The 57671-nt window shown below is 69.8% G+C and carries 43 protein-coding genes and 2 tRNA genes (1 of these 45 running past the window's edge); 8 read left to right on the top strand and 37 right to left on the bottom strand.

Going from position 1 to position 57671, the window contains the following annotated elements; genetic code table 11:
- A protein-coding gene (locus tag FHS42_RS00220; RefSeq protein ID WP_184568428.1) for a DUF3097 domain-containing protein crosses the window boundary here: on the top strand, window positions 1-378 show its 3' portion. It extends 492 nt beyond the left edge of the window; only the last 378 of its 870 coding nucleotides appear in the window; its start codon lies off the left edge, out of view; the stop codon is at window positions 376-378.
- Here FHS42_RS00220 and FHS42_RS00215 read toward each other — a convergent pair.
- From FHS42_RS00215 to lepA, 5 genes are all read right to left on the bottom strand, one after another.
- A complete protein-coding gene (locus FHS42_RS00215; protein WP_184568427.1) occupies window positions 362-1018 on the bottom strand; it encodes a Uma2 family endonuclease in 657 nt (218 codons plus the stop codon). The genes FHS42_RS00220 and FHS42_RS00215 overlap by 17 nt on opposite strands.
- A gap of 99 nt (window positions 1019-1117) precedes the next feature.
- A complete protein-coding gene (hemW, locus tag FHS42_RS00210) occupies window positions 1118-2350 on the bottom strand; it encodes a radical SAM family heme chaperone HemW (protein WP_184568426.1) in 1233 nt (410 codons plus the stop codon).
- A gap of 176 nt (window positions 2351-2526) precedes the next feature.
- Window positions 2527-5001, bottom strand: a complete 2475-nt coding sequence (locus tag FHS42_RS36450) for a SpoIIE family protein phosphatase (protein ID WP_376772488.1) — start codon at window positions 4999-5001, stop codon at window positions 2527-2529.
- Between the two features lie 498 nt (window positions 5002-5499).
- Entirely contained in the window at window positions 5500-7386 is a 1887-nt protein-coding gene (locus tag FHS42_RS00200; protein ID WP_184568425.1) for an AMP-dependent synthetase/ligase, read from the bottom strand.
- 212 nt (window positions 7387-7598) lie between these two features.
- Entirely contained in the window at window positions 7599-9476 is a 1878-nt protein-coding gene (gene lepA, locus FHS42_RS00195) for a translation elongation factor 4 (protein WP_184568424.1), read from the bottom strand.
- A gap of 247 nt (window positions 9477-9723) precedes the next feature.
- Here lepA and rpsT point away from each other — a divergent pair, with 247 nt between their 5' ends.
- Both rpsT and FHS42_RS36445 read left to right on the top strand, forming a co-directional pair.
- Complete coding sequence (rpsT, locus tag FHS42_RS00190) at window positions 9724-9990, top strand: 30S ribosomal protein S20 (protein ID WP_184568423.1); 267 nt, start codon at window positions 9724-9726, stop codon at window positions 9988-9990.
- Between the two features lie 695 nt (window positions 9991-10685).
- Entirely contained in the window at window positions 10686-11702 is a 1017-nt protein-coding gene (locus FHS42_RS36445) for a hypothetical protein (RefSeq protein WP_246494079.1), read from the top strand.
- Between the two features lie 148 nt (window positions 11703-11850).
- Here FHS42_RS36445 and holA read toward each other — a convergent pair whose 3' ends face one another.
- Window positions 11851-12840 carry a DNA polymerase III subunit delta gene (gene holA / locus FHS42_RS00180; RefSeq protein ID WP_184568422.1) on the bottom strand — a complete coding sequence of 330 codons (990 nt, stop codon included), beginning with the start codon at window positions 12838-12840 and terminating at the stop codon, window positions 11851-11853.
- A gap of 221 nt (window positions 12841-13061) precedes the next feature.
- On the opposite strand from holA, the gene FHS42_RS00175 reads away from it, so the two are divergent.
- Window positions 13062-13343, top strand: a complete 282-nt coding sequence (locus FHS42_RS00175) for a hypothetical protein (protein ID WP_184568421.1) — start codon at window positions 13062-13064, stop codon at window positions 13341-13343.
- 121 nt (window positions 13344-13464) lie between these two features.
- Here FHS42_RS00175 and FHS42_RS00170 read toward each other — a convergent pair whose 3' ends face one another.
- Window positions 13465-15018 (bottom strand): MFS transporter, encoded by a 1554-nt coding sequence (locus tag FHS42_RS00170; RefSeq protein WP_184568420.1) that lies wholly within the window; start codon window positions 15016-15018, stop codon window positions 13465-13467.
- Window positions 15015-15794: a helix-turn-helix domain-containing protein gene (locus tag FHS42_RS00165; protein WP_184568419.1), complete on the bottom strand. Its 780-nt coding sequence runs from the start codon at window positions 15792-15794 to the stop codon at window positions 15015-15017. Before FHS42_RS00165 ends, FHS42_RS00170 begins: the two co-directional genes overlap by 4 nt.
- 163 nt (window positions 15795-15957) lie before the next feature.
- On the opposite strand from FHS42_RS00165, the gene FHS42_RS00160 reads away from it, so the two are divergent.
- Window positions 15958-17481, top strand: a complete 1524-nt coding sequence (locus FHS42_RS00160; protein WP_184568418.1) for a substrate-binding domain-containing protein — start codon at window positions 15958-15960, stop codon at window positions 17479-17481.
- Here the strand turns inward: FHS42_RS00160 and FHS42_RS00155 are convergent.
- The 9 genes from FHS42_RS00155 to FHS42_RS00115 form a co-directional block, all read right to left on the bottom strand.
- The gene (locus FHS42_RS00155) at window positions 17384-20182 is read right to left on the bottom strand and encodes a ComEC/Rec2 family competence protein (RefSeq protein WP_184568417.1); all 2799 of its coding nucleotides are present in this window, start codon (window positions 20180-20182) and stop codon (window positions 17384-17386) included. The two genes, FHS42_RS00160 and FHS42_RS00155, sit on opposite strands and share 98 nt — an antisense overlap.
- A gap of 299 nt (window positions 20183-20481) precedes the next feature.
- The gene (locus FHS42_RS38440) at window positions 20482-21006 is read right to left on the bottom strand and encodes a ComEA family DNA-binding protein (RefSeq protein ID WP_312866641.1); all 525 of its coding nucleotides are present in this window, start codon (window positions 21004-21006) and stop codon (window positions 20482-20484) included.
- Window positions 21007-22002: 996 nt separating this feature from the next.
- Complete coding sequence (locus FHS42_RS00145; protein WP_184568416.1) at window positions 22003-22848, bottom strand: DegV family protein; 846 nt, start codon at window positions 22846-22848, stop codon at window positions 22003-22005.
- Between the two features lie 120 nt (window positions 22849-22968).
- On the bottom strand, window positions 22969-23967 hold the full coding sequence (locus tag FHS42_RS38920) for a hypothetical protein (protein ID WP_184568415.1): 999 nt from the start codon (window positions 23965-23967) through the stop codon (window positions 22969-22971).
- Between the two features lie 249 nt (window positions 23968-24216).
- Window positions 24217-27096: a leucine--tRNA ligase gene (gene leuS / locus FHS42_RS00135; protein ID WP_184568414.1), complete on the bottom strand. Its 2880-nt coding sequence runs from the start codon at window positions 27094-27096 to the stop codon at window positions 24217-24219.
- A 566-nt stretch (window positions 27097-27662) separates the two neighbouring features.
- Window positions 27663-27735, bottom strand: a tRNA-Ala gene (locus tag FHS42_RS00130).
- Window positions 27736-28058: 323 nt separating this feature from the next.
- Window positions 28059-28292: a hypothetical protein gene (locus FHS42_RS00125; RefSeq protein ID WP_176161576.1), complete on the bottom strand. Its 234-nt coding sequence runs from the start codon at window positions 28290-28292 to the stop codon at window positions 28059-28061.
- Window positions 28293-28295: 3 nt separating this feature from the next.
- Entirely contained in the window at window positions 28296-28559 is a 264-nt protein-coding gene (locus FHS42_RS00120) for a hypothetical protein (RefSeq protein WP_184569096.1), read from the bottom strand.
- Window positions 28560-28628: 69 nt separating this feature from the next.
- Window positions 28629-30134 (bottom strand): MFS transporter, encoded by a 1506-nt coding sequence (locus tag FHS42_RS00115; RefSeq protein WP_184568413.1) that lies wholly within the window; start codon window positions 30132-30134, stop codon window positions 28629-28631.
- Between the two features lie 131 nt (window positions 30135-30265).
- On the opposite strand from FHS42_RS00115, the gene FHS42_RS00110 reads away from it, so the two are divergent.
- The gene (locus FHS42_RS00110) at window positions 30266-31210 is read left to right on the top strand and encodes a helix-turn-helix transcriptional regulator (protein WP_184568412.1); all 945 of its coding nucleotides are present in this window, start codon (window positions 30266-30268) and stop codon (window positions 31208-31210) included.
- A 172-nt stretch (window positions 31211-31382) separates the two neighbouring features.
- On the opposite strand, the gene FHS42_RS00105 is transcribed toward FHS42_RS00110, so the two are convergent.
- The 7 genes from FHS42_RS00105 to FHS42_RS00075 form a co-directional block, all read right to left on the bottom strand.
- A tRNA-Ala gene (locus FHS42_RS00105) sits at window positions 31383-31455 on the bottom strand.
- Window positions 31456-31584: 129 nt separating this feature from the next.
- Window positions 31585-32238, bottom strand: coding sequence for a histidine phosphatase family protein (locus FHS42_RS00100; protein ID WP_184568988.1), 654 nt, complete (start codon window positions 32236-32238; stop codon window positions 31585-31587).
- Entirely contained in the window at window positions 32235-32687 is a 453-nt protein-coding gene (gene rsfS / locus FHS42_RS00095; protein WP_184568411.1) for a ribosome silencing factor, read from the bottom strand. The genes FHS42_RS00100 and rsfS overlap by 4 nt, the downstream gene beginning before the upstream one ends.
- 202 nt (window positions 32688-32889) lie before the next feature.
- The gene (locus tag FHS42_RS36045; protein WP_312866638.1) at window positions 32890-35286 is read right to left on the bottom strand and encodes a LytR C-terminal domain-containing protein; all 2397 of its coding nucleotides are present in this window, start codon (window positions 35284-35286) and stop codon (window positions 32890-32892) included.
- A 10-nt stretch (window positions 35287-35296) separates the two neighbouring features.
- Window positions 35297-35908, bottom strand: coding sequence for a nicotinate-nucleotide adenylyltransferase (gene nadD, locus FHS42_RS00085; RefSeq protein ID WP_184568410.1), 612 nt, complete (start codon window positions 35906-35908; stop codon window positions 35297-35299).
- A 43-nt stretch (window positions 35909-35951) separates the two neighbouring features.
- On the bottom strand, window positions 35952-36119 hold the full coding sequence (locus tag FHS42_RS00080) for a hypothetical protein (RefSeq protein ID WP_184568409.1): 168 nt from the start codon (window positions 36117-36119) through the stop codon (window positions 35952-35954).
- A gap of 157 nt (window positions 36120-36276) precedes the next feature.
- On the bottom strand, window positions 36277-36435 hold the full coding sequence (locus FHS42_RS00075; protein WP_184568408.1) for a hypothetical protein: 159 nt from the start codon (window positions 36433-36435) through the stop codon (window positions 36277-36279).
- Between the two features lie 94 nt (window positions 36436-36529).
- Here FHS42_RS00075 and FHS42_RS00070 point away from each other — a divergent pair, with 94 nt between their 5' ends.
- Window positions 36530-37855, top strand: coding sequence for a M48 family metallopeptidase (locus FHS42_RS00070; protein WP_184568407.1), 1326 nt, complete (start codon window positions 36530-36532; stop codon window positions 37853-37855).
- Here FHS42_RS00070 and FHS42_RS00065 read toward each other — a convergent pair.
- The 5 genes from FHS42_RS00065 to proB all read right to left on the bottom strand — a co-directional run bounded on the left by FHS42_RS00065 (window position 37821) and on the right by proB (window position 43264).
- Entirely contained in the window at window positions 37821-39113 is a 1293-nt protein-coding gene (locus tag FHS42_RS00065) for an SCO2583 family membrane protein (RefSeq protein WP_184568406.1), read from the bottom strand. The genes FHS42_RS00070 and FHS42_RS00065 overlap by 35 nt on opposite strands.
- A 75-nt stretch (window positions 39114-39188) precedes the next feature.
- Window positions 39189-39854 carry an SCO2584 family spore wall biosynthesis protein gene (locus FHS42_RS00060; RefSeq protein WP_184568405.1) on the bottom strand — a complete coding sequence of 222 codons (666 nt, stop codon included), beginning with the start codon at window positions 39852-39854 and terminating at the stop codon, window positions 39189-39191.
- Window positions 39855-40012: 158 nt separating this feature from the next.
- Window positions 40013-41296, bottom strand: coding sequence for a glutamate-5-semialdehyde dehydrogenase (locus tag FHS42_RS00055; RefSeq protein WP_376772487.1), 1284 nt, complete (start codon window positions 41294-41296; stop codon window positions 40013-40015).
- Window positions 41297-41411: 115 nt separating this feature from the next.
- A complete protein-coding gene (locus tag FHS42_RS00050; protein WP_184568404.1) occupies window positions 41412-41933 on the bottom strand; it encodes a DUF8830 family protein in 522 nt (173 codons plus the stop codon).
- A 227-nt stretch (window positions 41934-42160) separates the two neighbouring features.
- Window positions 42161-43264, bottom strand: coding sequence for a glutamate 5-kinase (gene proB, locus FHS42_RS00045; protein WP_184568985.1), 1104 nt, complete (start codon window positions 43262-43264; stop codon window positions 42161-42163).
- Window positions 43265-44085: 821 nt separating this feature from the next.
- Between proB and FHS42_RS00040 the strand changes: the two genes are divergently transcribed.
- Window positions 44086-46200: a hypothetical protein gene (locus tag FHS42_RS00040; RefSeq protein WP_184568403.1), complete on the top strand. Its 2115-nt coding sequence runs from the start codon at window positions 44086-44088 to the stop codon at window positions 46198-46200.
- A gap of 339 nt (window positions 46201-46539) precedes the next feature.
- Here the strand turns inward: FHS42_RS00040 and obgE are convergent, their stop codons facing one another.
- The 8 genes from obgE to FHS42_RS00005 form a co-directional block, all read right to left on the bottom strand.
- On the bottom strand, window positions 46540-47976 hold the full coding sequence (obgE, locus tag FHS42_RS00035; RefSeq protein ID WP_184568402.1) for a GTPase ObgE: 1437 nt from the start codon (window positions 47974-47976) through the stop codon (window positions 46540-46542).
- 168 nt (window positions 47977-48144) lie between these two features.
- Window positions 48145-48399: a 50S ribosomal protein L27 gene (rpmA, locus tag FHS42_RS00030; RefSeq protein WP_019063244.1), complete on the bottom strand. Its 255-nt coding sequence runs from the start codon at window positions 48397-48399 to the stop codon at window positions 48145-48147.
- A gap of 12 nt (window positions 48400-48411) precedes the next feature.
- Entirely contained in the window at window positions 48412-48732 is a 321-nt protein-coding gene (gene rplU, locus FHS42_RS00025) for a 50S ribosomal protein L21 (protein WP_184568401.1), read from the bottom strand.
- Between the two features lie 449 nt (window positions 48733-49181).
- A complete protein-coding gene (locus tag FHS42_RS00020; RefSeq protein ID WP_184568400.1) occupies window positions 49182-53792 on the bottom strand; it encodes an Rne/Rng family ribonuclease in 4611 nt (1536 codons plus the stop codon).
- 219 nt (window positions 53793-54011) lie between these two features.
- Window positions 54012-54812 (bottom strand): TIGR03936 family radical SAM-associated protein, encoded by an 801-nt coding sequence (locus tag FHS42_RS00015; protein WP_184568399.1) that lies wholly within the window; start codon window positions 54810-54812, stop codon window positions 54012-54014.
- Window positions 54813-54968: 156 nt separating this feature from the next.
- Window positions 54969-56777 carry a phosphatidylglycerol lysyltransferase domain-containing protein gene (locus FHS42_RS00010; RefSeq protein WP_184568398.1) on the bottom strand — a complete coding sequence of 603 codons (1809 nt, stop codon included), beginning with the start codon at window positions 56775-56777 and terminating at the stop codon, window positions 54969-54971.
- Window positions 56778-57010: 233 nt separating this feature from the next.
- Window positions 57011-57145 (bottom strand): hypothetical protein, encoded by a 135-nt coding sequence (locus tag FHS42_RS38055; RefSeq protein WP_281392675.1) that lies wholly within the window; start codon window positions 57143-57145, stop codon window positions 57011-57013.
- Between the two features lie 132 nt (window positions 57146-57277).
- Entirely contained in the window at window positions 57278-57454 is a 177-nt protein-coding gene (locus FHS42_RS00005) for a hypothetical protein (RefSeq protein WP_184569095.1), read from the bottom strand.
- Window positions 57455-57671 lie beyond the last annotated feature (217 nt).

Below are 57671 nucleotides of genomic sequence, written 5' to 3'. Positions count from 1 at the left end.
GCCCCAGACGCCCGGCTCGGCGTCCTCGTTGACCATCTGGTCCCCGGCTCCAAGGAGTCCCGGATCGCCGCGGAGGTCACCGGCAGCGGCGATGGCGGTGGCGGTGGCGGTGGCCACAGCAACGTCCTAGTCGTCGGGCATCCCTACATCGATATCTGGCAGGCGGTGAAGCCCGCGACGCTGGGCATCGAGGCCTGGCCGGTGGTGCCCCGCGGCCAGGACTGGAAGACGGGCATCTGCCGCGCCCTGCGCTGGCCGGAGAACACGGGAGCGGCCTGGCAGCGGATCGTGGGCTCGGTCCGCTCGTACAAGGACCTGGAACCGGAACTCCTGGGTCGGGTGGAAGAGCTGATCGACTTCGTCACGGCTCCGGCGTGACGGCGGGGGCACCAGGGGCCACAGGCGTGGCGGGGGCAACGGGGGTGACTGGGGCGACGGCAAGTCCGGTAGCGGCCAGCGGAGCGGCCGGGAGGGTGCCGAAATCCGTGGTGTCCAGCGCGAGGCCGAGCGCGCCCAGCGGGACCGCCTCCCCGAACGCACTGGTCCGCTCCGTGCGGTAGTCGGCCGCCTCGCCCGCGCCGGATGGCTCGGACAGCAGGACGCACCGGGCCTCGTACGGATCGACGATCAGGTAGAGCGGAACCTGGCCCGCGGCGTACATCGACCGCTTGGTCACATAGTCACGGAGCCTGCTGGTCTTGGAGACGACTTCAAGCACCACGGTCGTCGCGGGGGCCGGGACGAGTCGGCCGGGCCCGTCGAACGCCCCGTGCTCGATGACGACAAGGTCGGGCTGGGGTTCGCTGGCCTCCCCCGGAATCGCGATGTCCTGCGTGGTCACCGGGTGCCAGCGGTCGCGGGAGAATTGATCCTGGATTCGCAGAACGATCATGTTGTGGACCCAGTCGGGCACCGCCATCATCACGATTTCCCCCCGCAGGAGCTCTGCCCTGTACCCCTCGGGAACTTCTAGGTTCTCGAAGTATTCAGTGATCAGCCGATCTCCCACAGCGGTCATCTTCGTGGCCCTCCACATCCGCCGCTTCGCGCAACGCAGCCTACGGACAGCGTAGGCAGCCGCATTGAGAAGCGGCACCGGTTCACCTGTTCGAGCGCATCAGTCCACCAGGTCCCGTACCACCGCGTCCGCGAGGAGCCGGCCGCGCAGCGTCAGTACGGCCCGGCCGCGGGCGTACGGGCCCTGCTCCAGGAGCCCGTCCGACAGGGCGCGGGCCGCCGCGCGGGTCCCTGCCGGGGCCAGGATGGCCAGCGGGCAGCCGTCCGCTAGCCGCAGTTCGAGCAGGATGCGCTCCACGCGGCGGTCCTCGGCGCTCAGCACCTCGCGGCCCGCGCCCGGCGAGCGGCCCTCGGTGAGCGCCTGCGCGTACGCCCCGGGGTGCTTGACGTTCCACCAGCGCACGCCCCCCACATGGCTGTGCGCCCCAGGGCCCGCGCCCCACCAGTCGGCGCCGCGCCAGTACAGCTCGTTATGGCGGCAGCGGCCCGCTTCGGTGGTGGCCCAGTTCGACACCTCGTACCAGTCGAAGCCCGCGGCCGACAGCATCTCCTCCGTGATCAGGTAGCGGTCGGCGTGCACATCGTCATCGGTCATCGGAACCTCGCCGCGCCGGATGCGGCGGGCGAGCTGTGTGCCCTCCTCGACGATCAGCGCGTACGCCGACACATGGTCGGGCCCGGCGCCAAGCGCGGCGTCAAGGGAAGCCCGCCAGTCCGCGTCGCTCTCCCCCGGCGTTCCGTAGATCAGGTCGAGGTTGACGTGCTCGAATCCGGCGGCGCGGGCCAGCTCCACGCAGCGCTCGGGGCGGCCGGGGGTGTGGGTGCGGTCGAGCACCTTGAGCACATGCTGTCGGGCGCTTTGCATGCCGAGCGAGACCCGGTTGAAGCCGCCCGCGCGCAGTTCGGCGAGGTAGCGCTCATCGACCGACTCGGGGTTGGCCTCGGTGCTGACCTCAGCGCCGGGCGCGAGGCCGAACTCGTCCCGGATGGCAGCCAGCATGCGGACCAGGTCGGCGGCGTCGAGCAGGGTCGGCGTCCCCCCGCCAACGAACACCGTCTCCACCGGCCGCGGATCGTCCCCGAGTACCTTGCGGGCCAGCCGTACTTCTTCGATGACCATGTCCGCGTAGTTGTCCCGAGAGGCGAGCGCGCCGCCGGAACCGCGCAGCTCGCTGGCGGTGTACGTGTTGAAGTCGCAGTATCCGCAACGGGTGGCGCAGTACGGAACGTGCAGGTAGAACCCGAGCGGTCGCGCCCCGGCCCCCTCCAGGGCGTGCTGCGGCAACGCCCCGTCGTCGGGCATGGGCTCACCATCGGGCAGTACGGAAGGCATGGGCCCCATTGTCCGGCATCCGCGCCGGCACTGGGCGCGCGGACTGGGCGTGCGAGCTGGGCGCGGGCCGGGCGTGCGGGCGGGCGCACGAACCGGGCCCACCGCGCGCCGCCCCATTCGCTGCCCGGCTCCCTGTGTGATTCGCCACTTGATGGGGGGCGCGCGGCGATGACTCGCTACCGCGCCGCCTGGAGCACCAGCATCGCCAGGTCGTCACCCGGGGGCGAGGCCGCGAACGCGTGCACGGCGCCGCGCACCCGCTGTGCCACCTCCTGCGCGGTCAGCCCGTCGCACGCGGACAACACTCTGGCCAGCCCGTCATCGTCATCGAACTGCGCCTCGTTCGATCTGCGCTCGGTGACGCCGTCCGTCACACAGAGCAAGGTCTCGCCCGGCAGCAGGTCAAAGCTCTCGCTCTCGTACCGCACATCGTCCACGACCCCGAGCAGCAGCTGCGGTGCCGCGCGCACCGCCACCTCGCCATCGGCCCGCAGGAGGAGCGGCAGCGGATGCCCGGCGCTGGCCAGCGTGCACCGCACCCCGCGCCCCTGCTCACGGTCGCCGTCCTCCGCCCGCGCGCGGCAATCGCTCCCCGCACCGCGGCCATCCGTCGAACGAACAGCGCCGTGGTCATCGTTTCCCGCCGTACGAACGGCCCGTGCATGACGGGCGTCCCTCGTCGTCACCACACGAGCTGAGCCGCCACCGCCTGCCCCGCGCTCAGAACCTGAGCCACCACCGCTCGCAGCGACCTCAAGGTCCGGGCCATCGGCGCTCGCCGCATCCCCGGAGCCCGGGCCATCGGCGCTCGCGGAATTGTCCGCGCCGGCGTCCTGGCCAGGGTTCGCGCCGTGCGCCGTCGTGGTGCTCTCCCCCACGTCGTACGGCACCAGCTCGCCATAGAGCAGGGACAGGAAACGCGACTCCCCCGGGCCCTCGGCCGCGACGTCGGACGCCGCCACTTCCACGGCCTGCTCTCCGAGGGTGCGGTTGAGCCGGTCGAGTACGTCGCTCACGCCATAGCCTTCGCGGGCCAGTAGCCGCAGCACTGGGCGGGCCAGGCCCGTGACGACGGCTGCCTCTGGGCCGTTACCGCACACGTCGCCGAGCGCAAAACACCAACGCCCGTTCCCAGCCGGGAAGACGTCGTAAAAGTCGCCGCCCGCGCACGTGCCGCCGGTCGGCTCGTACACGACCGCCGTCTCCACGCCGGGGATCTGGGCGAGTCCGCTCGGCAGCAGCCCACGCTGCAACACCTCGCTGATCTGCGCCTGTCGGGTGTATCGGCGGGCCGCAACGAGCGCGAGCGCGACCCGGCGGGCGAAGTCCTCGAAGAGGACCACCACCTCATCCGGAATCCGGGTCAGCCCGCTCCGGCCGATCAGCAACGTGCCCACCACCCGTCCACCCGCGACCAATCCGCACGCGAGGGCCGCGCCGCCCGGCCCGTAAGCGGAGGGGCTACCCGGCCACGGCCAGGCCATCGCTCGGCCACGAGCGGCGGCCGGCAATCGGGGCGGCCCCTTCTCCACCTGGCGGCGCAGCTCTGCCGTGCGGCTCTCACTGGCGTGCCAGACCCGCGACAACTGCGGTTCAGCGCCTGGCCTCTCCAGCCACACGGCACACCAGTCGGCCAGCTTCGGCACCAGAATTTGCCCCGCCAGCGAGGCCACCTTGTTCTCATCGAGCTGCCCTGTCAGCAGGTCAGAGGCCTCGGCGAGAAAGGAGAGCGCGCCGTGGCTGGGCCAACCCGGTGCGCTGCGGTGGATCGCGGCGCGGCGCGGTGCAGGCGCCAGGATGTCGGCAACCCGAAGATCACAGAGCAGCGCCCGATCGCCGGCCCCCCGCTCGCGGTCTCCGGCGCCGGCCCCGCGCGCGGGGTCGAGCCCAGCGCCGGCGCGCGCGCCGGCTTCGAGAGCCAAGGGCAGCCGGAACCATACGGACTTGCTGGCTCTGCGGTAGCTCGTGCCCCAGGACTCGGCGATGGTGCCAACCAACCGCAGCCCGCTACCGACCCGGCCCCCACCTTCCGCCGACTCCGGCGCAAGCCCAACACCGTCCGCACCGCCCGAACCACCCACACCACCCCCACGGCCCTCACCATCCGCGCCGTCCGCACCCCCCGCACCACACGAGGCACTGATAGCGCACGCAGGGCCGCCACTGCCGGCGGGCCAGGCTGATCCGTTCCGCTGCGGCTCGCCCGGAGGCGCTCCGACTCGTTGTGGCCCGCTCGGCGGCGCTCCGTGCTCGTGCTCGGGGACCGGGGCGTCTCGGCTCGGTGTGGGCTGGCTGCGTAGCATCCGGGCCGGGTGGTGGTCGGTCACCTCCGCGTACAGCGTCGCGCCCGGCGCCGCGGATTCCGAGGTTTCCAGGGCGCAGCGTACGACCACTGCGGTGCCCGCGTGTATCACGGCGTTGGTCACCAGTTCGCTCACCAAGAGCACGGCGTCGTCTACGAGTTGGCCGGCGATCTGTTCGCTACCGGGCAGCCCGCGCGCGGCCCAGTCGGCCAGTGCGGCACGTACGAACTGGCGCGCGGCGGCGGGGGCCAATGGGTTGCCGGGCAGACGAGTACGGCACATGTGCCCGGTGGACCTGTCGGCGTCGGGTTCGGGCCCCGCGGGGAGGTCCGGTGCCGGGTATGCCACGGCGCACACCTTCCCGGCGTCAGTGGACCTGGGCGCGGCCTCGGCGGTGGCTTCGACGATCGAAGAACACCCGCCATGCGGCTTTCACGTTCTGGCATAGCACCGAGTCCGACGCCGACAGCCTGACAGACCGGCCGTGTCCCCATGCACCGAGTGACGTAAGTGAGCTGTGATGAGCAGAGAAACGACACCTATGGCCACAACTGTCTCCGAGATGGCCTCCGTTACTTCAACAAGCAACGAAAGGCAGTCGGCTTCGCCGTTCCGCACCTCCTCGCAGAGGCGGACCCAAAGAGACGCGCCGGCCATGCACAGCCGGGGGATAGGGCTGTGCGTCGAGCCAGGTTCGCCGTACGGACACACGCCAGGGGCGACTTGGACGAGCGCCTCGCGTCACACCCTCGGCAGGGGTGCCTTGACCCACTGCCGAGGGTGGCCCGTTCGCCCCTTGACCTGCCCGCCCGGCGGGCTTCGACGAAAGTCGCTCGGCGTCGCCGCCTACGTCTCGCGCGAGCCCGTGTACATCTCCTCGATCAGGGCACCGTACTCCCGCTCCACAACCGGCCGCTTGAGCTTGAGGCTCGGCGTCAGTTCGCCGTGCGCGATGTCCAGGTCGCGGGGCAGCAGCCGGAACTTCTTGATCGTCTGCCAGCGCTGTAGGCCCTCGTTGAGCTGCTGCACATAGCTGTCGATCAGCTCGTAGGTCTCCTTCGACGCGGTGACCTTGGCGTAGGACGCACCGTCCAGGCCCTGGTCCTTGGCCCATTCCATGATTGCCTGCTCGTCCAGCGCGATGAGCGCCGTACAGAAGTTACGGTCCGCGCCGTGCACCAAGATGTTGGAGACGAACGGGCAGACCGCCTTGAACTGTCCCTCGACCTCGGCCGGCGCGATGTACTTCCCACCCGACGTCTTGATCAGGTCCTTCTTGCGGTCAGTGATCCGCAGATAGCCATCGGGGGACAGCTCGCCGATGTCGCCGGTGTGGAACCAGCCGTCCGACTCCAGCACCTCGGCGGTGCGCTCCGGCAGCCCGTGGTAGCCCTGCATGATGCCGGGGCCACGCAGCAGGATCTCGCCGTCGTCAGAAATGCGCACCTCAAGGCCGGGCAGCGCCTTGCCGACCGTACCGGTGCGGTAATCCTGGGTATTGACGAAGCTGGCGGCGCTGGACTCGGTCAGTCCATAACCCTCCAGGATGTTGATCCCGGCGCCCGCGAAGAAGTAGCCGATGTCCGGCGCAAGTGCGGCCGAACCCGAGATGCAGGCGCGCAGCCGCCCGCCGAACGCCTCGCGCAGCTTGGCGTAGACGAGCTTGTCGGCGATGCCGTGCTTGGTGCGCAGGCCCAGGGGCACGGTGGCGGAGCCGGTGCGCCGGAAGTTGTCCTGGGAGGTCTTGGCGTACTCGCGGGCGACATCGGCAGCCCACTGGAAGATCTTGTACTTGGCCGCGCCGCCCTCTCGGGCCTTGGCTGCGACCCCGTTGTAGACCTTCTCGAAGATGCGCGGCACGGCGGCCATGTAGGTGGGTCTGACCACCGGCAGGTTCTCGATGATCTTGTCAATGCGGCCATCTACGGCGGTGGTGTGCCCGACCGCGAGCTGTCCGGCGACGAGCACCTTGCCGAAGACGTGCGCGAGCGGCAGCCACAGGTACTGCACGTCGTCGGGTTCCAGGAGCTTGATGCCCTCGATCGCGCGGGCCATGTACGACCAGGCGTCGTGCGGCAGCCGGACGCCCTTGGGGCGCCCCGTGGTGCCAGAGGTGTAGATGAGGGTGGCGAGTTGGTCGGAACGCAGCGCGTGCACCCGGTCCCGCACGCTGTCCGGGTGCTTCTCCAGATACTTCGCACCGCGCCGTTCCAACTCGGCGAGCGAGAGCACCCAGCCCTCCGGGTCCCCCACGGCCGACACCGCGTCAGCCTCCTCTATCACCACCACGTGCGCGAGTGCAGGAAGCTCGGCGCGGCTGGCGCGGGCCTTGCGAAGCTGCTCGGCGTCTTCGGCGATGAGCACCCGGCTACCGGAGTCGGAGAGGATGAACGCCGTCTCGTCGTCGTTGGTGGACGGGTAGACGGTGGTGGTCGCGGCGCCAGCGCACAGTACGGCCAGATCCCCGAAGATCCACTCGACCCTGGTGCTGCACGCCAGGGCCACCCGCTCCTCGCCCTGCACCCCTAGGTCGATAAGGCCGGCCGCGATGGCGAAGACCCGGGTGGCGGACTCGGCCCAGCTCAGCGGCTGCCAGTCAGCGGGCCCCTCGCCCGATGCGGGCGGTACGGGATAGCGGTACGCCTCTGCGTCCGGTGTGGCCTCCACCCGCTCCAGGAAGAGCGTGGCCATCGACGGCGGCCTGTTGTCGAGCAAGGCTTGGGTGTCGGTCACAGCATCCTCCGGGGCCCGCCTCAGCGTTAGTGACTCATGAGTAACCTACGAGTAGTGATCAGACTAGATGGCCGCGCCTCAGCATGTAAGAGGCTGTGGTCGGCTCGTTGAAACAGTGGTCGGCGCCGTCCGGTGGCCGCTGCACACGACGGGCCCGCAGCGCAGCGCTGCGGGCCCGGACACCCCTGTCGGCACGGAGCTTGTGCCGTTTCTTACTTCTTCGCCTTGGCCTCGCCGCCGCTGTCAGAGTCCGTGGACAGCACCGCGATGAAGGCCTCCTGCGGCACCTCTACGTTGCCGACCATCTTCATCCGCTTCTTGCCTTCCTTCTGCTTCTCCAGAAGCTTTCGCTTGCGGGAGATGTCGCCGCCGTAGCACTTGGCGAGCACATCCTTACGGATCGCGCGCACCGTTTCACGGGCGATGACGCGGCTGCCGATGGCTGCCTGGATTGGCACCTCGAAGTTCTGCCGGGGGATGAGCTCACGCAGCTTGGCCACCAGGCGCACGCCGTACGCGTACGCCTTGTCCTTGTGCGTCACCGCGGAGAACGCGTCCACCTTGTCGCCGTGCAGCAAGATGTCCACCTTGACGAGCGCGGAGGTCTGCTCGCCGGTGGGCTCGTAATCGAGCGAGGCGTAACCGCGCGTCTTGGACTTGAGCTGGTCGAAAAAGTCGAAGACGATCTCGGCGAGCGGCAGTGTGTAGCGCAGCTCCACGCGGTCCTCGGAGAGGTAGTCCATGCCGAGCAGCGAGCCGCGGCGGACCTGGCAGAGCTCCATGATCGAGCCGATGAACTCGCTGGGCGCCAGCACCGTCGCCCGCACCATCGGCTCGTACACCTCGGCGATCTTGCCGGTGGGGAACTCGCTCGGGTTGGTGACCGTGTGCTCCGCCTCGTCCTCCATGATCACGCGGTAGACCACGTTGGGGGCGGTGGCGATCAGATCGAGGCCGAACTCGCGCTCCAGGCGCTCGCGGACCACGTCCAGGTGCAGCAGGCCAAGGAAGCCGACACGGAAGCCGAAGCCCAGCGCGGCGGAGGTCTCCGGCTCGTAGACCAGCGCGGCGTCGTTGAGCTGGAGTCTATCCAACGCCTCCCGCAGCTCCGGATAGTCCGAACCATCCAGCGGGTACAGCCCCGAGAACACCATCGGCCTGGGGTCCTTGTACCCGCCGAGCGCCTCGACCGCGCCCTTGTGGAAGGAGGTGATGGTGTCGCCGACCTTCGACTGCCGGACATCCTTCACGCCGGTGATCAGGTAGCCCACCTCGCCGACGCCGAGCCCGTCGGACACCGTCATCTCGGGCGAGGAGACGCCGATCTCCAAGAGCTCGTGGGTCGCGCCGGTGGACATCATCCGGATGCGCTCACGCTTGCTGAGCTGGCCGTCGATGACACGTACATAGGTGACCACACCGCGGTACGAGTCGTAGACCGAGTCGAAGATCATCGCGCGAGCGGGCGCATCCGCGACGCCGACCGGCGCGGGAACCAGCTCCACCACGCGGTCCAGCAGCTCCGACACGCCCTCGCCGGTCTTCGCCGACACCCGCAGCACCTCGCTCGGGTCGCAGCCGATGAGGCGCGCCAGTTCGGCGGCGAACTTCTCGGGCTGCGCGGCGGGCAGGTCGATCTTGTTGAGCACGGGGATGATCGTGAGCTCGTTTTCCATCGCCAGATACAGATTGGCGAGGGTCTGCGCCTCGATGCCCTGGGCCGCGTCCACCAACAGAACGCAGCCCTCGCACGCGGCGAGCGACCGGGACACCTCGTAGGTGAAGTCCACGTGGCCCGGGGTGTCGATCATGTTGAGGATATGAGTCGAGTTCTGGAGCTCGCCCTCGGTGGGCGCCCAGGGCAACCGGACCGCCTGGGACTTGATCGTGATGCCACGCTCACGCTCGATGTCCATGCGGTCGAGGTACTGCGCACGCATCTGCCGCTGCTCCACCACACCCGTTAGCTGGAGCATCCGGTCGGCGAGCGTGGACTTGCCGTGGTCGATATGCGCGATGATGCAGAAGTTACGGATGAGAGCCGGGTCGGTACGGCTCGGCTCCGGCACGTGAGGAGGGATCGCGGGCACGCAGGGTCCATTCGGTGATTGAACGCAGCTAGCAGCTAGGCGGGACGTGGTGACAGTTCCACCCATCGTCCCACGAGTGGCGGCCACAGTCCGGTTTGGGAGGCCCCAGCGGCTGCTGGTAGCCTGGACGACTGTGCCTCGTGCACTCTCTGTATGCACCCCCTGTATGCACGCTCTGTGTACGAGGCGCCCTCGGAGAGAGTCCGAGGACAACCGAGAAATCCGACGAACCTGCAAAGGCTCCTTCGTGGCGAACATTAAGTCCCAGATCAAGCGCAACAAGACGAACGAGAAGGCGCGCCAGCGCAACAAGGCCGTCAAGTCCTCGCTCCGCACCGCCATTCGCAAGTCCCGTGAGGCCGTGGCCACCGGTGACCTGGAGAAGGCCACCGTCGCCTTCCGTGAGGCGGGCAAGAAGCTCGACAAGGCCGCCAGCAAGGGCGTCATCCACAAGAACGCCGCCGCCAACAAGAAGTCGGCGCTGGCCGCCCAGGTTTCCGCCCTGAGCGCCTGATCCACCGCCTCACCAGCGGCCACGGCCGACCTTGGCCGGCCGCGAACCGTGTGTGACGACCGCGCAGTGATCACCTCACTCGCGGGCTTTCCGGCACCGCACGGCGCATGACCGAGCTTCGTTTTCCAGTCCGGTACGGACCCCGCGGACCCTCTCTACCGCGCCGTCCGACAGTCGTCCAGCCAGGCCCGGAGCACCGCCTCCGCAGGCCAGGTACGACGACATCACACCGCACGCGGCCTGTTCGCCACGCGCGTGCGATGTGCTTAGCTCGCGGATTCTTCGCCGAAGGCCCCGCGCCTGTCCGATTCCCCCGGACGGCGCGGGGCCTTCGTGCGTACCACCATGGCGGGTGGGCTGCGGGTGGGCTCTGTGCTGACGTGGGCTTCGGGCTACGGCGTGGGCCCCTTGGGTTGCGCAACTCTTGTGCCGGCTGCCGGCTCTCTTGCTACCGGCGCGGGCCTTGTGGTGGCTGCGGGCCTTGCACTGGCGTGGGCCTTTGGGTTACGCGACTCCTGTGCCGGCCACGGGCCTCTTGTGCCCCCGGCCCTGCCGGGCCGAGCCTGGCCCTGGCCGACCCCGCTTCGAGAGCCGCGCTGTCGGGCCCGACGCGTGCGCTGTACGGGATGGTGCGAGGGGGAGGTAACCCCGGGATGGTAGCGGCCCTGCACGGCGTGTCGGGTAATGTGCCCGCCATGTCGATACCGGGGGATCAGCCCAACCCGTACGCGCAGTCGCAGTCGAATCCGTACGGAGACGTCCCACCGCAGCCTCCAGGTGGGCAGCAGCAGCCAGGCCAGCAAGACCCGCGCCAGGCTCCCAATCCCTACGCTTATCCGCCCACCCCGGCCGGCCCCCAGCCGGGCCCCGTGGGAGCGGCAGCGCACCCGACGATGCCCGGCGGTGTGCCCACGCAGCCACCGGGTCAGGTCCCTGGGCAGGCGGGACACCCCATGGGGCAGCCGCAGCCTCCCGCCCCCTACCCCGGCCAGGTTCCGGCTGGCTATGGCCCAGGCGTACCGACCCCTAGCGCGCCCTCCGGCAGCACGAAGGGGCGCGGCCTGCTGTGGGCAGCCGGTGGCGCGGTCGTGGCCTCGGCCTTGTGGGCGGGTGGTCTCCTCGCCACGGGCGGCTTCGGCGACGACGAGGCGAAGGCCGACCTCGCGGGCTATCAGTACACCGGCAATCTGTGCGGCTCCACCGACTACGCCCCGTTTGAGGAGGCCGGGTTCAAGAAAGACGAGTCCACCTCGGGGGACAAGAACCCACGCGCGAGCGGCACCGAGCACGAGGCCCTGGACTCCATGGACTGCAACACGGACCTGAAGGCGAGCGAGTCCTCTTCCTCCTCCGACTACTCCTCGACCTGGGTCGCCACCTCAGCCCACCTCCACCACAAGACAGACCCGGAGCCGGAATTCGAGGCCAGGTACCGCGCCTACGAGAATCAAAAGGGCTCCACGTACACCTACAAGGTCAAGCCGGTCCCGGACCTCGGTGACGAGGCGTATCTGGTGACGCAGGAGGAAAAGGACGGCGACGACGAAGGCAGCTACGTCATCCTCGCGGTCCGCGACGGCTGGATGACGTACCAGACGTCCTGGTCCAACTACGTGTCCGGCAGCTCCAACTCGACCCCGCCGAACAGCGAGAAGGTGGGCAAGATGCTGTCGCAGAGCGCCAAGGTGACGATGGAGCGGCTACAGAGGTAACGACGGTCGCCGTGCCCGGGGCGTGTTCGAGCCCTGCGGTGGGCCGCGGCTGGGAGCCGAAACAGCTTCCGGAGGCGGCGCGGGGCCGGGCGGCGTGGGGCCTGGCGGCGTAGGACCGGGTGGCGCGGGACCGGGTGGCGAGCGGAGGTTAGCCGCGGCCTGAACGCGCGGCTCGGGCCACGGCTACTACGGCCTTTTCCAGTGCGTACTCCGGGTCGTCTCCGCCGCCCTTCACGCCCGCATCGGCGTCGGCCACTGCACACAGGGCCGTCGCCACCCCATCCGCCGACCAGCCACGGATCTGCTGCCGCACCCGGTCGATCTTCCACGAGGGCATGCCCAGATCGCGGGCCAGATCGCCGGAACGCGCGCCGCGCGGCGCCGAGGCCACCTTGCCGATGGAGCGCACCCCCTGCGCCAGCGCACTGGTGATCAACACGGGCGCAACTCCGGTGCTGATGGCCCAACGCAGCGCCTCCAGAGCCTCCGCAGCACGTCCCTCGACGGCGCGGTCGGCAACGGTGAAGCTCGACGCCTCGGCCCGGCCCGTGTAGTAGCGGCCGACGATCGCCTCGTCGATGGTGCCCTCGATGTCGGCTGCGAGTTGCGTGCAGGCGCTAGCCAGTTCCCGCAGGTCGCTGCCGAGGGTATCGACCAGCGCCTGACACGCCTCGGGCGTGGCAGAGCGGCCGATGGCACGGAACTCCGACCGAACGAAAGCGAGCCGATCGGCCGGTTTGGTCATCTTCGGGCAGGCGATCTCACGAGCCCCCGCCTTACGGGCCGCATCAAGCAGCCCCTTACCCTTGGTTGCCCCCGCGTGCAGCAACACCAGCGTGATCTCCTCGGCCGGAGCCGTGAGATACCCCTTCACGTCCTTGATGGTGTCGGCCGAGAGGTCCTGCGCGGAGCGGACCACCACGACCTTGCGCTCGGCGAACAGCGACGGGCTCGTCAACTCGGCGAGGGTGCCTGGCTGCAACGCGTCGGATGTGAGGTCGCGCACATCCGTGTCGGGGTCGGCGGCGCGGGCTGCCGCCACTACCTGCTGCACGGCGCGGTCGAGCAGCAGGTCCTCCTGGCCCACGGCGAGCGTCACGGGAGCCAGCGGATTATCGGTCGTCGTCTTCTTGGCCATCGCGGACCAGCATCCCACGCACCACTGACAAGCCGGGCAGCCGGGCGGTCAGCCCCCGCACCCAACATTCAGCCGCGCCCCCACCGCGTACGAGGTCACCACAGCACAGGGCCCGTGGGGCACAGCGGCGCGTGAACGCCTTACCCCGCGCGCCGGTCCGGTCGCGGGCCGCGTCACCAGCCGGCTCCAAGCCCTCGTCCACGGTCCCGCACAATGGGCTCGTGAGTAGCGCACGCCCCCTTGCCGACGAAGAACACGAACCCGTCACCCGACACTTGCTGGTGCTCCCCGACCGCGATGCCGCCGAGGACGCGGCCCAGGCTGTTGTGCACCGCTTCGGTCTGGCTGAGGAGCCGCGGGTGGTACGAGAGGCGCTGGCCGGCGAAGACGACGCCGAGGACGCTCAGTGGCTGGTGGTGATCGAGGACCCGGCAGCACTCCTTGAGACGGCAGCGCTAGACGCATTCGCCGCCGAATACGAAGGCTGGCACGAGGCGGAGTAGGGAGCAGGAGTTGGGCGTTGGGAGTTGGGGGTAGCTGGTGGGAACGGTGGCGAAGGGCAGCCTCGCCTGAGGCTCTTCCCCGCCCCCTCCCTCCCCCACCCCACCCGCCCCCGTACAACGTTTAGCCCGGCGTCTCGCTGGCCTCGGTGCATGGCCCGGCCGCCTCACTCACAGCCTTACTCCTTCCACCCTGCTCAACCGCCTCCAGCGGTTCAGTACGCCCAGTCAGCTCGGCGGGCTCGGTCGGCCTGGCCGCCTCCCCCACCGGCACGGGCACGGGCACGGGCACGGCCAAGCCGCTGGGCCCGAAGTCGGCGACGATATCCAGGCCGGGCTCACCATGAGCGGATTCACCATGGCTGGGCACACCCGCGCCCTCACCATCGAGGTCGCGGCCTAGCTCGGGGCCAGCCTCGGGATTGGGCTCGGGCGTGGGCAGGTCGCGTATGTGTGGGACCGGCGACGGCAGCACCCACAGCAGGCTCAGCACGGCGCCCGCGGTCCCGATCCACAGTGTGGGACGCAGCCCGATGGTCGATCCGAGCGCTCCAGCGGTGAGGGCGCCCAGTGGGCGAACGCCGTGAGTCAGCATGCGGTAGGCACCGGTCACCCTGGCGCGTAGGGCATTCGGTATCAGCGCGGCATGCAGCGAATTCATGGCTATGTCCGCGAACATGGCACCCACGCAGCAGCCGAGTTCCGCGAGGAACAACAGGGTCAGAACCAGCGGCGTAGGCCCATCTGCGAGCGGCACCAGAAGCAGCGGCATGGAGAAGAGTGCGAGCCCGAGGATGGCGGCGCGGCCGATGCCCAGTCGCCGGATGACCCGGCCCGCGGTGGCCGCGCCGACGAGCCCGCCGACCGCGCCGACGCCCAAGATGGCGCCGAGCACGCCCGCGCTCAGTCCGAGTTCCGTGGTGACATACAGGACGAAGAGGGTGTGGAACATGAAGTTGAAGAACTGGATGGTGGCCGAAGCCGCGAAGGTGGCGCGCATGACCGGCGAGCCGACGACCCAACGTAACCCGGCGCTGAAGTGCCCCTTGGCCGGTGTTGAGGGCGGGGGTTCGGCGGGGTCGATGCGGGTGAGGCAACGCGCGGAGATGAGGTAAGTCAACGCGTCCGCGACCAGCGCGAGCGGAGCGGCCAGCAGTTGAACCAGGAACCCGCCCACGCTCGGGCCCGCCACATACGACAGCGAACGACTGCCGTTGATCAGCGCGTTGGCCTCGACGTAACGCGTGCTGGGGACCAGCGAGACGAACAAGGTGGCATTGCAGACATCGAACAGCACGGTCAGCGAGCCGACGGCGAAGGCCGTGACGTAGAGCTGAACGAGGCTCAGCAGATCGAAGGCGTACGCGATGGGCAGTGACGCTATGAGCACAGCGCGCGCCAAGTCCGAGACGATCATGAGGCGTCGGCGCTGGGCGCGCCGATCGACCCAGGCGCCGGCCGCGAGCGAGAACAGCAGAGCAGGCAACAGTTGCGCGGTGGCGAGCCAGCCCATCTCCGCGGCGTCGGCGTGCAAAATGATCACGGCCGCGAGTGGCAGTGCCAGCATTGAGATCTGATCGCCGATCAGAGAGACGCTCTGTCCGGTCCAATACCGCCGGAACGGCCCTTGCCGCAGTAGCTCCGGGACAGCTCTCGGAAGGGCGATCTTGGCACTCACATGCCCTCCGCCTTCGGAGCGTCGCCCGTTCCAGCGATGCCAGTCGTTCGGGGAGCATCTGCCGGCGTTGGCACGTCGCCAGCCACCGGGTCGGCGTCCGCGATCGGGGAGTCCTCCTCCATGGGGCCTCTTTCCGTGCCCGGCCCCTGCGGCAGCGGGAAGCCCGCCTGGATGATTTGCACGAGCCTGGCCCCCTCCGGCCGGGCCCCGGGCCGCGCAGTGCGCTCCTCGTAAGGGCGGAGCAATGCGCCGATCTGCTGCTGGATGACGGAGAGTTCCTCCGCGGTCAGGTACAGCACGTTGTCGCTGACCCGCTCGGCCTCCTGCCATGCGCGCGGTAGCGTACGGCGCGCCTCGACTGCGGCGCTGAGCTGCTCGAAGTACCGCTGGGCAAGGGCGTGTTCCAAGGCGTCCGTCGCCTCGGCCATGACCGGTTCCGTGGAGTAGGAGGGCCATTCCGTAAAGCGCGCGGTGGCCCGCCACGGTTTCTCCCTGCCCTGACCGCCCGCGGCCACTTCGACCAGGCCGTACTTGGCAAGCATCCGCAGATGGTACGAGCAACTGGCGACCGACTCCCCGGTCAGGTCGGCCGCCCGAGTCGCGGTACAGGGGCCCTGCGTACGGAGCAGACCGACCAGCCGCATTCGGGTGGGGTGGGCGTAGGCGCGCAGTGCGCGCGGGTCGGTCAGCCGCATTCCGCGAGCCGGTTCGTCCGACGCTGGCGAGGCAACCGGCGGAACTGCTTCCCGGCCTGCTTCCTCTCGATTCTCCGACATCTTCTAAAGATAGCTTTAGAAAGGTTTCTTTACCAGGTCTTCTTTGCAAGGGGACGGGCGCATACCAGCCGGGCACTCTTGGGAGGACAACGGATGAATCTCTGGCGATATCCCACTCAAGCGGGAGCGGAGTGGGTACGTCCTTCGTACATTTCTCGCGTCCATGTACGACCATGTGTGCGAGGTTGCTGTGGAACTGCCTGACACCGGGACGATCCTGACGGCCCTCGGCCTGGTGGCAACGGGCGTGGTCTGGGCGGTGGAGCGTTTCCTTCCGGGGCGTAAACGCATTGGCTACCGGGTGCAGTTGGACACCGCGATCGGCATGAACCCACGAGCGGCCCATGACATCGTGCAACTCCGGGTGTTGTGGAGCGATCAAGAGGTCACGGACGCGACCCTGGCGTTGCTGCGTGTCGAGAACGACGGCAGCAAGGACATCGTGCGGCACGATTACCAGGAACCGCTCACCGTCGAGTTCCCCGGCCGCACGATCGTTGGGGTGGAGGTGACGGAGACCAGCTCGGCCTTGCGCACCATACTCACGCGCAACGGTGGCCTCCGCCCGGAAGGCGGCCGGTTGGTGCTCCCCAGAGTGCCGCTCAACCGCAGGGACCACTTCAAGCTGCTCGTCCTGCTGACCGGCAACGGCAACCAGGTGACCATGGACGGCTTTCTCAGCGGCGGCTCCATCAGACTCAACGCGGCGCGCCGCGGCCCGCGCAAGTCGAGCCTCGTCCTGGGCGGGGTCTTCATCATTTTGATGGGGCTGCTCGGTGGTCTCTTGCTCAGCAACTCCAACGAGGGAGCCAACGACCCCGTGTGCGCCTCCGGTGAGTTGACCATCGACGGCTCGACCGCCTTCGCCCCGCCGATGCGCGCAATCGCCAAGGACTACCAGAAGCAGTGTCCGGGCGCCGACATCGAGGTACGCGACAACGGAAGCCTGAATGGCCTGAAAAACCTGAGCCGAGCCGGCCAGGAAACGCCCGACCCCGTGCCCGCCTTCATTGCCATGTCGGACGTCCGGGCACCGGGCATCAAGTTGTACGAGGAGTTGACGGAGCACCCCCCGGTGAGCGTTATCCCGCTGAGCGTGACGGCCAACCACGAGAACGGCGTGGACAACCTCACCACGGACCAACTGCGCAACATATACAGCGGCAAGTACACCAACTGGACGCAGGTAGGCGGCAGCAACCTGCCGATCAGCCTGGTCACCCGCGACTCCCAGTCGGGGACCCGGATCACCTTCGAAAAGGAAGTGCTGAAGGGCATGCGGAGCGGCAAGCTCGCTGGCCTCTCCGACTGCACCACCAGGGCCAACCAGCCCTCCACCCATCCTCAGCACTGTGAAGCCGCAGACACCGAGTCCGCCCTGGAGACCGTCGGCAAGGTGCCGGGCGCCATCGGCTACGCCGAAACGTACTCCGCTGGCACCAGCCGCAACGTCGTCTCCGTCCGGCTGGACGGAGAAGCGCCAGTGCTCACACTGGACAAGCCCCAGAGCTACCCCTTCTGGGCAACCGAGCGTCTGTACACCTACGGAGAACCCAAGGACGGCTCCCTGACCGCCAAGTTCCTGACCTTCATGAACAGCGACACGGCACAGACCCAGATGGGCACGCACAAGCACCTCCCGTGCTCGGAGGCCAAGAGCTTCTACTCCCGCGCCTGCGCCCTTTGATCGACGCCCGAGGCGCGCCACCTGACCCGGTGATGGCCACCGCCCCGTCAGTGTCGGTGCGCAGGACCCGGGCCCCGTACTCGCGCAACGCCGCGAGGGTGCGCGGTGCCGGATGGCCGTACGGGTTGTCCCTACCGCAGGAGATCAACGCCAGTCGGGGGCGGAGTTGGCGCAACAACCTGTGCTCCTGGTGCGCCGACCCGTGGTGCGCAACCTTGAGCACATCGACAGGCCCAAGGCCGGGGTAGGCCGCCAACAGTGCGCTCTGTGCCGGCGGTTCCAGGTCCCCCAGGAACAGCATGCTCAACCCAGCCGTGCGGACGAGCAGCGTGACGCTGGCGTCGTTGGCCCCCGTGACGGCCCCCGCTCCGGTGACACCCAGGCCGCCATCCGCGGGGACCGGATCGGCGCCGGGCCCCGTGGCGCCCTGTGGCCCTTCCCTGCCGTCTGTGGCCGGGGGCGCTCCAGTCGGCAGCCCATGTACGCTCGACGACCGCGGGGGCCACAGCACCTCCCAGGACAGCTCACCGGTGCGCCGCCGCTCCCCCGGCGACGCCTCGACCTGGTCCACGCCCGCCTTGGACGCCACCCTGCGGACGAACTCGGCCTGCCCCGGCGGCTCCGCGCGGCTCGTCGTCTCGATCACACCCACGGCACGTCCCCGCAGCACACCAGGCAACCCCGCCACATGGTCGGCATGGAAGTGGGTCAACACCAACAGTGGAATTCGCACCACTTCCAGATCCCGTAAACATCGGTCCACCGCTCCCGGGTCGGGGCCCGCATCCACCACCACCGCCGTTCCATCGCCAGCGGCGAGCACCAACGCGTCGCCCTGCCCCACATCGCATGCCACCAACCGCCACCCAGGCGGCGGCCACCCCGTGATCACCCGTACCAGCGGTGCTGGGCGGACGATCGCAAGGAGCAACAGCAGCACACAGACCACACACAGCCAGGGGTGACGTGGGGCACGGCGGGCCAGCAGTACGCCGACGACCGTGAGCCCGGCCAACAGCAGCCCACCGGCCCAGCCGCCTGGCCAGTCCACTCCCGCGCCCGGCAACCCGGCCCCCGTTCGGGCCACCGAGGCCAGCCACTCCACCGGCCACCCTGCGCACCAGGCCAGACACACGGCCACCGGCGGCGCGGCCGGCGCCACGACGAGGGCAGCGAATCCCAGGACGGTCGCGGGCGCCACGGCCAACTCGGCCAGCAGATTGCAAGGAATCGCCACCAAGCTCACCCGCGCGGCCAGCACCACGACCACAGGAGCACACACCGCCTGAGCCGAAGCAGCCGCGGCCAACACCTCGGCCAGCCGACCCGGTACGCCGCGAGCCCGCAACGCGGCGCTCCACCGCGGGGCGATGGTCAGCAGCGCACCGGTGGCCAAAACGGAGAGCAGAAAGCCATAACTGCGGGCCAACCACGGGTCGTACAACAACAACGCCAGTACGGCGGTGGCAAGCGCAGGCAGCAGCGTACGCCGGCGCCCCGTACCGATGGCGATCAAGGTGATCAGCCCGCAGGCGGCGGCCCGTAACACGCTCGGCTCGGGCCGACACACCACCACAAATCCCAGCGTCAGCACACCCCCGAGCAAGGCGGTCAACCGCAACGGCGCACCCAGCCTCGCTGCCAACCCGCGCCGCTCTGCCCTGATCGCCAGATGCGGCGGCCCGATCAGCAACGCCAGCACGATCGAGAGGTTGCTACCCGATACAGCCAGCAGGTGCGTCATATCGGTGGCCCGAAACGCCTCGTCGAGGTCGGGCGGCACCCGCGAGGTGTCGCCTACCACCAGGCCGGGCAGCAGCGCCTTGGCATCCGCGCTCAGCCCCTGGGATGCGGTACGCAGCCCGGCCCGTAGCCGCCCTGCCGTGCGCTGGAGGTCGGTCGGCCCGGCGATGACCTCGGGCGGCGCCTCGCCCTCGACTCGTAGCACGGCAGCGATCCGGTCCCCGTTCCTCGTCGGCGGCACCACCCGCGCTCGCACCCGCAGGCGCGTGGATGGCAGGAGGTCGTGCCACTGCGCACCCGGCAGATCAGCACGCTTCGCGGGCAGCGCGTCATGGTCAAACCGTGCGCCGCCGTCACCCCTCGCCTGGTCCTGGCCCCGCGCCGTGAGCGGCTCAGTGCCGCGCGCGCTGTCTCGGACCTGCACGATCAGCAGCACCGGCGCGCGGGTGCGCTGCACCCTGAGCCCCAAGCCACCCACCGCGGGACCCGAGGCAGTGCTGCGCGCGCTGACTCGGGTCGCCACGGCATCGATGGCGATGGCTGGTGGTGTGGGCGCGGGACCCTGTACCCGTGGCTTGATCGGGCGTGGATCGCCCGTGACCGTGAGATCGAGCACCGCTTCGGCACGGTGCCGAGCCAGCTCGGGCACGGGCCCTCGATAGGTATCGGCCGCATGCAGACCCGCCACGGCTGCCGTCGTGACGGCACAGAGCAGCGTGGTCGCAACCGCCGTCGCGCCCCGACCCACTCCCCGGCGCCCGGCCGCCGCCCCGCTCGCCTGGCCATGCCGCCTGCCACTGCGCCATGCCGTCCACAGCAGGCCCACCGCCCCAGCGACGCCCACCGCGCAGCACACCGCGATCAGCGTGGGTGGCGCGCCCAGCGCCAGGGCCGCCGCCGCCCATGCCGCGAGAGCAGGCGGGATCAACCGCAAGTCGGAAGCGCCCTCTTGACCCATCGTGCCGACTGCGCTCCCACGACTGGCCCGGCCGTCCGCAGCGTGCACAACAACCGCCCCGGCGGCAGCCCCACCTACCACCACCGCGGTGCCTGCGGTGCCTGCGGTGCCTGCGGTGCCTGCGGTGCCTGCGGTGCCTGCGGTGCCTGCGGTGCCTGCGGTGCCTGCGGTGCCTGCGGTGATCGTTTGGCTCGTAGGGCTTGTGCGGTTCGTTGAGGCCGTGCCGTCAGCCGGCGCAGGCGTGCGAGTCGGTCCTCTTCGGGGCAGCGGTCGGCCCCGTTCCCGAGGCGGGTGACGCGTCATGGCTGAACGAGGGGGCGTAGATCGGCGAACCTCTTGTCGCCGATGCCGTTGACCTCGCGCAACTCCTCGACGGAGCGAAAGCCGCCGTGCTGGGTGCGGTAGTCCAGGATGTGGCGGGCGAGGACGGGGCCGACACCAGGGAGGGTGTCGAGTTGCTCGACCGTAGCGGAGCTCAGGCTGATGGCGGGCCCCGGAGCGGCAGCGCTTCCGGCCGCTGACCCTGCACCAGCGCCTGTCGGCGTGCCCGGTCCGCTGGCGCCGAAGGAGGCAGCGCCACCGTTGTTCGGGGCGCTGCCCGCCGCAGCTCCGGCGGCGCCCGGCGGCGCGCCGACCACGATGTGCTCGCCATCAGTGAGCACCCGGGCGCGGTTCAACTCGCTGGTCCGCGCGCCCGGTTCCACCCCGCCCGCCGCCTTGAGGGCGTCGGCCACCCTGGCACCCGCAGGCAGCCGTCGCACGCCCGGCTCGCGTACCTTGCCCGTCACGTCCACCACGACGACCCGGCCGGCCCCTGCACCCATCGCCGGAGCCGCGCCCGCGCTGGGACTTGGCCGTCGCGCGGCTGGGTCCACCGCGTCGGATACCGCACCCGTGCGCGGCTGTTGGGCCGGAGGACTCACCGTGTGTGGACGGCCAGTCCAAAAGTGGTACACGGCAAAGATCACCGCCACCACCAGAACCAGAACGATGACCCCCAAAGCCTTCGGCTGGATACCGCACCGCGGTTGCAGCCATAAGGGCAACCGCTCCACCAGGGCTAGCCGCCATCCCGGGGGCGGGGCCCCCGGATAGCCAGTAGCCCCGTCCTCCCCCGGACGCACAGCATCAGGTCGTGGCTCCAGTACGACTCCACCGCTCCCACCGATTGGCCCGCCGCTGCCTTCGTCAGGGGAGGGAGCCGGTTCGCCGACGCCAGGCGGGTCCACACCGGCCGATACGCCGACTGGAGGCCACTGTGAATCGGCGACTACCGGCGGCCCCGCCTTAACCGGCCCCCTGGCCTTGGCCGGCCCCTTCGACCCAGGCTGCCTTGCAACCGGCTGCACCTGTGATGGCTGCGCATCGGGCGGCTGGCCCACATCGCGCACCCTCATCAACTGCGCAACCGATGGCAACAGCCCTGTCGCCCGCGCACGCCCCACTCCCACTCGCGGCTTCCGCAGCCCTCGCCTACTACGGTCACCGCGATCGCCACCATCGCCGCGGCCGACTTCCGTGGTGCGGCCGGGCCCACGTGGCCCAAGGCCGAGGCGCCGTTCCGGGGCTGCGTCGTCGTACGTACTCGGTGCGCCGAGTGGTCCCACAACGCGGCCCGTGCTCACTGTCTGTGATCGATCGCTCATGTCGATCGACGATAGAGATCCGTCAGCGATCCCGCCGAGACGCCTCAGTTTCCGTGGATAACCCGGAAGTCGTGGAAAATCTCGTCACCCACACGAGCACACTGCCGTGCACATCCACCCACGGCCAGGAGCCTGAACTACAGCGTCCGTCCCCTCGTCCTCGCCGTTCGCTCCTCAGCGCGGCGAGACCACCGCGCCAAGGAGCCCGGGCCCCGTATGCGCACCGATCACCGCGCCCACCTCGCTGACATGCAGTTCAGCGAGGCCGGGAACTCGCGCCCGTAGCCGGTCCGCGAGCTGCGCAGCCCGTTCGCCCGCCGCCAGATGGTGCACAGCGATGTCCACTTCCTGCACTCCCGACCGCTCCACGACGATGTCCTCAAGGCGGGCGATGGCCTTGGATGCCGTACGTACCTTCTCCCGCAATTCAATGCGGCCGTCGTCGAGTTGCAGTAGCGGCTTGACCGCCAGCGCCGATCCCAGCAGGGCTTGCGCTGCGCCGATACGGCCGCCTCGACGCAGGTAGTCGAGGGTATCGACGTAGAAGTAGGCGGATGTTCCCACCGCGCGCTTTTCGGCCGCGGCGACCGCCTCATCCATCGTGCCGCCCGACTCCACTGCCTCCGCAGCCGCCAGCGCGCAGAAACCGAGTGCCATGGCCACCATGCCGGTATCGATGACGCGCACCGGAACGGGCGCCTCCTGTGCGGCGAGCACGGCCGCGTCATACGTACCCGAGATCTCAGCCGACAAATGGAGCGAGATGATGCCCCGGGCGCCTGCGTCGGCGGCCCTTTGGTACGCGGCGGCGAACACCGCGGGGCTTGGCCGGGACGTCGTGACCGGAGTGCGCTTTTGCAGCGCCTGGGCGACGGAGCGGGCGGAGATTTCGGTGCCCTCTTCCAGCGTCTTGTCACCGAGCACGACGGTCAAGGGAACCGCCGTGATGTGATGCCGCTCCATCGCCTGCTGTGGCAAGTAGGCCGTGGAATCGGTGACGATAGCGACATGGCGGGACATGACTGGCAGGCTATCGGTGGACGCCCAGCACCGATAGCTGGGGGTGATCGATGCCGGTCACGGCCCGCCCCTCACGCGACTGATAGGCCACGCCGACAGCGCCGATGGCAGGCCCATTGCTCACGTGGTGTTCTCGGGGCGAGCAGCGCGCTGCCACGAATAAGTTTTCCGTAGCCGCGGATCGCCGGCCGTCAGGGAAGGCGGCCCGGAAGAATCCGGTTCCGCCTCCGGTGTCGGCTTCGATCCCGTTCCCGCAGTGGTGGCCGCATCGCCCTGGCCAGACACCGCGGTCCCTGTCGCGTCCGTTTCGGCCGCCGCGGCACCGCCCGGCGGCCTCGCGCCGCTCGCCGCACGCTCGGCAGCAGAGCCCGAAGCGGAAGCAGACTGCGAGGTAGGACGCGGTGTGGGGCCCGAAGCACGGCCCGCAGCGGAGCCCCCACCAGGCGTACCAACAAAACCAGACGCACCCCCGGCACGGGACTCGCGCCCGGCACCAGACGCACCCGCAGGGCCGCCGGATATATCCGCGCCCCAGTCGTCGTCCGTCAGCGGGCCGGCCCCCTTCGCCGCGCGCTCCGCGCGCCAGTGCCGCAGCGCGGCGGCCTCCAGTTGGATCTGGTCGCCGAGGTCGGCGAGGTCACCCTCGGCGAAGTGGCCGGCCCGGTCCTGGATCGCCCAGCGCAGCGAGTCGGCCGAGTGCGTCACCCGTTCCGTACGCTTGCGCAGCTCTGGAAGGCGAGCGGCTATCCGGCTACGGTCGGGCTCCGACTCAAGCCGTCGTAGGTCGTCATCCACCTCATGGCCATGCGTGCTGAGCCGTTCGAACAGGGACAGCGATTCCGAGAGCGAGGAGTCCTCAACCGCGGCGGCGTCCAGCGCCTGCCGGGTTGCCCGCATCGACGTACGCAGCGAGATCCGCAACTCGGCGATCTCCCCGGCCGCGCCGGGCTGTGTGTACTGCTTGGCCCGGAGCCTGGTGTCCTCGACCGTGCGCCGCGCCTGGGTGACCGTGCGGTCAACGCGCCGCTTCGCCGCCTTCGCCACCTTCACGGTCGCGTAGACGCCGATGACGACACAGAGCAGGAACACCAGGGCCAGGATTCCCACTACGGCTTCCATCGCGCTCCCGCGGGTCTCGGAGGTCCAACAACACACGGCACGACGCCACGGCGCCACCCGAACCCCGTAGGGCGGGGCCCGACGACAGCCGTCGCTTCCCACCGTAAACGGATCGGGCGGGTTACGGGTTCCCTCGGAACCCGTAACCCGCCCCTAAGTGCCATCCCTGATACGCCTGCTACCCCTGCTGCGACCAGGATGCGCCCAGCCCGCTGCGCCCGCTGAATTCGCAGCCGCGTGGGCCCTGACTCACGCCGGGACGATGTTCACCAGCTTCGGCGCCCGCACGATCACCTTGCGGATGCCCGCGTCACCCAGCGCGGCGACCACCGCGGGGTCGGCCAGCGCCAACCGCTCCAGCTCCTCGTCCGAGATCGTCGGAGGCACCTCCAGTCGCGCCTTGACCTTGCCCTTGAGCTGGACGACACAGGTCACGGCCTCGTCCTGGACATACGCCGGGTCCGCGACGGGGAACGGCGCGTGCACGACCGAGGTCTCATGGCCCAACATGCGCCACAGTTCCTCAGCGATGTGCGGGGCCAGCGGCGCGGTCAGCAGCACCAGCGATTCGGCCACCGTACGTGGTACCTCGCGCACCTTGGTGAGGTGGTTGTTCAGCTCGGTCAACTTGGCGACGGCGGTGTTGAATCGCATGTGGGCCAGGTCCTGCGAGAGGCCGTCGATGGCCTTGTGCAACGCCCGCAGGGTCGCCTCGTCCGGCTCCGCGTCCACGACCGAGACCTCACCCGTCGTCTCACTCACGACGTTGCGCCACAGCCGTTGCAGCAACCGGTACTGACCGATCACCGCCCGCGTGTCCCACGGCCGGGACACATCCAGCGGGCCCATGGCCATCTCGTACAGGCGCAGCGTGTCGGCCCCGTACTCGGCGCAGATCTCGTCCGGCGTGACCGCGTTCTTCAGCGATTTGCCCATCTTGCCCAGCACTCGGCTGACCTGCTGGCCCTGGTAGTAGTAGGCGCCGTCGCGCTCCTCCACCTCGGTGGCCGGCACCGCGATGCGCCGGCTGTCGCGGTAGACGTACGCCTGAATCATGCCCTGGTTGAACAGCTTGTGGAACGGCTCCGAAGAGGCGATATGCCCCAGGTCGTGCAGCACCTTGGACCAGAACCGCGCGTACAGCAGGTGCAGCACGGCGTGCTCTTGGCCGCCGACGTACAGGTCCACGCCGCCGGACGGCTGGCCCTCGCGCGGGCCCATCCAATACTGCTCGACAGCTGGGTCAACCAGCCGGTCGCTGTTGTGCGGGTCCAGGTAGCGCAGCTCGTACCAGCACGAACCAGCCCAGTTGGGCATGGTGTTGGTCTCGCGCCGGTACTGCTTCGGGCCATCGCCCAGGTCCAACTTGACGTTGACCCAGTCCTCGTTGCGGGACAGCGGGGTCTCCGGCGAGGTGTCGGCGTCGTCCGGGTCGAAGGTGCGCGGGGAGTAGTCCTCGACCTCGGGCAGCTCCAGCGGCAGCATCGACTCGGGCAGCGCGTGGGCCACGCCGTCCTCGTCGTAGACGATCGGGAACGGCTCGCCCCAGTAACGCTGGCGGCTGAACAGCCAGTCACGCAACCGGAAGTTGACCGTCCCCTCCCCGATCCCGCGCTTCGCCAGCCACTCGGTGATCTTCGCCTTGGCGTCCGTCACGACCAGCCCGTCCAGCGCGACACCGGCACCCGACGAGTTGATGATCTTCGCTTCATACGAGTCGAAGGAATCATCCCAGGTGCTGGGGTCACTGCTGCGGCCGTCGCTCGGCTCGACGACGCAGCGCATCGGCAGCTCGAAGGCGCGCGCGAAGGCAAAGTCACGGCTGTCGTGCGCCGGCACAGCCATGATCGCGCCGGTGCCGTAGCCCATCAGGACGTAGTCGGCGATAAAGACGGGGACCTGCTCGCCGCTGACCGGGTTGGTGGCGTACGCGCCGGTGAACACGCCGGTCTTGTCCTTGGCCTCGGCCTGCCGCTCCACGTCGGACTTCGCGGCAGCCTGCTTACGGTACGCGGCGACGGCCTCGGTTGGCGTCGCGTAACCGCCGGTCCACACGTCGTGCGTGCCCTCGGGCCAGGCTGCCGGAACGATCCGCTCTACTAGCTCGTGTTCCGGAGCCAGCACCATGTACGTCGCGCCGAACAGCGTGTCCTGCCGCGTGGTGAAGACCGTGATCTTTGCGTCGCCGTCAGCCGCTACGGGAAAGTCAACCCGGGCGCCCTCACTGCGGCCGATCCAGTTGCGCTGCTGCAACTTGATGGCCTCGGGCCAGTCCAGGCCGTCCAGGTCCTCGATCAGCCGGTCCGCGTAGGTGGTGATGCGCATGTTCCACTGCCGCAGCTTGGCCTTGAAGACCGGGTAGTTGCCGCGCTCCGAGCGCCCCTCGGCGGTGACCTCCTCATTGGCCAACACCGTGCCCAGGCCCGGACACCAGTTGACCGGCGCGTCCGATGCGTACGCTAGACGGTACTCACCCAGCACGCCCGCGCGCTCGACGGCACTCAGAGCGTTCCAGGGGCGCCCGTCGGGAGTGGCACGCTCCCCCGCCTCGAACTGCGCAACCAGCGTGTCGATCGGGCGAGCCTTGCGGGCCTCCGGGTCGTACCAGGAGTTGAAGATCTGGACGAAGATCCACTGGGTCCACTTGTAGTACGCCGGGTCGATCGTCTCGACCGACCGGCGCTTGTCGTGGCCCAGGCCCAGCCGACGCAATTGGCGCCGCATGTTCGCGATATTGGCCTCGGTGGAGGCCCGGGGGTGCGTGCCCGTCTGCACCGCGTACTGCTCGGCGGGCAGCCCGAACGCGTCGAAGCCCAGCGTGTGCAGCACATTGTGGCCGGTCATACGGTGGAATCGGGCGTAGACGTCGGTGGCGATGAAGCCCAGCGGATGGCCGACGTGCAGCCCCGCCCCGGACGGGTACGGGAACATGTCCATGACGAACTTCTTGGGCCGCTGCGCCAGCCCGGCGCCGCCCTCGCCCTCGGTCAGGTCTCCGGTGGGGTTGGGCGCCTCGTACGTACCGTGCTCGTCCCAGAAGTCCTGCCAGCGTGCCTCGATGTCAGCGGCCAGCGCGGCCGTGTATCGGTGCGGTGCGGCCACCTCGGCAGCGGTGTGGGTCTCGCTCATCGTCTTCTAGCTCCATCGATCGTCTCTGCCAGCGGGTACGTACGGAAACGAAAAATCCCCTCGCACAGGAGGGGACGCCGCGCCGATGCCGACCGGATTTCACATCGGTCGGTACTGATCAGCGCGGCTCGCTAAGCAGAAGGCGTACGGCACGCATGGGGACAGGTTATCGCAGTGGCCCAAGGCCCCGCATCGTGCGCAGCCCGGACGCGCCCCAAGGCGCCAGCTCGCCCCACCCACCCAGCACCCCGCCCACGGGCCCGGCCCCGCCCCGAGGCCGGGCCCAGCCGAAGGCGCCCCACGAACACACCCCAGCCCCACCCAAAGGGGGCCGCGGGTGGCAAAGCCCCCACACAGCGAGGCAACACCGAGCAAAAACGACGAAAGCGACCCCGTCCGCGCTTCCCGCGGACACAAGCCCCACCCACACACCCGGCCCCACCCCAAAGCACCCAAAAGGGGGCCGCGGGTGGCGAAGCCCCCGCACAGCGAGGCGGAGCCGAGCGCAAACGACGAAAGCGACCCGGTCCGCGCTTTCCGCGGACACAGGTCGCCCTTCGCTTTTGTGGAGCTAAGGAGAATTGAACTCCTGACCTCCTGCATGCCATGCAGGCGCTCTACCAACTGAGCTATAGCCCCAGATTGTTCCCCGTCGTGGTTTCCCTCGGCGGCATCGCCTACATTACACGGACTGGCTGGGCTTCTGCCAAATCGGTTGTGCGTGCTGGTCCATGCATCTACGGAGTGGGAAGCGGGGTTCCCTGGCGCCCCTTGGACGCACGGTCCAGTACCAGCGGACGCCCCGTGGCGGTAGGTGGCGACGTGCGCGGATCGCGGGTGCGGCTAGGTGCCGTCCGCCGCCATACGTGCCTCATGCAGGGCGGACTTGCGCGGCGCATAGCGCCTGTGGCTGCACGTATGCCGCCTTCGTGCCGTGCGCATGGGCGTCGCCGTGCCGGCACTCATGCCGTAGCGAACGAGTAGAACCGCTTCAGGGTGCAGTGCTCGTCCAGCAGCCGTCCGTAGATCGGCTCGCCTTCGAGTTCGCGGTAGGTCTCGATGGGATCGCCCTTTATGATCAGCGCCCGTGCGCACTCGACGCACCAATACTGATAGTCCGCGTTGAGCGGCTCCATGTCGCGGACGATCGGCGTCCCACTGCCACACCAGTCGCATTTCCTGCTGTGCGCACCCATCAATCAGCTCCAGCTATGGCCGCAGGACGTGCACACGTAGGAGATCCCGCCGTTGTCACCCAGCACTTGCGCCACGTGCGCCGAGCCGCAGGCCGGGCACTGCAACACCGTGACGTTCCTTTTCGTCGCCCGCGTTCTCGCGGGAATCGCGTCCCAGGAGCCGACTGGGCAGGTGAAGCGCAACGCGTACTCCGGCAGCCAGTCATATCCCTGTGCTTCGGCGATCTCCAGCAGGTCGTTGACCTCCTCCAGGATGCTGGTCGGCATCGCACCGCCCCCTCCCATCGGCGCCGTCCCCTCGCGGCGGTCCGATTCTGTCATGGGACGGCGCGCGGGTCAGCGTCGCGGTCGTAGCGCGCTCGTGGCGGCGCCGCACAGCGCCGCACCTGCCAGTGCCAGCGTCGTCAGCCACAGCGCGTCGGCTGCCGGGTGTGCCCCCGCGCCCTCCGCGCGGTGGAGGTAGACGGCACCGTAGGCGGCCACTCCGATCAGCATGCCGAGTTGGATCGAGGTGACCAGCACTCCGCTGGCGTCTGCGGCGTCTTGCGGACGTACCCCGGCCAACGTGCGCGTGAGCACGGGACTGTAAGCGAGTCCAAGGCCAAGCCCCACGCCCAGCAGCGCCACGTAGAAGCCGGGTCCGGCCGCGCCACCGTCGCGCAGTGCCAGGCCGACGCCCGCGAAGGACAGCGCCGCCAGCAGGAAGCCGCCGGGCACGAGCATGGGCTGCCAGCGGGAAGGCAGTCGCCGCCAATTGAGCCCAACGATGCCGAACGCGGCGGCAGTGGGTACGAAGGTCAGCCCGGCGCGCAGCGCGCTGTAGCCAAGCGTTCCCTGCACATACAGGGTGAGGGCGAAGAGGAACCCGGCGTTCACCGCCATGGCCAGCACGATGCGGACCACCGCCACTGACACGCCGGGCGCGCGGACCACATGCGGAGCGATCAGCGGCGCGCCACCACGCCGCGCGAGCCGCGTCTCGTACGCGGCGAACAGGCCGGCCAACAGCACGCTGGCAGCCAGTGCGAGCCAGCCCCACAGCGGCCAGCCCTGTTCCTGACCGAGCACCAGCGGCACCGTGAACAGCGTGACGGCACCTGCGAGGAGTACGAGGCCCGGCAGATCGAGTGGGCGGGGGACACGGTTAGTGGAACCGATGGCGCGGGACGCATCACGCGGCATCAGGCGTGGCCCCAGCACGAGCAGCAGCAGGCCGATCGGCACATTCACCAAGAAGGCCGGACGCCAGCCGGTGCCGAACAGGTCGGCGCTGACCAGCACGCCGCCCGCGATCTGCCCTGCTGCCGCGCCGGAGGCCAAGACAGCGGCGTACGCGCCGAGCGCGCGGGCCCGGGACGTGCCGGTGAACGTCTGCTGGATCAGGCTGAGCACCTGCGGCAGCATGAGCGCGGCACCTGCACCTTGCGTAAATCGGAAGGCGATCAACTGGGTCGTGTCCGCGGCCAGTCCGCACGCCAGCGAGGCAGCGGTGAAGACCGCGAGTCCCGCCAGGTAGCACGTGCGGTGGCCGAGCCGGGCGCCCAACCGTGCGCCGGTGATCAGCAGTACGGCGTACGCGATGGTGTAGCCCGCGATGATCAGTTGCAGCTCGGCGCCGGACGCATTCAGGTCGCTGCGCAAGGTGGGAGCCGCGACATTGACGATGAACACGTCGAGCAGTGCCATGAATTGACCGGTCAACACGATGGCCAACAACCATCCGGCCCGTGGACCGGCAACCTCCGGCCCATCGGGGCCACCCGGATGGGCGGCGTCGGGGCCATTGTCAGTGCCGTGGTCTTTACTACGGAGAGTAGGTCGAGAAGGAAGCGTGGAGGACATGACGCTGAGCCTGACGGCGACTTGGTACCGGTAACGAGAGCCCGTCGATGCTGGTACTGACAGCACCTGTTTCCGGTCGGCGGCTACAGCGAAGATGGAGCGGTGGGTTGATCGTGAGGGGGTACGGCTCGATGACTGAGGCGACGGTAGCGGCCGAGCGACCATCGGCAGCAGGGGCGGGCGGGTCGCGTAAGCGCCCCGAACTCACCGTGTTTCTCCGTAGCCGCCGGGCCAGGGTCTCGCCTGCCGCGGCCGGCATTCCACCCGGCTTCCGGCGTCGCACGCCTGGACTGCGGCGGGAGGAGGTCGCCCAGCTCTCCGGTGTTGGCATCACGTGGTACACGTGGCTTGAACAGGGGCGTCCAATTAACGCCAGCGCGCAGGTGCTGGACGCGGTGGCGCGTACGCTCCAGCTCGATCCCGCCGAGCGCGAGCACCTGTATCACCTCGCCGAGGTGCCGTACGTGCCCAACCGGAACGGCGACACGCAGTCGGTGAGCCAGGACCTGCTCGGCGTCATCGAGGCCCTGGACCCGCTGCCCGCCGTCATCTACAACGCCCGGTACGACATCTTGGCCGCCAACACCGCCTACCAGCAGCTGTTTCCCATGGCCCGCACTGCGCCGGGGCCTGAGCGAAACGCGCTTTGGCAGTTGTTCACCCGGCCAAAGTGCTGCTGTCCGGTCCTCAACCGCGAAGAGGAGATACCGAAGTTGGTGGCCACGTTGCGTGCGGCGTACGGGCGGCATGTCGGTGAACCTGCGTGGGAGTCGTTCCTGAGCCGGCTGTCGGCGGCGAGTGAGTGGTTCGCCCGGTTGTGGGAGCACTGCGATGTTGCTCCGCCTGGTCACCGCGTCAAGCTCATCTCCCACGCTTCGGTGGGAGAGATACGGCTGACGTCCACATCGCTGACCGTGGGCAGTGCACCTGAGACTCGGGTGGTCGTCTACACGCCCAACGACGAGGAGAGCCGCGACCGCGTCACCCGGCTGCGCACCGTGGAGGACCCCCTGGTGGGCTGCCCGAAGCACGTCCGCCCCATCTCCGCCCTTCGCCCCAATGACGGCGCTCTTTAGGCACCCCGGATCGCCCCGCTATCTGAGGCCCCAAGCGCCAGGACTCCCCCGACATGAGGCAACACCAGACGGGGCAACCAAAGCCCCCACAACGCGAGGCGACGCCGAGCAAAAACAACGAAAGCGACCTGCGTCCGCGCTTTCCGCGGATACAGATCGCCCTTCGCTTTCGTGGAGCTAAGGAGAATTGAACTCCTGACCTCCTGCATGCCATGCAGGCGCTCTACCAACTGAGCTATAGCCCCGCTGTTCCGTTACGGAGGTGAACCCATTGGGTGGGGCTCACTTCCGTGTCGTGAACGAGAAGAAGCTTAACCGGTGACCTGGCCAGATGTGAAATCCGGAGGCCGTGGGCGGCGCTGTGGGGCGTTGCCCTAGTCGTCGTCGCCGAGGACGGGCTCCGGGAGCGTGCCCGCGTTGTGCTCCAGAAGTCGCCAGCCGCGGGCGCCCTGGCCAAGCACTGACCAGCAGCAGTTGGTGAGACCGCCGAGCGACTCCCACGTCCCGGGGGCGAGGCCGAGCAACCGTCCGATGGTGGTGCGGATGGTGCCGCCGTGGCTGACGACGACGAGGGTGCCGTCATCGGGCAGTTTCTCGACTGCGGCCTCTACCAGGGGCGCTGCCCGGTCGGCGACCTCTGTCTCCAGTTCTCCGCCACCGCGCCGTACCGGCTCGCCGCGCTTCCACGCCGCGTACTGCTCGCCGAAGCGCGCGATGATTTCGTCGTGGGTGAGCCCCTGCCATTCGCCCGCGTACGTCTCGCGCAGGGCCGCATCGTGCGCGACATCGTGGCCGGTGATGGCCGCCAGTTCGGCGGCGGTCGCGGCGGCCCGCCGCAGGTCGGACGCGATGATCGCGTCCGGCTTGAGCGCGGCCAGCAGTCGCGCCGCGCGACGGGCCTGAGCGACGCCGGTCTCAGTCAGCTCAATGTCCGTGGAGCCTTGGAAGCGGCGTTCGAGATTCCACGCGGTCTGGCCGTGCCGCCATAGGACGATGCGGCGGCCACGACCACCCTGGCTGCCGCTCAGCGGAGCTCACCGTCCAGGCCGACCTCACCCTCGTCCGCTGTGGACTGCGCCCTGGCGTACTCAACGCCCTTGCCCTGGGTGGCCAGCGCGTCGGCGGGAAGCTCAAGCTGCGGGCAGTCCTTCCACAGCCGCTCAAGGGCGTAGAAGACGCGCTCCTCGCTGTGCTGGACGTGCACCACGATGTCCACGTAGTCGAGCAGCACCCAGCGGGCGTCGCGGTCGCCCTCGCGGCGGACCGGCTTGGCGCCGATCTCCTCGCTCAGCCGCTCCTCGATCCCGTCGACGATCGCCTTGACCTGGCGGTCATTCGGCGCCGAAGCGAGCAGGAAGGCGTCGGTGATAGCCAGGACGTCGCTGACGTCGTAGGCGATGATGTCGTGCGCGAGCTTGTCGGCCGCCGCCTGAGCGGCGGCCTTGATGAGCTCGGTGGAGCGGTCCGTGGCGGTCACAAGCAGGGCTTTCCGGTTGGTGGTAACCCCCGAGCTGAGGCCGGGGGCGCGATACCCCAAGGGTCTCACGCCCCACCGACACTTCCGCCAGCCCTTTCTCACACCGCCCCGCCCGCCGACCAGCCACCCCCGCCCCCGCCTGCCGCCCCCGCCCCCGCTCCAGGGGACGGTTCTGCTCGCTCACCACGGGCCAGGCAGAGCGTCAGCCCTGCCGGCTCGTGTAGTCGCGGCCGAGGATGACCGTGATGTCCGCGTTGGCCGCGCCCTTGGCCTGGCGCACCGCACTGTCCGGGAGCCCGAGCGTCGCCGCGACCTCTTTGGCCTGGCCTGCCTGTGCCGCATCCGCGTAAGTGACCCGCGAGGTGGCCTCGGCCGAGCCGTTGCCGCCGCCGACGACCGTAAAGCCGCCGTTGACCAGTGCCACCTGGGCAGAGCTCGCTTTGCGCTCATCGCCGGTCACGTTGCGTACGCTCACTCGTGGCGTGCCGCTCTCGTCGGGATTCTTGACCGAGCCGCCGAGGATGTCCTTGACCACGTTCTCGGTGGCCGTCTCGCTCAGCGTTCCGTCGGGTTGTACGGGAAGTAGCTGTGTGTCGTACGAGCCGTCCTTGGCCCGTTGCGCCAGTCCGGCCAGCGATGCCCCGAGCTGCTTCTCCGATAGGGACGGGTCGGGGATCTGGGCAAGCCGTTCCACGGTGGTGGTGGCCTTTGCCGGATCGGTGGGAGCCTTTTTCAGTACGGCCTCCATCACCTGGCCGAACCGGGCGAGCTGCTTGCTCTCGTCCTCGCTCGGCGCCTGATGAGTGGCGTAAGCAACCGCGCCCTGACCGTTGATCTGCACCCCCTTACCGCGCTTGACCAGCGGGTCGTCGCCCTTCTTGGCGCCGGGGATGAGTACATCGGTGTCCATGGTGATGCCGCCGACCAGCTCCACCAGGTTTTCCAGGTAAGGCGTGTCCAGCCGCCAGGTGCCCTGGATTTCGGAGCCGAGCAGCGTGGTCAAGGAGTCCCTGGTGCCGCCCGCGCCCTCACCCTCGACGGCGTTGCCGAGGGTGGTGGTGCCGCTTTCGGCGGAGACGGCTAGCGCGTTGGGCAGCAGCACAGTGCTGCCCTTTTTTGTGGTCTCGTTGTCTACCAGGAGCGCGCTGGAGCTGCGGCCACCCTGGGTCTCGCGCAGATGGACGACGATCACCTGGCGCTGCTGTGCGCCGCCCGCCGTCGCGTCGGCGTCCGCGCTGTCGGACATGCCCGGCAACTTGTCCGCGTACCAGAGGTAGCCCACGCCGCAGGTGATGACGAGAGCGAGCACGCCCACGAGTCCGATCAGGCGGGTGCGCAGCATCCGCTTGCGTTCGTCGCGCCGCTCCGAGCGGGTCTCGGCGAACTTCAGCCAGTCGATGACGTCTTCGGATTCCTCGTCCGGCTCCTCGATGAACGAGAACTGCTCGGTCCGGTAGCCCTCGTCGTCATCCGCTCCGTCCGCACGCGCACCGGCGCCCTCCGCTTTCGGGGCCTCACGCGGCGCTTCCCGCGCCGGGTCCTGGTCTTGACGCTGCGTGTGCTGCCCGACGTGTCCGGCCTGCCCGGCCTGCGCACGCTGCCCGCGCCTGCGCCGCTCGGCAGCCCGGCCCTGCGGTCGTGGAGCAGCCTGCGTCTGTGGATCGGTCGGGGCTTGGGCGTCAGTCGAGGTTTGCGCATCGGCTTGGGCCTGCCGCGGAATCCAAGCCTCCGCCGATGCGCCGCCCCTGTGGCCGAGCTGCTGAGACGCATCGGGCTGCTGGGGTCCGCGCGCATGGTGCGCGTTGGCTGGCAGCGCCGATCCATCGGGCCGCCGGGGCTGCTGTTGCGGCTGCCCCCGGTGCCTGGGCTGCTCCGGGTATCCCTGCCGGTCCTGATGCCCCTGTGGCTCCCGGTACTCCTGGGGCTGCTGCGGCGCGTACGACTGTGCCTGCGGCTGCTGCTGCGATGGCTGTGCCTGCGGCTGCTGCTGCAATGGCTGTGGCTGTGGCTGCTGCGACGCGCCGTAGGGGTCGGAGCCGTACGCGGACGGCTGCTGCCCCTGCCCAGGCTCCGATCCCGCACCCTGCGAGAGTCCCTGACTGCCGTGACTCTGGCCGCCCTGGCCCTGGCCGTGCTGTGGCGTCCCCTGGCCATACGGTGCGTAGCCGCCGCTCACGCCCTGGGAGGGGTCTTGCGGGTATTCCTGCTGGTAGCCCTGCGGCTGGTAGAGGGGCTGGCCGTAGGCGTCGTAACCGTAGATCTGCGGTTGCTGGTAGCCGCCGTCTTGCTGGTACGGACCGCCAGGCTGGTACGGGTCACCTGGCTGGTACGGGTCACTCGGGGCGTACGCACCATTCGCCGCATAGCCGCCATTCGCCGCGTACCCATCGTGCGGCGTGTAGCCACTGCCCGCGCTACTCGCGCTACCGGGGTCACCTGCGGCATAGCCATCGCTCGCGGCATAACCCTCGTTTGCGGCGTACCCATCGGTCGCCGCGTACGGGCCACTGTGGGCGTACGGGTCAGGTTGGGCGTGCGGATCGTGCTGTGGGTTCCCGGGCCAGTCGTCGGGCGGAGGCGGGTCCTGTCGGTCGTTCACCGGTGCCCCTTCAGCCGTCGTCGCGGTACAGCTTGCGCTTGTCGATGTAGCGCACCACGCCGTCGGGCACGAGATACCAGACCGGATCGCCCTGCGCGACGCGGTCTCGGCAGTCCGTTGACGAGATCGCCAGCGCCGGGACCTCGATCAGCGACACTCCGCCCTCGGGCAGTCCCACGTCGGTCAATATGTGCCCGGGCCTGGTCACCCCGATGAAGTGCGCGAGGGAGAACAGCTCCGCCGCGTCGTGCCAGGTCAGAATCTGGGAGAGGGCATCGGCTCCGGTGATGAAGAACAGGTCCGCGTCCTTGTTCTCAGCACGCAGGTCGCGCAGCGTGTCCGCGGTGTAGGTCTTGCCACCGCGGTCGATGTCGATGCGGCTGACGGAGAACTGCGGATTGGACGCGGTGGCGATGACGGTCATCAGATAGCGGTCCTCGGCCAAGGACACCTTCTTGTGGCTCTTTTGCCACGGTTGTCCGGTCGGCACGAACACCACCTCGTCCAGGTGGAACTGTGCGGCCACCTCACTGGCGGCGACCAGGTGTCCGTGGTGGATCGGGTCGAAGGTCCCGCCCATCACGCCGAGTCGCCGCTTCGCGGGCGCTGTCTGTGCTCCCATGCGTGCAGACCCTACTAAGCGAGCCCGTAGCCCGGTGCCGAGGTCATCGGTCCCGGTTGAAACGCGTGGTGATCCACAGCATGAGCAGCAGGAAGACCAAGGTCCCGCCGCCGGTCAGGTAGGGGTTGAGGTTGTCGTGTTTGCCGCTGTGCTCGCCGCCTTCGGAGGCGAGCGTGGCCAGGGTCGCGTGTGCGGTGTGGAATGCGGTCATCGTCGGCAGGACCTATCCGGAGCGGTCCCCAGGCCACGCGGCTCGGGGAGGGTCGGGCAGAAGACTTCCGGCACATCGTATGCGGCAGCGCCGCGCAACCTCACGCCGACTCCGCACGTCTTGTGGACTACCGGGCCGGGGCCGGGGCCGGCGGGGTTCAGTCCTGCCCGCCGTCGCCTCCGTATCCGCGCAGCAAGAACCAGGCGAGCAGGGCCGCGCCCACGACGGCGACGACGATGACGATGCGCAGCAGCGGCCCGGCTCCGTCGTCGTGGGAGACGGCGAGAACTTCGCTGAAGCCAGTGAGGTAAGGCATCACTCCACGGTAGTCACACCATCCGAACGTCCTAGGGTGGGGTGGGGCCGAGGGGCATCACGGGCCACGACCAGCAGCCCAACGAGGGGGCACGATGAGCGACAGCAACACTCACGGGCACGAGCAGGTGCCGAGCCGCGAGCGCAGGCGATTCCCCGGAATCTCCTCGCGCGCCTACGAACATCCGGCGGACCGGTCCGCGCTGGTGGCACTGCGGAAGCTGACCGGCTTCGACACCGTTTTCAAGGCGCTCAGCGGCCTGCTTCCCGAGCGCAGCTTGCGGCTGCTGTTCCTGTCCGATTCGGTACGCGTGAGCGATCGGCAGTTCGCGCACCTCAACGACATGCTGCGGGACGCCTGTTACATCCTGGACCTGGAAAAGGTTCCGCCGATGTATGTCAGCCAGGACCCGTACCCGAACGCGATGTGCATCGGTCTGGACGAGCCGATCATCGTGGTCACCACCAGCCTGGTCGAGCTGCTCGACGAGGAGGAGTTGCGTGCGGTCATCGGCCATGAGGTGGGGCACGCGCTGTCCGGGCACGCGGTGTACCGGACGATACTGCTGTTCTTGACCAACTTCGCGCTGAAGATCGCCTGGATTCCGCTGGGCAACGTCGCGGTGATGGCGATCGTGACGGCGCTGCGCGAGTGGTTCCGCAAGTCGGAACTCTCCGCTGACCGGGCGGGGTTGCTGGCTGGTCAGGACTTGCAGGCGTCGATGCGCGCCTTGATGAAGCTGGCGGGCGGGAACCATTTGCACGAGATGAACGTGGACGCGTTCTTGGAGCAGGCCGAGGAGTACGAGGCAGGCGGTGACCTGCGGGACTCCGTACTGAAGATCATGAACGTGCTGCCGCGCAGCCACCCGTTCGCCACGGTGCGCGCCGCCGAGTTGAAGAAGTGGGCGGCCAGCCGGGACTACCAGCGGATCATGGATGGCCACTACCCGCGCCGTGACACGGACAAGGACACCTCGGTCGCCGACTCGTTCAAGGAGTCGGCCAGCCACTACGCGGACACCGTCCGCAGCAGCAAGGACCCGCTGATGGGTCTGGTGCGCGACATCGCGGGCGGCGCTGGTGACCTCGGCGGCAAGCTGCGCGACCGATTCACGGGCGGCGGCAGGGCCAGCGGCCCCGCAGCCGGACCCACTGATGGGCCCGCAGCCGGACCCACTGATGGCCCTGGTGATGGGCCCGCTGGTGGCTCTGGTGATGGCCCAGCCGGCGGCCCGGCGGGCGGCAGCGGCGGCACCACTGGCGGCACGGCTGGCGGCACCTCTGGCGGCAATGCGCACGGTGCCGGCAGCGGCAACAACAACGGCAACGGTGCCAGCAGCAACGGCGGGCCCGCTGATGGGCCCGGGGACGGTCCGGACGGCGCTAGCGGCGACTCAGGCCCGACGGCTGGGCGTTAGGCGCCAGCACCCCGCACAGCGAGTCGGTCGGGCGCCCGGTCGCGTACGGATTCGTACCGGCCGAGGTGTCCGACGGTGCGCTCTGCCCGGCGAACAGCGGTCGCAGGTATGCCGCGGCGTCTGCCGCGCATCCCTGCGGCCCGGCCTGTAACGCGCTCTCCAGGACCTCGACGTGATGGTCGCGCAGGTCGTCGCGGTCAAAGCGGAACCGCGCCTCGCGGCGCACCGTGAACAGCGAATGCGGCCCGGTGCCCGGCACCGCGACCGGGCCCACCAGGTCCCTGCTGTCGCCGCTCACCGATCCCTCACTCGCACCGGAGGCATCGGCTCCGGTGCGGGCCCCCTGAGCTCCCTTGGCGGCACCGGAGTCGCGCGGCCCCTCGGCGGCGGACGCCGCGCCGCGCTCGCCGGCCTCGGCGCCGGTGCTCTCGGCGTTTGTGGCGCCCTTGGCGCCGTCAGCCTTCTTGGCTGCGCGCCGCACCGCGTAGACGTACGTGTGGTCGGCGACGACCTCCAGTGCCGACGCGCTCACCTCAGTCACCGCAAGCCGGCCCTGCACCCGCACCGGCTCCTCGGCGAGCGAGACCCGCTGGGGATCGAAGCGCATCACCCAGCCGGTGGCCGCGTGCCGTCCGTCGTCGGAGGGACGGGCCAAGCTCTCGTCGAACTGGCCGATTTGCTCCGGGTCGAGCAGGAGCCGCACCGCGCGGGCATCGCCACCCGCCAACGTGTCCGGGTCGAGAGCGGAGTGCACCAAGAACTCCTTGGCCGTGACGAGCGCATCCGTCACCTGGCTCTCGGAGAAGTGCGGGGTGCTTTTGGTATCGGGCAGGGTGACCCCGTCAGCGCCGATACGGAACGTCTTGGCCGGGCTGTTGGCGTACAAGTCCTTGGCCGCGCCGCCCGGCACCGCACCGCGTGGGGCCAACGGCACGAGCGTGCTGCGCAGGGGCCCAGCCAACTGCCCCGTGGGCCTCTCGTACGGATGCTGTACGCCCATATAGACGGCCGCCGTAAAGGCCACGACGATCAGCACCATCAGGGCGATTGCCTGGCGTGATGAGCCACGCTGCCGACGCCAGGGACGCCGGCTGCGCACCGCAGGTGTGTGATCGCTGATGCGCTCTCGCGCCGAGAACTCCTGTAGCCGGGCAGCTTGGACGAACGACTCATCGAACACGACGGAGCGGTAGTCGTCGTCACCGCTTCCCGCGACGCTCTCAGGTGTCCCCTCGGGAGGATCTCCAGGCCCGGTCATATCACCAGAGTAGGTCGGTACGGACGAAGATAAACGTCCTGAGTGCTCGACAAGTTCGGACGAAATTTCACGTCGTCAGGGGGACCGCGGGCCGGTGGTGGCCGTGGGCACTGCGGAGTCAACAGACAAGGACGGCAGCGAGTTCTGTTGGCTGCCGGGCGCGCTGTCCACTCCGGTACTGGTCGGCGCCGGGCTGGGGTCCTGCCGGTTGCCGCCGCCGGCGGCGCCCCGGTAGACGGCGGTGAAGGCCAACGCCACCACTCCTATGCCCATGAGCACGGCCAGCACCCAGGCCACCGGGCGCTGCCAGTGCGCATGACCGCGGTAGGGGCGGCCCGCCTGGCCATATCTGCCGTACGGGCCGAACGCCTCGTCCGCTTCGGAGTCGGCGCCGACGTACCCGTAGCGGCCCTCGTAGCGCGGGTCATCAGGGTCGTAGCCGAACTCACCGTCCGGTCCGTACCCGTCCTCGTAGGGATCGTCATCGGGCGCGCCACCGCGCGATCTGATGCGGGCGGCCTCGGCCTCGGCGCGCGCCTGCGCGGCGGCCAGCATCCGCTCGACGGCGCTGGGCTCATGGACTTCGGCGGACCGCACGAAGTCCTCGTCGAAGACCACGGAGGCGAACTCGCCCTCCTCGCCAGCCTTCGGCGAAGAAGGGCCCAGATCCGCAGCCCCGTGGTGGTAGTCGTCGGGCTCGTCGCCGTCCGGGAACGGCCTGCCCCCCACGTCGTCCGGCACGCGTCCAGGTTAGCCCTGAGCGGTCGATTTGGGCAGGGCGAGCGGCAATGTGAGCTAGTCCACCCAAACCGGCTTCCCACGGCCCACGGCCACGGGGCGGTGGGCCCGGGGTTCGCCTGCCGCACCCCGGGCCGTCGCTTATCGAAGCGGAGCCGCGGCTACCGTACGTGTCCGTCGCCGGTCACGATGTACTTCGTCGAGGTCAGCTCCGGTAGCCCCATCGGTCCTCGGGCGTGCAGCTTCTGCGTGGAGATGCCGATCTCGGCGCCGAACCCGAACTGGCTGCCGTCCGTGAACCGCGTGGAGGCGTTCACGGCCACCGTGGTGGAATCCACCAATTGGGTGAACCGGCGTGCGGCGGCCTGCGCCGTGGTGACGATCGCCTCGGTGTGCCCGGAGGACCAGCGGCGGATGTGCTCGACCGCGGCGTCGAGCGAGGGGACGACACCGGCCGCGATGTCGTACGAGAGGTATTCGGCGGCCCAGTCCTCGTCGGTGGCCGCGACGACGGTCGCGGTGGACCCGGCGCGCTCGGCGGCGGCTCGTACCGCCGCATCGCCGTGCACCGTGACTCCGGCCTTCGCCAGCGCGGCAAGCGCCCGGGGCACAAACGCCTCGGCGATGTCCTGATGCACCAGCAGCGTCTCGGCCGCATTGCACACGCTGGGCCGCTGCGCCTTGGAGTTGATCAAAATGTCCACGGCCATGTCCAGGTCGGCCTGAGCATCCACGTACACATGGCAGTTGCCCGTTCCGGTTTCAATGACCGGAACCGTGGACTCCGTGACGACGGTACGGATCAGCGAGGCCCCACCGCGCGGGATCAGCACATCCACAAGACCGCGCGCCCGCATCAACTCGCGCGCTGCCTCGCGGCTTTCGCCCGGCACCAACTGCACGGCATCCGCCGGCAGTCCCGCCCCGGCGATGGCGTCGCGAACCACCTTCACCAGCGCGGTGTTGGAGTGGTACGCCGACGAGGAGCCGCGCAGCAGCACCGCGTTGCCGGACTTCAAACACAACGCGGCGGCGTCCACGGTCACATTGGGCCTGGCCTCGTAGATGATGCCCACCACGCCGAGCGGCACCCGAACTTGCCGCAGGTCGATGCCGTTCGGGAGCGTCGAGCCGCGCACCACCTCGCCGACCGGATCGGGCAGCGCCACCACATCCCGTACGTCGGAGGCGATCGCCAGCACCCGTTCCGGGGTGAGCGTCAGCCGGTCCACGATCGCCTCGGAGGTCCCGGCCGCCCGCGCCCGCTCGACGTCGTCGGCATTGGCCTCGATGATCTCGGCGGCCCGGGCGCTCAGTGCGTCGGCGATCGCGAGCAGCGCCGCGTCCTTGGCCGCGCGGGGCAGTGGCGCAAGCTGCGCGGCGGCTTCCCGGGCGCGGCGTGCGGACTGGACGACGGGTGACACTGCGGATTCGCTGCTGCTCATGCCCGGCAGCCTAGTCGCGCTGCCGCCTGGGCCCAGTGGCATCTCGCTGACCGGGACGGGGGCCACGGCGCGTCATCGCGTGACGCATCGGCCTCCCCCGCCGCCGGCTCAGCTCCTAGTACGGATGCACCCCCACCGGAGTCGCCGGGGCCGGGCCGTAGCCCTCGGTGATGCGGTGGCGGTAGGTCTCGCGGTTGATCACCTCAAGGCCGACGATCTCCCAGGGCGGCAGCTTGGCTGTCGAACGGTGCTCACCCCACAGCCGTAGCGCGAGGGCCGCCGCATCGTGGAGGTCGCGCGCCTCCTCCCAGTAGCGGATCTCGGCGTGGTCGTTGGCGTACCTGCTGGTCAGCAGGAAGGGGTGGTCATACGCGAGTTGTTCCAGGCCCCGTCTTAGGTCGCTGAGCGCAACCGCGGGGCCCGAGACACTCAGCGTGATGTGCCACAGCCGGGAGGTCTCGCGCTCCCGCGCGGCACCGCCCATCGCCGTGCCGCCGACCGCCGCCACCTCCGCGGCCTCGCTGCCGCCCTGTTCCCCCGTGTCCACGCTGGTTAGCGCACGTTCCTCGGTCATGATTCTGCGGGTGCGGGAGGCTCCCCCACCCCGGGGCTCCGCCCCTGGGCGCCCTCGTCTCACCGGCGGCCTCCTGTTGCTCGCCGCTCCGCTCGTCTCCGGGCGGAGCCGTGTCGTGCCGTGGTCGCTGTGGAGCACTGTGGAACCGCTCCCCGTGCGACCTTGTGCAACAAAGTTGACCAGCCTGTGGGTGGCCATGGGGCGGTTTTACGCAAGGTCTCCGTGGAAAGGTGGCTCTTTTGCCGCTTTCCCTTCGATTCGTTTCGCCGGTGATGCGAGGGTGACGCTCGTCAGGGGTGCAGCACGACCAAGTCGTCGCGGTGGACGACCTCGCGTTCGTACGCGGCGCCGAGTTCGCGCGCGAGGTCGCGGGTTGACCGGCCGATCAGCCGGGGCACTTCCTTCGCATCGAAGTTGACCAGTCCCCGCGCCACCGGGCGTCCCGTGACGTCCCGCAGTTCGACGGGGTCACCCGCGCTGAACTCGCCCTCCACCGCGCAGATCCCGGCCGGTAGCAGCGAGGTGCGCTGCTCGACCACGGCCCGTACCGCCCCGTCGTCAAGCACCAGCGCCCCGCACGGGGTGGAGGCGTGGGCGAGCCACAGCAGGCGACCGGCTGAGCGACGCCCGGTGCGGTGGAAGTAGGTGCCGGTCGGGCGGCCGATGAGCGCGTCCGCGGCCCGGCTCGCCGAGGTGAGTACGACGGGGATGCCGGCCGCGGCTGCGATCCGGGCCGCTTCGACCTTGGTGACCATACCGCCGGTGCCCACACCCGCCCGGCCCGCGCTGCCGATGGTCACACCCTCCAGATCGGCGGGCCCGGCGACCTCGGCGATGCGGGAGGCGCCTGGAGTGTTCGGGTCGCCGTCGTAGAGCCCGTCCACGTCCGAGAGCAGTACCAGCAGATCGGCGCGTACGAGGTGGGCGACGAGCGCGGCGAGCCGGTCGTTGTCGCCGAACCGGATCTCGTCCGTGGCCACGGTGTCGTTCTCGTTGACCACGGGGATGGCGCCCATGGTCAGCAGCTGGTCCAAGGTCCGGTAGGCGTTGCGGTAGTGCGCGCGGCGGCTGGTGTCGTCGCTGGTGAGCAGCACCTGGCCGACTCGGCGCCCGTAGCGCGCGAAGGAGGCGGTGTAGCGGGCCATCAGCAGGCCCTGGCCCACGCTGGCGGCGGCCTGCTGTCTGGCCAGGTCACGGGGCCGCTTGGCCAAACCGAGCGGCGCAAGGCCGGCGGCGATGGCGCCGGAGGACACCAGGACGATTTCGCGGCTGCGGCCGTGCGCCGTGGCGAGGACGTCCACGAGCGCATCCACCCGGTCGGCGTCCAGCCCACCGGCCGCGGTGGTCAGCGACGAGGAGCCGATCTTGACCACGATGCGACGGGCGGACACCACCTCATCGCGCTCCGCGCCGTCCGCGCCCGTTTCGGCCTCGGCCGCGGGCTTGCCACGCGCGTCGCGCTCGGCCCCGGCCCCCGGTGCCTCCTGCGCCGCGCGCCGCGCTTCGGCCCCCGGCTTCCCACGCGCGCCCCGTTCGACTCCAGCCCCCGGCGTGCCTTGCGCGTCCCGCCGCGCCGACGCTCGTTGCCCTGCCACGGCCGTCCCCACCTGTCCCTTGTGCCCGCGCTCATCGCTGCTCACCAGCGCAACCGCTGGGGTGAGCGCTGCTGGGCAATGTACGGCAGCGGCGCGCGCGGTCGCCCGCGCGTTTCGTCCGCTGGGACGGCGCCCCGGCAACCAAACCCCGGCAACCACGCCCGGGCCGCCGCAGGCGCTCTGCGGTCGCCGCTGCCACGTGGGCGTCCTACCGTGAGAGCCATGCCATGGCGTGCGCCACCAACCGCCGCCCGTGCGTCTCGCCTCTCCACAGCCGCCGCCCCTGCGTCTCAGCCATCGTCGGCCCTTCGGTGACCCTTCGATGACCCTTCGATGACCCTTCGGTGACCCTTCATGGTCCTTCGGTGGCCCTTCGATCGCCCCCAGCAGTCCATCGATAGCCCATCGGTTGCCCATCGATCATCATGTAATTGGCCTGGTTCGCGGCTATTGCCCCCAAGGCAGATTGTCACCGGACCTGGCCACGGCATACGGTCAGTGGTCGATCCGTATCCAAACGCTGTCTCGTAGGTGACGGTGCGTGGAACGGTTGGCCAACACCTGGCCGCACTGTTCGCTTCCCTTGTTTCCGTCGCTCTTCTCTGCCAGGAGCTCACCCCGTGCCCTCTGCCGGAATCGCCCCCCGCCGAGTCGTACAGTTGGCGGCACTGCTCGCGATGATGGTGTTCTTCACCACTCAGCTCGTCGGCGCCCTGCTGCCCAATGTGCCACTCCTCATCATCGCCTCGGCGGCGGGTCTCGCCCTCGATCTGTATCTCCAGCACAAGCAGCCAGGACTGCTGTCGCTGCTGAGCAAGATTCGTTTCGATGTCACGGTGCGGCAGTTGCTGCGCGACATGATGATCATGGTCGGGCTGTTGCGCATCGACGGCATCGACCCCACTCATGTGCAGGCACCGCTGACCGTGGGCCTGCTGCTCTTCTACATCGCGCACTTCGTGTGCCAGGCGGTCGCGGTGCTGGTCAAGCGGCGGCGTCTGCTGCCGTTCGTGACCCGCAACATCGACGCGAGCGCGCTGCATCTGTCCACCGCACCGCCCCGGTTGCTGGCCCGCCAGCCCGCCAGGCGACTGCTGCGCTTCGCCATCCCGGCCACCGCCGGTCTGCTCGCCACCGCGGCCACCAAGGACGCCGTCTGGGGCTGGATCGGCCTCGGCATCGCGCTGGTCCTCTCCCTGAGCGGCGTCGCCTGGCTCAGCACCTGGCTGCTGACGCGCAAGCGGGTGCTGGACGAGCAGCAGGCCCTGGAATGGCTGGACAACTGGCTCGCTGAGTATCAGCCAACGGTTGGCATGTACTTCTCCGGCGGCACCTCATCCGCGTACCAGGCGAACATGTGGCTGTCCACGCTCGCCTCGCTCGACGGCAATCCGATCATCGTGCTCCGCGAGCGGTTCATGGTGCAAAAGATCGACGCCACGGACATCCCGATCGTGTGCATCCCCAAGGTCGCGCATCTGATGCGGCTTGAGCACTCGACGCTGAAGATGCTGCTGCACCCCGCGAACTCCGGCAAGACCTCGCAGATACTGCGCATCCCCTCCATCAAGCACGCGTTCACCAACCACGGCGAGAGCGACAAGCTCTCCAGCTGCAACCCGTACGCCAAGGCGTACGACGAGGTGTGGGTGGCAGGACCGGCCGCCCGGGAGCGCTACCAGCTCGCCGACATCGGCGTCGAGGACAAGGACGTCGTCGAGGTCGGCCGCCCGCAGCTCGCCCCGATCACCCCGTACACCGGCGCCCCCGCGGGCGAGTACCTCCAGGTGCTGTACGCCCCCACCTGGGAAGGCTGGGACGGCAACCCGGGCAACACCTCGGTCATCCTGGCCGGCGAGAACATCGTCCGTGCCCTGCTGGCCGATCCGGGAGTACGGCTGCTGTACAAGCCGCACCCGATGACCGGCTCCGTTGACCCCCGCGCGGGCCTCGCCAACGAGCGCATCCAGGCGCTGATCGCCCAGGCCAACACGCGGCGCACCGGTGCACGGCCGGGCCCGGAGGCTGCGGCCGAGCTGGCACGGCGTGCCGAGGTGCTGGAAGGGCTCACTACGACGTCCTTCCGGCCCGACACGGACGAGATCGAGCGGATGCTGCTCCAGGGCACCCCGGACAGCGACCGGGCCGCGGCCGTCGAGGAGGCCACCGCCGCCTGGGAGAGCGCGTACTGGTCCTCGCTGCCCGAGTGGGAGCACCAGATCATCACCGGGCCCCGTCCGGCGATCTTCTCCTGCTTCAACCACTCCGACCTGCTGATCTCGGACGTCTCCAGCGTGGTTTCGGACTACCTGAGCAGCGCGAAGCCGTACGCGGTGGCCAACACCAGTGGGCTGTCCGAGGCGGAGTTCCGGGAGGGGTTCCCGACGGTGCGCGCGGCGGCGATCCTGGCTCCGGAGGCGGACGGCGTCCCGGCGCTGCTCGACGCGGTACGCAATCCCGAGCACGACCCGCATGTGGCCGACCGCGCCGAGCTCAAGGTGCATCTGCTCGGCCCGTCCGACCCGCCGTCCCTGGTCCGCTTCAACCAGGCGGCGCGGGACCTGTGCGCACAGGCCGAGGCGCGCCAAGCCCGCATGGAGGCCCGCGCATCGGCTGACCTGCCCGGGCTGCTCGGCGGAGACGCCGCCGATGAGTTGGCCGCCGAGGCCGGCGAGCTGCCCCCGGAGACGAGCGGTCCTGCGGACGCCGAGTCGGAGGAAACGGCCGGCGTCTGACGGCCTTGGCCGGCGGGCCAGTCCCACCGGCCAAGGCTCGCGCCGTACGGGACGGCTGAGTCCGTACGGCCAAGGCTCACGTCGTACTCATGGCGTACTCACGGCGTACGAGAAGGCCCCGAGAAGCACGTGCTTCTCGGGGCCTTCCCATCTGCTTCGTACGAAATCTGCTTCGTACGAGATCTACCGCGTACGAGATCTACCGCGTACGAGGTCTGCCGCGAGAGCTACCGCGTACGAGAGCACGGCGCGACATCGCGTCCCTCGCACCGCGGAGACGCATCCCTTCGGTTGCCCGCCCCTGGGGCGCCAACGCGGGCCCAGGGGCGTGGGTAGGCATTAGAAGGGCTTGAACTTCTTGAACTCCTGATCAGCATCGTCGCGCACCGCGTCCCGCTCCCTACGCCGCTGCGTGGCGGGGCGAGGCTCCTCAAGGCGATGGTCCTCGCCACGCCGCCCCAGCATCTCCGCACCGGCGGCCATGGCCGGCTCCCAGTCGAAGACGACCGCGTTCTCCTCGGGGCCGATCGCCACCCCGTCGCCGGTCCTGGCGCCCGCCTTGACCAGCGCCTCCTCCACCCCGAGTCGGCTGAGCCGGTCGGCGAGGTAGCCCACGGCCTCATCGTTGCTGAAGTCGGTCTGGTGTACCCAGCGCTCCGGCTTTTCACCGCGCACCCGGAACAGGCCATCTTCCTCGACGGCGACGGTGAACCCGGCATCGTCCACGGCCTTGGGCCGGATGACGATCCGCGTCGCCTCCTGCTGGGGCTTGGCGGCGCGCGCCTCACCGACGATGCCCGCGAGCGCGAAGGACAGTTCCTTCAGCCCCACGCGGGAGACCGCAGACGCCTCGTAGACCTGGAAGCCACGCGCCTCAAGGTCGGGCCGGATGATGTCGGCGAGGTCCTTGCCGTCCGGGATGTCCACCTTGTTGAGCACAACCATGCGCGGTCGGTCCTCAAGGCCGCCGTACGCGGCGAGCTCGGCCTCGATGGTCTCCAGGTCGCTCAGCGGGTCACGCTCGGCCTCCAGGGTCGCGGTGTCCAGCACATGCACCAGGACGGAGCACCGCTCGACGTGGCGCAGGAACTCCAGGCCAAGGCCACGGCCCTCGCTGGCGCCCGGAATCAGCCCCGGCACGTCCGCGATGGTGTAGACGGTCGAACCGGCCGTCACCACACCGAGGTTGGGCACCAGCGTGGTGAACGGATAGTCGGCGATCTTCGGCTTGGCGGCCGAGAGCACGGAAATCAGCGAGGACTTGCCAGCGCTCGGATAGCCGACGAGCGCCACATCGGCGACGGTCTTCAGCTCAAGCACCACATCCCCGGCGGTCCCGGGCTCGCCGAGCAGCGCGAAGCCGGGGGCCTTGCGGCGCGCGGAGGCGAGTGCCGCATTGCCAAGGCCGCCACGGCCGCCCTGGGCCGCGACGTAAGTGGTGCCGTGGCCCACCAGGTCGGCGAGCACCTCGCCGTTCTTGTTGAGCAGGACGGTGCCGTCCGGAACGGGCAGCACCAGATCGCCGCCGTCCTTGCCGGAGCGGTTGCTGCCCTCGCCGGGCTTGCCGCTGGTGGCCTTACGGTGCGGGGAGTGGTGGTAATCGAGGAGCGTGGTCACCGACTGGTCTACGACCAGGATCACATCGCCGCCACGACCGCCGTTGCCGCCATCAGGCCCGCCGAGCGGCTTGAACTTCTCGCGATGGACGGAGGCGCAGCCGTGGCCCCCGCTACCCGCGGCGACGTGCAGCTCGACGCGGTCCACGAAGGTGGTCATGGAATGTGCCTCCAGTTACTACGTACAGAAATGTCTACGTGCTGTCTGCCTGCACAACACGCGAAAGGCGGACCCTCTTCCCGCGCGGGACTCCATCGGAATCCGTACGGGAAGGGAGGTCCGCCTCCGGAAAGAACCGTTACGCGCGGTCCGCCGTGATCCGCTGGATCAGGCGACCGGAACGATGTTCACGACCTTGCGGCCACGGTGAGTGCCGAACTCCACCGCGCCGGCGTTGAGCGCGAACAGGGTGTCGTCCCCGCCGCGGCCGACGCCCGAGCCCGGGTGGAAGTGCGTGCCGCGCTGGCGGACCAGGATCTCACCGGCGTTGACGACCTGACCGCCGAAGCGCTTCACGCCGAGCCGCTGAGCATTGGAGTCGCGACCGTTCCGGGTGGACGATGCGCCCTTCTTGTGTGCCATCTTCTCAGTCCCTTACTTCGCAGCCGTCGGGATGCCGGTGACCTTGATCGCCGTGTACTGCTGGCGGTGGCCCTGGCGACGCCGGTAGCCGGTCTTGTTCTTGTAGCGAAGGATGTCGATCTTGACGCCCTTGTGGTGGTCCACGATCTCGGCCTCAACCTTGATCCCGGCCAGCACCCACGGGTCACTGGTGACCGCATCGCCGTCAACAACGAGCAGGGTAGAGAGCTCTACCGTGTCGCCAACCTTGGCAGTGGGAATCTTGTCAACCTCAACGATGTCGCCGACAGCAACCTTGTGCTGGCGACCACCGCTGCGCACGATGGCGTACACGCGGACTCGCTCTCTCCTAGTAAACGGGACCCCTGACGCCAGCCGCTCACATGAGCCAAAGACTCATGAGATCCGAAGGAACGAGCGGCCTCTCACGATGTGTCCGACAAAGCTCGCTCATCAGGACAGATCGGAAGGTGGAGTGCTCAGGGGTTGGCGTACAGACGCCGACAGTCAAGATTACGGCCTGCCCGACCAGGGGGTCAAACTGAGCCACCGGCCGGCGCCGAGGCCGCGGGGCGGGCCTGCCGCCCCATGGGTCGGCCCGGCGCCCCATGGGCCCAGGGGCCGGGCCTGGCGCCGCCGAACGCCGCCGAACGCCGACTAACACCGACTAACACCGGCTAACGCCGACAGACGCCGCGGCGCCCCGGACCCTAGCGGGACGCCGTGAGCGTCCTTGCGGGTCCGGGGCGCCTTCGGTTGGAGGGTCAACCGCGCTAGCGCGGTCAGTCCTCCGTGGTGGCCGACACGGCGGAGTCGGACGGCTCCGTCGCTGCGGTCTTCTTCGCTGCCGTCTTCTTCGCCGTCGTCTTCTTGGCCGCGGTCTTCTTGGTCGCGGCCTTCTTGGCGACGGTCTTCTTCGTGGCGGTCTTCTTGGCCGCCGGCTTTTCGGCTGCCTCCTTGGCCGCCGGCTTCTCGGCCGCCGGCTTTTCGGCTACGTCCTTCGCCACCGGCTTCTTGGCCGCCGCCTTCTTCGTGGTGGCCTTCTTCGCGGCGGTCTTGGCCGTCTTCTTGGCCGCACGCTTCGCCGGCGGCGCCTCCTGAGCCCCTACGCCCGCTTCGACTACCACGTCGGCCGCAGCGACCGCCGGCGTACCCGGCTCGTCCGTCTGCGGTGCGCTCGGCGGCGTCTTGGCCACGGGCTCAGCGACGGGCTCAGCCACGGTCTCGGGCTGCGCCTGCGGCGCCTCCTTCGCGCCTCGCGTGCCGGACGAGCCGACGACCACCACGGCCGCTTCCGCCTCGGGCGGCGGGCCCGCAGGAGCAGTGGCCTTGCGCGTCGCCCGGCGACGGGCACGCGGCTGCGGAGCAGTCGCTACGGGCTCCGCGGTCTCGCCGGCGGCAGCCGCACCAAATGCCGCTTCGGTAGCGGGCGCCGCGGCAACGGTCGGTTCGGCAACGGCCGATCCGGCAGGCTCGGCGACCGGAGCCGCAGCCTCCACCGTGGCTGGAGCGATGGGCTGCGCCTCGGCAGCAGCCGGTGCCGCCACGTCATCGGCGGACCGCGGCGAACCCGCGGGTGCCGACGCCTTGCGGCTGGCGCGGCGGCGACCCCGACGCGAGGACGCCGAGCCGCGCGTCACCTCGGCGGCGGCCTGCGCCTCTGACGCGCTGCCGTACCACTCGTCGTCCACGCCCGACGCGGCCGGGACCGAGTCGACCACTGCGGCCGGGGCCTCGGGCTCGAACAACTCGGCCGGCACCTGCTCGTGCTCGGCGGCTTCGTCACTGTGGACGTGCTCGTGCTCGTGATCGTACTGGTCGGCGGCGCCCTTCTTCTTCTTGCCGCGCTTGCCACCGCCACCGCCACCAACCGAAGTCGGCTGGTCCATGTGGACGATGACGCCGCGCCCGTTGCAGTGCACGCACGCCTCGGAGAAGGACTCAAGGAGCCCCTGCCCCACACGCTTGCGGGTCATCTGCACCAGACCGAGCGAGGTCACCTCGGCAACCTGGTGCTTCGTACGGTCCCGGCCAAGGCATTCCAGCAGCCGACGCAGCACCAGGTCCCGGTTGGACTCAAGGACCATGTCGATGAAGTCGATCACGATGATGCCGCCGAGGTCGCGCAGCCGCAGCTGGCGCACGATCTCCTCGGCCGCCTCCAGGTTGTTCCTGGTGACCGTCTCCTCCAGGTTGCCGCCCTGGCCGGTGAACTTGCCGGTGTTGACATCGACGACGATCATCGCCTCGGTCCTGTCGATCACCAGCGAGCCACCACTCGGCAGCCAGACCTTGCGGTCGAGCGCCTTCATGAGCTGCTCGTCGATCCGGTACGTGGCGAAGACATCCACGTCCGACGTCCACCTCTGGAGCCGATCGGCGAGGTCGGGCGCGACGTGCGAGACGTACCCGTGGATGGTCTCCCACGCTCCGTCACCACTGACGATGACCTTGGAGAAGTCCTCGTTGAAGATGTCGCGTACGACACGGACGGTCATGTCCGGCTCGCCGTACAACAACGTCGGAGCGTGCGAGCTGCCGCCGTTTTGCGCCCTTTGCTGAATCTCTTCCCACTGCCCCTGGAGCCGGGCGACGTCGCGAGTCAGCTCGTCCTCGCTCGCGCCCTCGGCGGCGGTACGCACGATGACGCCCGCGTCCTCGGGAACGATCTTCTTGAGGATCTGCTTGAGCCGCGCCCGCTCGGTGTCCGGGAGCTTGCGGCTGATGCCGGTCATCGAGCCCTCGGGTACGTACACGAGGTAGCGGCCGGGCAGCGAGACCTGGCTGGTCAGCCGGGCGCCCTTGTGTCCGATCGGGTCCTTGGTGACCTGGACGAGCACGGACTGCCCGGACTTGAGCGCGGTCTCGATGCGGCGCGGGCCGTGGCCCATGCCCAGCGCCTCGAAGTTGACCTCACCGGCGTACAGCACCGCATTGCGGCCCTTGCCGATGTCAACGAACGCGGCTTCCATCGACGGCAGAACGTTTTGGACCTTGCCCAGATAGACGTTGCCGACGTAGCTGGTGGCCTGCTCCTTGTTGACGAAGTGCTCGACGAGGACGTTGTCCTCCAACACCCCGATCTGAGTGCGCTCGCCGCTTTGCCGCACCACCATCACGCGCTCGACGGCCTCGCGGCGCGCCAGGAACTCGGCCTCGGTGATGATCGGCACACGGCGGCGGCCCTGCTCACGGCCCTCGCGACGGCGCTGCTTCTTCGCTTCGAGGCGCGTGGAGCCCTTGATGGACTGCACCTCGTCGGACGGCTCACTGTCCTTCGCACGGCGCTCGCGCGGCTCACGGATCTTGACGACCGTACGCTCCGGGTCGTCGCCCTCGACAGCCTCCGGGCCGTCCCCGCTCCGCCGCCGCCGCCGACGCCGCCGACGGCTGCTGCTGGAGCCCCCACCGGCCGAGTCCGCCGCGTCATCCTCGTGGTCGTCATGGTCGCCGTGGTCGCCGTCGTCAGTGCTGGTACCGCTGTCACCGTGGGCGGCCGGCTCGGCGTGTTCGGCCTCTTCGGCGTACCGGTCCTCATCGGCGGACTCGGCCGCGGACTGCTCGCCTTCGGCCTGCTCATCGCCGTTCTCGGCGTCGAGCGCCTCGCCCCTGCGGCGGCGACGGCCCCCGCGGCGGCGACGGCGCGACGGGCGGTCGCCCGACTCCTCATCGCCCGCGTCGGCCTCGGCGTCCGGCTCGGCGACGGCCTCGGGAGCGGCCTGCTCGACGGCTCGCTCGGGCCGCTCGGCCTCGACGGGAGCCGCGGTCACGGCCGCCTCGACGTGCTGCTCGTCCTCGGCGGCGCCCCGGCGGCGACGCCGGCGACGGCTGCTGGTGGTGACCCGCTCGGCGGCGGGCTCCTCTTCCTCGTCGTACGCGTCATCGGGGCGCCCCGCCGCTGCCGCCGCTGCGGCAGCGGTCTCCGGCGTCTGGAACATCGGCTCGGTGAACACCGGCGCCTGGAACATGGCGGTCGGCGGGCGCACGGCTCGGCGCCGCCCCCGCACCGGCTCCTGCGTCGCGGCGGACGATGTTGCCTCGGTCTGCTGCGGCTCGGCGCTCTGCGCCGCGTTTGCGGCGGGCGCGACCATCTCGCTGGCCACTCGCTTGCGGGTACGCCGCGACACGGAGGCCGCGGGCTCCGGCTCGGCGGCAACCTCGGGCTGTGGGGCGCTCTCGGCAGCGGCTTCGCGCGGCTCGGCGGCGGATGCGGACTTACGCACCGCGCGGCGCCGGGACCGGGGGCGAGGCGCGCTCTCGGCCTCAGCGTCCTCGCCCGTACCGGTCTCAGTCCCACCGGCCTCACCCGTACCGGCGGCGGCGCCTGCCGGCGACCGGTCCACGGAAGCGGCTGCCGGCTCCGGGGCCAGCTCTGGAGCCGGGGCGCTCGCAGCGCTCGTGCTCCGGCCGGTACCGGCGGTGGCAGCGTCAGTGGCAGTGGCGGTGGCGGTGTCGGTGGCGTTGGGGGCGCCGGCCGGGGCGGTCGCCTTACGGACCGCGCGACGACGGGTCCGCCCACGCGGCGCGGCCTCGTCGGCGGCCTCCGCGGCGACGGGCTGGTCTACGGCGGCGGCCCTCCCCTGGGTCGCGTCGGCGCCAGTCGGCAGCGCATCTGCGCCCTGCTGCTCTTCGTCTTCTTCAACTGCTTCGGCCGGGCCAGCCGATCCGGCCGCTCCAGCCGTTTCGGTCGGGCTGGGCGTCGCGTCTGTGGCGGCGGCGTTCGGGGCGCCGGCCGGCGCGGTGGCCTTACGGACCGCGCGACGGCGGGTCCGCCCACGCGGCGCGGCCTCACTCTCATCGGTGGCTTCCGGCGCACCCGCGCCCGCAGCTGCGGCGACGACCTGCTCACTACTGGCGGCGACCGGGGCAACGACCTCGGTCACATCGGCAGCAGCGGACGGTTGCGCGTGCGCGCCGTTTTGCGACGTGGCGGTCTGCGGCGCCCCGGCAGGGGCGGTGGCCTTACGGGTCGCCCGACGGCGCGGACGCCCACGCGGTGCGCCCTCGGCGGCGTCGCCAGCGCCGGAAGAGTCACCGCTGGAAGAGTCACCGCCGGAAGATTCGGCGGCGCCCGCACCGGTTTGGGCAGGCGTCGCGGACCCGGACGTCTCGCGGGCCGCAGCGGCTTCCGCCGCCGCTGACGTCGTTGGCGTCGTTGCTGGGGCAGCGGATACGGGAGCGGGGGTGGACTCCGCACTTGCCGCCGGCTTGGCGTCGTCGCTGGTCAGCGCCGTTTCTGCGCCGGGTGGGCCAGCTGGCCTGGATGCTGCGCGGCGCCTGCGGCGCGGTGGCAGGGTGCCGCTGGGGCTGTCCTCTAGCGAGTTGCCGGCACTGGTTCGTGCGGCCGGCTCGGTAGATCCCTGGGAATCGTTGGGCTCAATTGGTTCGAGCATGCGGGCGGTTCTCCCGTCACGCTCCCGGGCGCCGCGCCTGAATCCGGCAGCGGCCCCGCGTGATGTGCGCGGTACCGCCATCCGGGGCGCGGGCGCCGCACGGGAGCTGTCGTCTCGCTCGCCGGGTCCTTTTTCTAGGACCGGCGAAAGTCTCCTGGTCAGTGCGCCTGCCGCAGCCGGGTGGTTCCCCGTACAACGGCGGCGCGGTGACGACCATCCCTAACCGGGACCATCCGGCGCTCCCCCGCAAGCGGGCGTTGCCCCCATCGCGGCGGCCATCCCGGCGGCCGTAAGTGGGGCGGCCTGGACTGCCTCGCGGTCGGGTGCGAGCGGATCGGTCACCGTGCCGGACTCCTCATCAAGCAGCCCCTGCGCCAGCCTGGTCACCGCAGCGGGGACCGGCGGCGCCAGGTCGGCCGTTGCGCGAAGACCGGACAGGACGTCGTCAGGTCGAACGGCAGGTGTCAAGTGCCGAACAACCAGCCGCAGTATCGCACAGCCTTCGACGCCCGGCCTATCGGTCTGACCTGGGAGCGCCTCCAACGCGGTCACCGCGGCACGGGCGTCGAAGGTGCGCATCCCGTTTTTTGTGCGGCGTTGTACCTCTACGGTGTCCGCCGCGAGAAAGGCCGCGACGGCCCGCTCGGCAACGGCATGGTCCACGCCATCGAGCCGGATTTCCCATACCGAAGCCTGGAGCCGATCGGCCAGTCCCGTGGTCGTGGCCTCCACCGCGTCCGTGACGTCGAGCCCGTCCGGCAGCGACGTGTTGAGCAACGCCCGGACCTGGTCCGGGTCGCGTTGCTCGACGAGCTGGATCTCCACGTACTCGGCCTCGCTGCCGGTGCCCGTGGGCGCGGCATTGGCGTACGACACCTTGGGGTGCGGGGTGAAGCCCGCCGAGTACGCCATGGGCACCTCGGCACGGCGCAGGGCCCGCTCGAAGGCGCGCTGGAAATCACGGTGACTGGTGAACCGGAGGCGGCCTCGCTTGGTGTAGCGCAGTCGAATGCGCTGCACCGCAGGTGCGGGCGGTGGGCCTTCGGGCTGTCGCTTGCCCAGGGTGACGTCTCCTTGCGTAGGCGGGCCACGGCACCAGCCCGCGCGCAGGGGGCCGCACCGGCTGTCGCCTGCCCAGTTCGTCCGGTCCGGCTCACTCCCGCGGTGGCGAGAGGGTCAACGCACGAACCTCGTGTCCAGGGTACGCGGGTCTTGTGGTTCGGGTACCCGCCGGGGCTCGGCGACCGGCACCGGTTCGCCGCGGGCCTCCCCCAGCGGCTGGAGCGCGGGCCGGGCCTTCTCCAGCGTTACGGGCCCGGGGCGGGGCTCGCTCAACGGCGCGGGGCCGGCCTTCCGCAGCGACATGGGCGCCAGTGGCGGCCCGACCGGGGCCGGCTCCCACCCCATCGCCGCCGCCGGGGCGCCAAGACCCAGGTCCTGACTCCGCTCAGGCGTGCGTGCGGCATCTTCCCGGGGCGCGCCGAACAGCGTTCGCCGCACATCGGCCCGCGCCTGCCGGGCACTTTCCCGGGCTGCGGCCAGGGCCTGGCGGCTGGCCCGGCCCGCCTCTCGTACGGCCCCCGCCGCGGGGCGCCAGATGTTGTCGCGTACGACGCGTACCGCCGGGCGCCAGACGTTGTCGCGCAGCGCGTGGCCCGCCGGGCGCAGCACCTCGTGCCAGGCCCAGACGAAGGGCGCGACGAACACCCAACGCAGCAGCCGCACCATGCCGCGCCCGACCGCCCGCGACACATATCCGGCTGCCCGCCAGGCGTGCCCGAAGGCCGAACCGACCTCGCGTACGCCGACCTTGCAAGCCCCGGCGAGCAGCAGCCACACGGGGCGCAGCACATACCGCCACACCGCAACGATCGGCACGAGGAAGACATAGCGTACGAACCCGGTGATCAGCGCCCACAGCGCGGCGCCCACGGCGGCGAGCCCAGCGCCGGCGGCGCGCAGCAGCCAGGTTGCGCCGTGCCCGATGGGGGCCAACAGATAGCGATAGGCGGCGGAGCACGGCACGACGAAGAGGTAACGGCCGAGCCACCCGAGCGCCGCCACGCCGCCACGGCCCACGGCGGCCACGCCGGAGCCGATGGCCCGTACCAACCAACTGACGCCGTGCCCCACCGGGGTCAGCAGCGAGCGGTAGATCCATCCGGCGGGCCGCGATACGAGTTGGCGCAGCAACCAGCGCCCACCGGAGCCGGTGGCGCGTGCCCCCGTGGCGATGGCCACGGCCACCGAGCGCCCCAGCCACCTGATCCCGTGTCCGATGGGGGTGAGCACCGAGCGGTACGTCCATCTCAGCGGCGCCACGACCAACGTGCGGGCCAGCCACATTACGGCGGTCGCGGCGCCAAGGGCGGCGGGCGTCAGCACGTGCCGCCACAGCGCCACCCACGGCCAGACGAACAGCGCCCGCGCCAGCCATGCCACGACCACGACCAGGCCGCGCCCGGTGGCACACGCCGCGGCGCCCACACACCGCGCCAGCCATCCGATGCCGTGTCCGATGGGGGTGAGGACCGCGCGGTAGAGCCACCTCAGCGGGGCCACCACGAGGGTGCGGCCGAGCCAGCACAGCGGGGCTATCACCAGGGTGCTGCCGAGCCAGCCGAGTGCGCTGCCGATGGCCCGCAGCGGCGTAACCACCAGCGTGCGGAAGCACCATCCGATGGCGCGACCGATGGGCCGCAGCACGGCCCGATTGAGTGCCGTGCCGAGGCCGACCACGATGTCCCACACCATGCGCACCGGTACCACCACAACCAGCACGACGATCCGCACCGGCAGCCGGATCGCCGTGGTCAGGCACCCCTCCCCCGGCCCGTAGGGTGCCTCGGCCGCGGTGGTGGCCCTGTCCGTTGGTCGCCGCTGTTCTGTCGAGGCGTGCGCTATGAACGACTGGTCACGGGTGGTCAGCCCGCTGGTGTCGTCCGTCCCCCTCGGCCGAACGGCACGCGTGGTGTCGTCGTCCATGGCGGCACAGTAATCGACGGCGAGGGCGGGGGATCGGGCGGCGCTGCTGAGTGCAAGTGGGCCCGCGGCGAACTCACGGTCCGCTGGCCGGGCCTTCCCACAGCCGCGAGGGGCGGCATCGTCACCCCGGTTGGGCCGATTCGCCTATGGAGGTCGAGTTGTGGGCGACTCGCGCCTGGCACATCCGGCGTGTGGCACGCGTACGAGCGTCGATGGCCGGCGCTTGCACCTTGCTACTCGACCAACGCCAAGAGGATGGCTCGGGCCTTGCTCATCACCTGTGGTTTATCGAACGTCAGATGCCCGACATGGCCACCAAGTGCGTTGTACGCGGGGGCCTTGATGACTGCCGTCTTAGTGACGTCCACGGTCTAGGGGTCGCCATCCGTGAACAAGGCGGTCGCGCTTGGGCGGAGCCCGGCCACGGAGCCGGGCCCCCTGTCGAGTGGTACTCAAGCGGCTCCGCCCTCCCAGGGCGCGAGAGGTGGTCTCTCTCCGTCTCAAGCGCCGGGGCCGGGCTGGTGACCCAGTTGCGCTTCACCGACCTCGACGGGCTGCGGCTGACCTGCTTCGGGACCAACACCAAAGGCGGCCAGTTCGCCGACCTTGAACTGCGTCACCGCAGACGGACCCTGGCTGACCAGCCACTCGACCGTCCCGACAACCCGCACCACCACACGGGGGAAGTGGAACCCGGCGCACACCCGACGCAAGAACCGGGCCCTCGCCCTGCCCCAGACCCGAAAAGACCGCACCACACAAACGCAGAGTCCCCGTCAGCAAACCGACGAGTACTCATGTAGGGTCGAGGGCTGGCGCGGTTGCGGAGTACGTCCGCCCCGTTTCCAGCCCCCGCCGCATCGAACCGTGCATGCGGTTCTCCCGCACACGGCT

This window comes from Streptomyces zagrosensis (genome assembly GCF_014203645.1).
GTDB classification, from domain to species: domain Bacteria; phylum Actinomycetota; class Actinomycetes; order Streptomycetales; family Streptomycetaceae; genus Streptomyces; species Streptomyces zagrosensis.
This window is presented reverse-complemented; position numbering and strand designations above follow the sequence as displayed.

Coding starts and splice junctions, on each gene's coding strand:
- FHS42_RS00075 (WP_184568408.1), bottom strand. CDS start 36,435: ATGCCTTACCTCACTGGCTTCAGCGAAGTTCTCGCCGTCTCCCACGAC.
- FHS42_RS00010 (WP_184568398.1), bottom strand. CDS start 56,777: ATGGACGACGACACCACGCGTGCCGTTCGGCCGAGGGGGACGGACGAC.
- nadD (WP_184568410.1), bottom strand. CDS start 35,908: ATGGGAGCACAGACAGCGCCCGCGAAGCGGCGACTCGGCGTGATGGGC.
- FHS42_RS00115 (WP_184568413.1), bottom strand. CDS start 30,134: ATGTCCTCCACGCTTCCTTCTCGACCTACTCTCCGTAGTAAAGACCAC.
- obgE (WP_184568402.1), bottom strand. CDS start 47,976: ATGACCACCTTCGTGGACCGCGTCGAGCTGCACGTCGCCGCGGGTAGC.
- FHS42_RS00080 (WP_184568409.1), bottom strand. CDS start 36,119: ATGACCGCATTCCACACCGCACACGCGACCCTGGCCACGCTCGCCTCC.
- rpmA (WP_019063244.1), bottom strand. CDS start 48,399: ATGGCACACAAGAAGGGCGCATCGTCCACCCGGAACGGTCGCGACTCC.
- FHS42_RS00155 (WP_184568417.1), bottom strand. CDS start 20,182: ATGGGTCAAGAGGGCGCTTCCGACTTGCGGTTGATCCCGCCTGCTCTC.
- FHS42_RS38440 (WP_312866641.1), bottom strand. CDS start 21,006: ATGGGTGCAGGGGCCGGCCGGGTCGTCGTGGTGGACGTGACGGGCAAG.
- FHS42_RS38920 (WP_184568415.1), bottom strand. CDS start 23,967: ATGGAAGCCGTAGTGGGAATCCTGGCCCTGGTGTTCCTGCTCTGTGTC.
- hemW (WP_184568426.1), bottom strand. CDS start 2,350: ATGCCTTCCGTACTGCCCGATGGTGAGCCCATGCCCGACGACGGGGCG.
- FHS42_RS00070 (WP_184568407.1), top strand. CDS start 36,530: ATGAGCGACAGCAACACTCACGGGCACGAGCAGGTGCCGAGCCGCGAG.
- FHS42_RS00125 (WP_176161576.1), bottom strand. CDS start 28,292: ATGGGTGCGCACAGCAGGAAATGCGACTGGTGTGGCAGTGGGACGCCG.
- FHS42_RS00215 (WP_184568427.1), bottom strand. CDS start 1,018: ATGACCGCTGTGGGAGATCGGCTGATCACTGAATACTTCGAGAACCTA.
- FHS42_RS36445 (WP_246494079.1), top strand. CDS start 10,686: ATGTCGATACCGGGGGATCAGCCCAACCCGTACGCGCAGTCGCAGTCG.
- FHS42_RS00020 (WP_184568400.1), bottom strand. CDS start 53,792: ATGCTCGAACCAATTGAGCCCAACGATTCCCAGGGATCTACCGAGCCG.
- FHS42_RS00145 (WP_184568416.1), bottom strand. CDS start 22,848: ATGTCCCGCCATGTCGCTATCGTCACCGATTCCACGGCCTACTTGCCA.
- FHS42_RS00065 (WP_184568406.1), bottom strand. CDS start 39,113: ATGACCGGGCCTGGAGATCCTCCCGAGGGGACACCTGAGAGCGTCGCG.
- holA (WP_184568422.1), bottom strand. CDS start 12,840: ATGGCCAAGAAGACGACGACCGATAATCCGCTGGCTCCCGTGACGCTC.
- FHS42_RS00120 (WP_184569096.1), bottom strand. CDS start 28,559: ATGCCGACCAGCATCCTGGAGGAGGTCAACGACCTGCTGGAGATCGCC.
- FHS42_RS00165 (WP_184568419.1), bottom strand. CDS start 15,794: ATGTCGGAGAATCGAGAGGAAGCAGGCCGGGAAGCAGTTCCGCCGGTT.
- FHS42_RS00160 (WP_184568418.1), top strand. CDS start 15,958: ATGTACGACCATGTGTGCGAGGTTGCTGTGGAACTGCCTGACACCGGG.
- FHS42_RS00110 (WP_184568412.1), top strand. CDS start 30,266: ATGACTGAGGCGACGGTAGCGGCCGAGCGACCATCGGCAGCAGGGGCG.
- FHS42_RS00055 (WP_376772487.1), bottom strand. CDS start 41,296: ATGAGCAGCAGCGAATCCGCAGTGTCACCCGTCGTCCAGTCCGCACGC.
- leuS (WP_184568414.1), bottom strand. CDS start 27,096: ATGAGCGAGACCCACACCGCTGCCGAGGTGGCCGCACCGCACCGATAC.